The sequence below is a fragment of the Actinoplanes sp. HUAS TT8 genome, from assembly GCF_051380535.1.
Taxonomy (GTDB): Bacteria; Actinomycetota; Actinomycetes; order Mycobacteriales; family Micromonosporaceae; genus Actinoplanes.
The window spans coordinates 3767885-3823954 of record NZ_CP195646.1; the positions used below are offsets into that span (position 1 = coordinate 3767885).

Here is a 56070-nt window from a genome sequence, read left to right on the forward strand (position 1 = left end):
GGAAGCCGGCCAGATAGTCCTCGCTGGTCATCTCGGTCACCAGCTTGTACGGCACGTGGCCGGCCGCGCCGACCACCGCGTCGATGCGGCCGGCCCGCTCGTACATGGCGCCGACCTGGGCCGGGTCGGTGACGTCGAACCGCAGGTCCCCGCTGTTCCGGGCGACGGCGAGGACGTCGTGGCCGCGCCCGGACAGCTCCTTGTCCAGGGCCGAGCCGAGCGCGCCGGTGGCCCCGATGAGCAGAATCTTCATACCGGTCACGCTAGGCCCACCCCGGGACGCCGAGAAATGCCGTCCCCGCATGATCCATACGCTCCGGTTATCAATCCGGATCGACCAGGTCTCGACGGATCATCGCCAGAATGTTCTTGGCCGGAGCGGCCTCAGGATGATCAGGGCCGAACACCGCCTCGTCGATGGTCACCGCGCGCTCGGCCAGCGGCAGCGCGCGCTCCGGCTCACCCAGCTCTCGCAGGGTCAGGGCCAGGTTGCCCAGCGCCACCGCGACTCTGGGGTGAGCCGGCCCGAACAGCTCCTCCTCGACCGCCAGTTCACGTTCGGCCAGCGGCAGTGCACGTCCGGGCTCACCGGACTCCCGCAGAATCCTCGACAGGCTGTTCAAGGCCAAGGCGGTCCGAGGGTGAAGGGTTCCGAATGCTGCTTCCTCGATCGCCAGGGAACGCTCGGCCAACGGCACCGCACGCTCGAATTCACCCGACTCGCTCAGGAGCAGGGCCAGACTGCCCAGTTGGATGGCCACTTCGGGATGATCCGGGCCGAACGCCGCCTCGACAATCTCCAGAGAACGTTCCGCCAGCGCACGCGCCGAATCGATGTCCCCGAGCTCTCGCAGAACGATCGCCACATTACTCAAGCCCACCGAGACCTGGGGATGCTCCGGTCCGAGCACTGCCTCGACGATCGCCAGGGCACGCTCCGCCATGGTCCGTGCCCGATCGAACTCCCCCAGGTCGACGAGGATCGACGACAGGGTGTTCAGCCGGCTTCCGACCGCGGGATCGTCAGGACCGGACACCGTCTCGATCAGGGTCAGGGCGCGTTCGGCCAACGATAGAGCCTCCCGGAAGCGCCCCTGCGATCGGAGATAGCCGGCCGTCCGGTCCAGAATCCAGGAGAAATCGGCAGCTGGGCGACCTGACTCCGGGTCGCCGGAAGAGACAAGCTCGGAATCGCCGATGCCCGCGTTGACCTCCAGCACGTGGGGCAACAACACCGCGAACCGCGGCCAGTTCGCCGGCATGTCAGCGCTCAGACCTGACATATCCGCCCGTAGAAGTGCCATGACCGCCGGAGGCACCTCACCGGAGCGCCAGCGGAGCGCACTCTGGACCAGTCGATGCAGGAGAAGGCCGTCCGGTGTGCGGCTGGCCAGCGAATGGTCGATCACCAACGCGAGGAGATCGTTGAAGTCCAGAGGGTCGGTCACCTTGGAGTTCAACGGTTCTGCCAGGCAGTCGGGATGGGCGGTGAAAAGGTCCAGCGGAATCGGTGCCGAGGCCAGGTAGGCGCAGATCTCCAGCAGTTGCAGGGCCGCCGGGTCCACGGCTTGGACACGCGCGAAGCTCAACTCCCACAGTGTGGCGGTCCGGCCGCTGCTCAACAGCGCCTGAGCGTGGGTCGCGAGCAGGGTCAGATACTCCTCAGGTGGTATCAGTGTTCGGTTGATGTAGGCCGCGGCCTGCTCCAGTGCGATCGGCAGCCGGCCCACCTCGTCCGCGATCCGACCGGCCGTGCCCTCGTCGATGTGTGGTGCCCTGGACCGGATCAGCTGGACCGCTTCCGGCCGATCGACCACATCCAGGTCGTGCACGTGTCCCAACATCCCGAACCCGGAACGGCGGGTGGTGACCAGCACGTGGCCCGGCACCCCGGGCGGCATCGGAATCGTCGGCACCCACTCCTGGATCGACTCCGCCGAATCGACGTCGTCGAAGACGAGCAACCAGCCCGGCACCTGACGCAAGGCTCGGTGAACCTCGTCGCGGACCGCTTCAGCGTTGTCCGGCGCGAGTCCCAACCGCAACGCCAACGTCGCGAATTGGTCCGGGATCCACGCGGGATCGTCCGCGTTGATCCACCACACCAGGTCATATCGGGTGGCGCGCCGATGGGCGTACTCAATGGCGAGTTGGGTCTTCCCGACGCCACCCATCCCCCGGACCGTGGTCACGGTCGTCCTCGCCTCGGCGGCCATCGCCCCGGCGAGAGCGGCGAGATCCGACTCCCGCCCGACGAAGTTGGGGTTGCGGGCCGGGACGTTCCACACGTCCGGCAGTGCCCCGGGGAATCGGGTGTCCCGCGGCATCGCCCGCCCGGCGTCCGGAAAGGCCGGGGGCACGCTCGGTTTGGCTCGCGCGAGCACGGCCTGCTCGACCATCGTCCGTAGCCGCGACCTCGCCGTTGCCTCGGACACACCGAACAGATCGATGCCGGCGACCGCGGAGAGCAATCCCGGCCGGGCGCAGTCCTCCACCCGTACTGTGAGCAGTTTGCGGTCGGCACCGACCGGGTCCGCGGCAAAGGCTGCCTGCCACTCCGCCGCCCCGTACGTCGAGGAAAGAGAGGCATCGGACAGCACCGCGATCAACCGTTCGGCCCGGGCCACACCGTTCGATATCTCCTGGACCCACTGGGCTCCAGGGGCGAAATCCCAGGCCTGGATCAGGACCCGGCTCCCGGCCTCTTCGAGTTCCCACGCGATCCACTCGGCCCAGGCTCGATCGGCCTGCGTGTAGGAGACGAAGAAGTCCCACTCCCGCGGCTGCGGCTCCTCGGGCCGGGTCGGCCGGGCGGGTGGGGGCTTGAACAATTCCTCGTGCGGTGGTGCGGCCTCGGTGTCGTCGGCGCTCGGCGTGACCGGGAGGTGCAGGGTGCGGAAGGGCAGGCCGCCCTCGCTGAGGAGAGTCAGGCGTAGGTCGACCGCGTTCGACCCGGGCGAGGGGGTCTCGGGCAGTTCCCCGGCGACGGCCAGGTAGCGGACCGGTCCATAGGTTCCGCCGAACCGGTGGAGAACGAGACTGGTGCTGCCCAGCGCGGTGACGTCGAACGTGGCGCCACCCTCCAGGACGCATCCGACGACGTACTCCTCCCGCTCGTACGGCCAGCGGCCCGGGTCGGCGAGTTGAACGTCGACGCTGATCAGGTACGACCCGCCGCTGCGGGCCTCCCGGGGCCAGCTGACCACGGGGGTCAGGCTCACCTCGGTCATGTCGCCTCCCCGGTCAGGTCGAGGATCGTGTCGGGGTGTCCGAAGCACACGTACATGAAGCCGTAGAAGAAGTTCTCGAAGTCGGCCGGTCTGGTCCCGGCACCCGGCACGGCGACCAGGTTCGCGTAGCGGCGCCGGTGGTCGAGGAGCAGCGCGGCGATGCGGCGTTCCTCGTCGTACAGCAGCTTCTCGGTGAACGTGTACGTGTGGAGCAGGCTGATCCGCCCCAGGGTCGCGATGACACTCACCGCGCCCTTGCGCAGGAACAGCTCGGCGAAGCTCTTGGTGGCGTGGTAGGAGGCGGGACTCACCGGCACCAGTTTGGCGGTGTTGCAGGCGTTGAGCAGCACAACCGCTCCGGGCGAGGCCAGCGCCGGCATGTCGTAGGCGTCCAGTTTGTTCATGGACAGCTCGGCCAGCGAGAAACTCTGGGCATCGGTCGCGTCGACGCCGTGGCAGTTGATGAGAACCAGGGCCGCGTCCGGGTGGCCCGGACCGAGTTGGCCGACCAGCCCGGTGAGGGTCCGCTCGGGCCGTACGCCCCGGTCGTCGACCAGCGGCGCCACGGCGATGTCGGCCTCGTCCTCGGTGATCTGGTCGGTCTCCAGGAGCAGGACTCGCCCGCTGGTGGTCCGCTGCACCCCGGTGTAGTGATTCCGGCGGCCCGGCGCGTGAACGGTGGTCCAGCGGACGACCTCGATGAGCTCGCCGAGCCAGCCCCGGCGGCCGCCGTCGCGGGGCTGGTGCGCGTAGCACAGCTCCCACGGAATCTGGTGATCGGTGCTGTCCCAGACGACCAGCCGGGTGGACGGGTCCGCGCGGCCGGAATCGTCGTGGGCGAGCAGATCGGCCAGCCAGTCCTCGAGTTCGTGCAGGTCGGCCCACCAGGCCCGGAGCGCGTAGAAGTCGTCCTGCCAGGCCTGCCGCTCGACGATGCGGACCAGGCTGAAGTCCGGCACCTCCTGCTCCTGAACGCCCCGATCGGTGGACTCCCGGGTCTGGCCGCCGAGAATGAACTTGAGCCGGAAATGGCGGACCGGTGCGGCGTGGTCGGCGGACTCGACGATCAGCAGAGCGCAGTGCGGCGGGAGCGAGCCGGCCAGGTCGACGTCCTGCTCGCCCAGGGTCCGGGCCTCCGAGACGGCCGCGCCCTGCGGGTCCGGCCGGGCACTCGGCACGATCGGCTCCTCGGCCGGGGTGGATGCCACCGGGGCTCCCGCGATCAGGTGGCCGAGCTGCCGGTAGCCGGCCGCCGACCCGGTCACGACCGGCCTTCCGGTTTCCTCGCCGCGACGGTCGTCACCCGTCCGCCGAGCGCCGCGGCCAGTTCGTGCGGCAGTTCGGCGTGCTGGTCCAGCCTCGGCGCGAGCACGATGGTCTGGATGCTGCGGAACACCCGGCTGCCGCGGGCCAGTTCCAGGGCGTCCTCGATCCCCTCGCGCCGGATGATCCGGCCCGGGGTGATCCCTGCGAAGGGCACGTTGCCGCGACCGTCGGTGGCGACGACCAGGCGGATCCGGCGGAACGGCGGGTACGTCCGCAGATGCAACCGCCACAGTTCGTCCGCGGCGAGGTCGATGGCCGCGGCGAGCGGGGTGGCGCTGCCCGGTGTACGGCCGAGGGCGGCCTCTACCTGAGGATCGACCACGGTGACGCACCGGAACCGCTCGGGGCGCAGTTCGTCCTGCATGCCGGCATGACCGAACTCGATGAGCGTGACCACCGCCCGGCCCTTGTACGCCCATTGCAGGTGTTCGGCCAGCGCGGCGTTCCACTCGGCGCCGCCGCGGACGGTGTGGTCCAGGACGAGGACGAGCGCCGCGTCCGGGCGGGTACCCCGGCGGGCCCGCCGCAGGTCGTCGGGGAGGATCCGCAGCGGGCGGGGCCGGCCGTCGCTCAACGGCACCAACCGGCGCAGGGTGGCCCGTAGCAGGGTGGGGACGATGGCCAGATCACGGAGATCCGTCGCGGCGGTGTACCCGCTGACCTTGGCGCTGGCCGCGCGGCGATCCGATTCCCGGGGCGGATCGAGGTAGCGCAACGACTGCGGCTGCGGCAACGCCCGCGGATCGTCCTCGGGGTAACGCGCATCCACCAGCGTGGCCCGCTCGGAGGCGGTCGCCACCGGCGGCGAGACGCGCGCCCGGACCGCCTGCGGCTCGGCCGCCGCGGGTCCCGCGGCGGTGACGATCGGTGGTTGCTCGGAGCGCGGTGCGGCGGCATCCCGCGGCTCCTCGGGTTCGGGTGCGGGTCCACCACCGGCCCGGAGACCCAGCAGTTGCAGCGCCCGCTCGACCTCGGGGACGCCGACCTCGGTCGCCCCGCCCAGGCGGCTGAGCGCTCGGGCGACCCGGCCCGCGGCCAGGGTACGACGCAGGCCGACCGGCCCGTGGGACTGTTCCCGCCCGTGCGGTGCATCGGACGCCGCCCGTGCGAGCAGTCCGAGGGCGTCGGCCGCGAAGCCCGGCACGGCGCCGACGGTCCGGAGCGCCGCGCGCAGCGCCCGCGCGAGCCCGTCCGGACGCTCCCGGGGCAGCGGCCGGGACCAGCGGATCGGGAACCGGTCGAGCAGGTGCGGCGAGACGCTGAGCAGGTCGGTGCGACGGCCGGCGGCGAGCCAGCAGGCCTCGGGCGCCCACCGCACGCCCTGACCGTTGTGTTCGACGTGAACGACGTCGGCGCCGGCCGCCACCACGGCGGCCGTGCGCACGGCCAAGCCGGCCGCCGCCAGGTCCGGTACGACCACGACCGGAGTCGCGCCGTCGACGGTCTCCACCAGGGCGCCCGGCCGCGGTGCGACGGTGGTGCCCGATTCCCGCTTGACCAGTCCCCACCCGGACCAGAGCGCGTCGTCGTCGACCGAGGCGCCCAGCACCAGCGTCCGGTGGGGACGCCCCCGCGACTCGGCCAGGGCGTCGCGCAGGACCTCGGCGACGGACAGTACGGCGGCCGGATCGGCGTCCAGGAACAGCACGCCGCCGAGGCGGGGCTCGACCACCAGGCAGCTCAGGAGAGCGAGCAGCCCGACGTCGGCGGGACCTCGCTCGGTCATGGCCGGCCGGCACCGAGCAGGTCGGCCAGCCGGGCCTCGTCGTCGGTTCCCCACGGTCGCAGCACCCCGGTGTCCGGCCCGGGCCGGCGGTGGATCAGCGCGAACCTCGCGACCTGGGCCAGGTGGGTCACGCGGACCGCGTCAGCGCGCTCCAGGGCCGCCTGCGCCTTGGCCGCCCGGGCCATGGCAATCTCGCCCCGGCGGCCGATGCCCCCGAAGCTCTCGGAGATCCGGGCGCAGGCGGCGATGACGTCCTCCGGATACGGGATCGTCCGGTAGAGATCCTTGGCCGTAACCAGGCGTTGCCGGGTCGCGGCGTCGTCCCGCGCGGCCTCCTTCATGAAGGGAGCATCGGCATCCGCGCGGACGCGGTCGTACTCGAGAACGCTTCTCAGGATGTCGATGCGTTCCTGTTCCGTGGTCTCCCCGTCGAGGGTGACGACAAGCCCGAACCGGTCGAGCAGCTGCGGGCGGAGGGGACCCTCGCTGGGGTTCATCGACCCGATGATGGCGAAGTCCACCCGGGCCGGCGGCCGGTCGGCGTTGTCCCGGTGGACGGTGAGGATGCCGGTCCCGGCGGCGTCCAGCACGACATTGACGGTGTGATCGTCGAGGAGGTTCACCTCGTCGACGTAGAGCAGCCGGTTCCGGCTGGCCTTGACGAGAAGACCGTCGTCCCACTCGGCCGACGGTTTGTCGGCGAGCAGATCCTCGATCCGCCAGCCACCCAGCACCCGATCGTCGGTCACGCCGATCGGCAGGGTGACGGGGAGGTCGTCGTACATCATCTGGCAGAACGCCCGCACGGTGGTGGACTTGGCCGTCCCCCGCTGCCCGGTAGCCAGCACCCCGAGCTCGGCGACGTAGGAGATCTCCAGCGCGGCCTTGAGATCGTCGTTCCCGATCACCTTCGAGTACGGCAGGACGCGGATGCGCTGCCTCGGCTCCTCGGTCATGGCCGCTTCTCCTCCGGGTGGGCATAGCGCAGGTCGGCGGGGAGCGGGGCACCCTGTCGCCACAGGTCGCTCAGGTGACGGTTGATGATCAGTTCCTCCGCGCGGTCCCGGGGAAGCGGCAGCCGGCTCGCCTCCAGGAGGGCGAAGCGGTGCAGGTCGAACGCGGCCTGGACGGTCTCGCCGTAGCCGGCCGCCGCCTGCACGCAGGCCAGGTAGGCCAGCCGGGACACCCCGAGGAACGCCACCGCCAGCAGCATCCAGGCGCCGGTCCCCCACAACGGAACCAGCGCGACCAGCCCGGCGACGAACATCGTGACCGCGAGCCGGGCAGAGATGTCGACGCTGTTGCGGCGGTCGTCCACCAGGGCTTTCGTGGCCGGGCCGAGCAACGGGTACAACCGCGGCCAGGCCACGACCGCGTCGATCCCGTAGTCCCGCCCGCTGCGGTACTCCATGGCGGCCAGGCAGTTGCCGAGGCGGGTCGGCCGGATACCGTTCGAGGCCAGCGAGTAGCGGGTGCGCAGCTCCAGATCGGCGATCCCGGCCGTCCGCACCCGCTGCTCGTCGCCGGCCTCGGCGAGCGGAATCACCGTCTCGCGTTCCAGCGTGCACCGTCGCCGCCGGTGCCACGCGGAGAGCGCCCGCTCCACCGGGCCCAGCCAGCGCGGCCAGATCCCCTCCAGCACCCGGACCAGGGCGAGCTGGAACGGCTGCAGCACCACGGCGATGAACAGCACCGCGGCGATCAGCAGGATGATCTGGCTCGCCGTCAGCCCCTGGGCCGTCTTCCACGCCTGTTTGAAGCTCAGCCGATCACCGATCCGCGCCCAGGCCAGCACCAGGACACCGACCACCCCGGCCGCCGTGGGCAGGAAGTTGACGATCGAGAAGCGACCCTCCAGCCCGGGCGGGAGCTTCACCGCGTCGGCCAGGTTCACCGTGTCGCCGCCGGTTGTGGATGCTCGGCACAGGTGTCGAGGGCGGGCGCGCCGTGGTGCAGGCGCACGAAGTCCGCACCGCACTGGCGGCAGCGGACCGGGAACGTGCGGAACTCGGCCGGCACCCCCGGCAACGTCGCACCACCGCTGTCGCCGAGACTTCCCGGGGCGGCCGACTCGCCCTGGGCGTGACCGACCGGCCGGAACACCTTCTCCCGGCCGGCCACGCCCACGACCGCGTCGCCGAGCCGGACGCTGATCCTCAGGGCGGCCGGCCTGGTCTCGAACTCCCGCCGGAGATCCTCCCGGAGCTCGGGCAGATCCGGTGGCGGCTCACCCAGGACGAAGCTGTCCGAGGGCGTCTCCACCTCGGACTCCGCGGGCGGGTCGAGCAGCGGACGGTACCGCCGACGAAGCCGCGTGAGCACGTCGGGATCCACCGACCGACCACCTCCGAAGTGCACGGACTGCGCGACAGGTTAGAACATATCGTCCGGCTCACCGGCGCCACAGACCCGTCGCTCCCGGGCGGCCGTAGGCTAACTTCGGCCACACCGCCGCCCGAGGAGGTCATATGACGGTTCACCAGGACATTCATCAGGGGGCGCGGGTGCTTGTGGACGCGGTGCGGGGCTTTGCCCGTACGGGAAAATCGGTGTTGATCTCCATCGACGGCGCGGGCGGGTCGGGCAAGACGTCGCTGGCCGGCACGGCGGCCGCACTGCTCGACGGCGCGGTGATCGTGCACGGCGACGACTTCTACCGTGTCATGCCCGACGACGAGCGGGCGCGGCTCGACGCCGAGCAGGGCTATCGGCGCTACTTCGACTGGGAACGCCTCCGCGACCAGGTCCTGGCCCCGCTGCGCGCCGGCGGGACCGCGCGCTACCAGCGGTTCGACTGGCCGACCGGCGAGCTCGCGGAATGGCACGAGATCGGTCCGGGGCGGACGGTCATCGTGGAGGGTGTCTACACGGCCCGGCCCGAGCTGGCGGGCTACTACGACCACGTCACCTACGTCGACACGCCGCGTGAGGTGTGCCTGGACCGGTGTCGCGCCCGCGGCGAGAACCCTGAGGAGTGGATCCTGCGGTGGCGCGCCGCCGAGGACCACTACCTGCGGACCACCCGGCCAGAATCCCGAGCCGATCTTCTCGTACGAGGGTGGGCCCAGCCCCACCCCGCCGGGCGCCCAGACGGATATTGATCAGCGGGCACGCTCCGTAGCGTCATTCCCATGAACAAGGCCAAGCAGTACTTCAAGGAATTCGCCGCTCTCAGCATCTTCGCCCTCGGCGGTGTCATCGCCATGGCGAGCACCGGCCACACGGTCAACACCTTCATGTGGGTACGCGGTTTCCTGCTCCCGGCCGTGGCCGTCCTGCTCTACGTGATGACCGTCCGCGGGCGCCTCGACCGGGTCCGCACCCTGACGCTGATCATGCCGGTCGCGATCATCGGCGTGGATCTGATCCCCGGGGTGTGTCCGATCTGGTACACGATCGCCCAGACCATCTGCATGCTCCCGGTGATCGCCGCCGCTATCACCACCCGGCGCCGCGCCACCGCCTGACCCTTCCCGGTCGCTACTGGGACGGGGTGCCACGGTGGATCAAGGCGGCTTCCCAGCGGTTGGCGGCACCCAGCTTGGCGAGCACGTTCGAGACGTGCACGCTGACCGTTTTCTCGGAGATATCGAGACTGCGGGCGATCCGAGCGTTCGTGTAGCCCAACGCGATCAAATCCAGAACCTGAGCCTCCCGCCGAGTCAACCCCCACCCCGGGGGCGAAGGCGGCGGGTCCGCCGGCGCGGAGACCGGCTGCAACGTAACCCCGGCCAGCCCGGCCAACTGCGACAACTCGTCGATCAACCGCCGGGCCCCCAGCGCGGTCGCCACCCCGAACGCCACCGTGATCTCCCGATGCAGCGCCGCCGTAGCCCCCCGCCTGAGCAGGCAATCAGCCAAACGCAACCGTGCTTGCGCCTCCGGGTAGGGGTGTCCCATCGCCGCCCAGGTCTCCGCCACCGCGGTCCACGCCGCTTCTTGCGGCTCCCCCCGAACCCGGAGCAGTTCCGCCCCCGCCACCTGGCTCAACGCCTCAGCCACCGGCAGTGCTACCCCACCCCCGGCCCGCCGCAGTTCCTCCATCGACGACGACACCTGCACCGACAGCGAATCGGCCCAGCTCAACCATCGTTCCGGGGCGGCGTGACGGGCGAACGCCTCCCCGGCCGCCTGCAGCCCGCACACCGCCAGCCGCAGCGCCGGGAACGCCCCTTCCCCGTCCCCGAGCTTGTCGAGTCCCTCGTCCACGGCCCGGCGGGCGGCCCGCCAGTTCCCGTCCGCGATCTCCAGCGCCGCCAGCGCCGTGTACGTGTGCCCCACGAAGTCCTGATCGGTCTTCCCGGCCGACCGGCTCATCACCAGGTCCAGGATGTCCCGCGCGGCTTCCCGCTCGTCCCGGGCGACACACACCTCCGCCCGTACATATTGCAGATAAAGTGGAAGATCATCGGCGGCTTCGTCAGGCAGAACCTCACCGATGAGCCGCTCGATCTCGTCCCACCGGCCCAGGTCGAGCAGGATGTCGGCGGCGTTCCCGACGAGCACCATCCCGGTCGTCATCCGCAGCCCGAACCCGGCGGCCAGATCGCACCCGCGCCGGGCCAGCGCCAGCCCTTCCTCCAGCTGGTTGAGCATCTGCAGGCAGTAGGTCAGATTCGTGTACGCCCGGAGAATGTTCTCCTTGCTGTCCGTGCTCTCGGCCAGCGCCAGCCCGTCCCGTAGTTGTTCGACCCCGGCCTCCCGCTCCCCCAGGATGAACCGCAGCGTCCCGAGCGTGACCAGCAGATATCCACGTTCGACGGGTGACGATGCCACGGCCAGGGCGGCCGCCGCCTCGCGCTGCGCCTGCCGGTAGTGCCCGCTGAGCATGAGCACCCGCGCGTACACCTCGCCGGCCCGCGCCTGCAGCGCCGGATCGGTCAGGCCGCCGAGCACCGCGATGGCCTGCCGCGCCGACGCGAGCGCCCCGGGTGTGTCGTTGGCCCGCCAGCGCAGGCGCGCGAGATGCTCGTGGAGCGCGGCCAGTTCCCGCGGATCCCCGCCGGCGCCGACCACCTGGATGGCCTCGCCGGTCAGTTCGACGGCCCGCTGCGGGTCCCCGGCGTAGTCGAGCACCCCGGAGGCCTCGTCGAGCAGCCTCGGGTACGTGCACTCGCAGATCTCGGCGGCGTCCGGCACCCGACGCCACAGGTCGAGCACCCGCCCGTACTGACGCCGGGCCTCCGCGTACGCGTGCACGGTGGCCGCCGATCGGGCCGCCCGCAACGTCCAGAAGAGCGCGTCGTCGTCCTTGCGCCCGTGAAACCAGTGGTGGGCCAGTTCGGCCTGGACGATCGGGGACGCGTCGGGGCCGGCCGAGGTGGTCAGGGCGGCGGCGACGGCCCGGTGCAGTCCGGCCCGTTCGCCCGGGAGCAGGTCCTGGTAGAACGTCTCCGCGGTCAGGGAGTGCCGCAGTTGGTAACTCTCCTCGGTCGTACGCACCAGAACCTGCCTGGTCACCGCATCGCGCAACCCCAGTCGCAGGGCCGGCCCGGCCAGGCCGCTCGCGGCCTCCAGCAGCGCCCCCGAGACCGGTCGCCCGGCCGCCGCGACCACGCCCACGACCTGCTGACCCTCCTCGGACAGGCCGTCGACCCGCATCATCAGCAGGTCACGCAGGTGATCGGGGACCGGCCCGCCAGGATTGCGCTGCTCGGCGGCGAGGATCTCCTGGGCCAGGAACGCGTTGCCGCCGGAGCGCTCGTGCACCTTGGTGACCACGTCCGGAGCGAGACCGCCACCGAGGAGCGCGCCGAGATCGGTCCGATCAAAACGACCCAGTTCGAGGTACGTCGTGGTCCGCCCCCGGATCAGCTCGCCGAACACCACCCGGTGGCGGGAGTCCTCGTTGAGCTCGTCGGTGCGCAACGTCCCGGCGATCAGGATCGGCGCGCGACGCAGGTTGCGGCTCAGGAACAGCAGCAGATCCAGCGAGGACGTGTCGGCCCAGTGCAGGTCCTCCAGGAGCAGGACCAGGGGCCGTTTCGCGGCGAGCCGGCCGAGCAGGTCGACGAAGAGCGAGAACAGATGCGCCCGGGCCAGCTGCCCGCCCTCGGACGACCGACCGGAATCGGACAGTGCCGGGATCAGCGCGGACAGCGCGGCCTGCTCCCCGCGGGCGCCCTCGACGAGCGCGGCGGCCCCGACCTCGCCCTCGACCGCGTGCATCGCCGAGAGCCACGGACTGTACGGCAGCTCGCCCGCACCCACCGACACGCACGCCCCGCGCGCGAGCAGCAGGTCACGCCCGGCGCAGCGCTCTTCGAACTCCTCCAGGAGGCGTGTCTTGCCGACACCGGCCTCGCCGGCGATCAGGACGGTTCGGGGGTCGCCGCGGGTCGCGTCGCCGAGCGCCGCGGCCAGGGCCGCCAGCTCGGGCGCACGGCCCACGAAGCCCTTCCACGACGGCATGCCTCCTTTCTATCCCGGTTCGGGCGCTCAAGATAGGACTCGTTCTATGCGGCGACGGTCGCCGGGAAGATCCGGGCCAGTTGCGCCCGGTTGGTCACGCCGAGCTTGCGGAAGACCTTGGACAGGTGGAACTCGACCGTCTTGGGGCTGAGAAACAGCTGCGTGGCGGCCTCGCGGGTGGAGATTCCGGTGGCCACGACGCGGGCCACCTCGTACTCGGCCGGGGTCAGCCCGGAACGACTCAGGGTCTCCGCGGTCCCGTTCAGCTCACGCTCGGCCCGCTGCAGCCACGGCGTGGCGTCGAGATCGCGGAACGCGTCACGGGCGATCCGCAGCTGGTTGCGCGCCGCCCGCCGGTCACCGTCGCGGCGAAGCCTTTCCCCGTACGACAGGTGCACGCGCGCGTTGTCGAACGGCAGATCCATTGCCGTGTGCAGGCGCGTGGCCTGCGTGAAACCGTCGGCCGCGCCGGTCAGGCCGAGAACCCGCCACGCGTTGGCGGCGATCGGCGCCGCCGCCGACCGGCTCATCCCGTGCAGCGTGTTCAGATCCCCCGGGCTCAGCGCGCGATTCCTGATCAGACGGCACTCCAGCAGGTCCGGGAGGAACTCGGCGGCCGGCACGGCCTTCTCACGATCATCAGGCCGCTGCCGGGCCAGGCCTGCGAGAAGCTCCAGGCCGATTCCCACCGGGTCCGACGGCGAGGGTACGAGGTCGGCCACCGCACTCCCCCGCAACACGTTCAGCAGCATCCGGGTGTGCCGGGCCCGCGCCACGGCCTGATCGTCCCCGGTCAACGGGGCCAGCACGAGCGCCTGCTCGGCGTCCGCGTCCGCCCCGGCCAGATCTCCGGCCCGGGCCAGCGCCCAGCTCCGCATCGACAGCACGCTCGGCAGCCGCCGGATCGCCCCGGTCTCCCAGAGGCGGCTCACGATCACCGCGAGCCCCCGCTCGGCCGCCCGGTAACGCCCCCGCGCCATCTCCCGCCGGGCCGCCGACACCTCGTCCTCGACCAGCGGCGCCCGCAACGGCTCCCCGATCGCGGCGGCCCGCCGCAGCAGGTCGGCCGCCCGGTGCGGTTCCCCGGCCAGTTGTGCGTCGGCCGCGGCCAGGGTCAGCAACCGGCGGCGGCCGTCCTGAACGACCTGCGCGGCCAGTTCCAGGGCGGCCGCCGCCGCGGCGTGACCGGTCGCACCCCGGGCGATCGTGGACAGGTGCTCCAGGATCTCCGCGGTCGGACGTTCGGCGAGGGCGGTCATCGTCCACCGCCGAACGCGGTCGCGACCACCCGGCGGGCCCAGGTCATCCGGCGAACGGCATATTCCGGTGCCTCGCCGTACCAGGCCGCCACCTCGGCCGCGCACCCCCGTGATCCCCGATGACGGCGGACCTCGGCGCGGACGGTGGCGTCGACCTCTTCCCGCTGCGGGCGAGAACCCGTCGGCAGCGGACTGACGAACAGCGCATCGGTACGCGCCACGGCCAGCATCGTCGCGGACATCACTCGCTCCCCTCGCCGTTCCCGGCTTCTGACAAGGAGCTTCGGGCGCGTGACGGCCCGTACGTTAGGTAGGTCTTCCTACTCCCCGGCGGCACACCTCCCTAGTCGGCCGGCGCGACCTCCCTAGAACGTCGCCGCAGCCAGAAGACAGTCACCGCGGCGGTCGTGACGAGGACGGCGAGGGTGCCTTTGCCGGCGCGCTCGAACAACGGCCGGTCCTCGCCGAACGCGGCGTCGCCGGCCCAGATCACGACCAGCAGCAGCATCCACCAGTGTTTCCGCAGTCGTGGGAGTTCGTCGGGCGCGTCCCGGATCGCCGTCCGGAGAAAGCCGAGCGCAACCAGCAGCGACAAGGCCACCACCACGGTCCTGAGCGTCACCCGCCCAGTATCCGCCGAACCCACCTCGGACAGCCCTCACCACCAGCCAAGACCCGCCAGCTGGCACCCATGGCTGCCTCGACGCCCCCGACACAGCACTCAGCACCAGCCGAGACCCGCCAGCTGGCACTCACGGTGCCTCCGACGCTCCCGAGACAGCGCTCAGCGCCAGCTGGGGGCTTTCGGCTGGGGGTGCGGGTTGTTTCGGCGGGCGGGCGGGCGGCGGGGCGGGTCATGGTCAACTACAGTGCCGCGGCATGGGGCATGTGTTCGCGCGGCTCGTCGGGCACGGGATGACGCTGGTGCCGTATTGGCCGTATGCATTCCGGCGCGGCGATGGGGACGCCGTCGAGGTGACTCGGGTGACCGTGGACGGGCCGGCGCGGTTTGTGGTCCGGCCGGGCATCACGGTCAAGACGGGCGAAACACCTAAACCCGGCGAGCCGGTTACGGCGGGTGAGGCGGTCGGGCCGGCTGAAGCGGTCGGGGCGGGTGAGGCGGTCGGGGCGGGTGAGGCGGTCGGGGCGGGTGAGGCGGTCGGGGCGGGTGAGGCGGTCGGGGCGGGGAGGACGGCTGACGGTGGGGGCGTGGTTGATGTCGGGGGCGGGCCGGATCATCCGTACTGGATGATCGAAATCAGTCCGGCGGTGGTGCCCTGGCCGGACGGGTTCAGCCTGGAATCGCCGCAGGACGCCGCCGATCACACGCCGTTCTATCTGCTCGGGCCCGACGACTCGGCGATCTTTCCGCAGGGCCCGGTGCGGGCGGATCGGCTGGCCGGCCCGGATGCGGTGGTCGCCGAGGATCAGACGGTGCTCGCCCGGCGGTCCGAGAACGGTACGTCGGTGGTCGAGCTGGGCTACGAGCACGAGGGCCGGCCCTGGTGGCAGGGCTATTGGCTGGTGCCGTTCCCGGGTGATCGGCTGTTCGTCGTCACGGCTCAGGCGCCGGTCCCGGGCGCCGCGACGGCTCGTGAGGCCGCCGCGACTATCGCTGCCGGGGTTCGTGCGCGGTAGACGCCCGGTCCCGCCATGGGTCAGAGCCGTGGATCAGAGCTGTGGGCCAGAGCCGCGGGCCAAAACCGTAGTAGGCCAGAGCCGCGGGCCAAAACCGTAGGCCAGAGCCGCGGATCAGGGCCGTAGGTCAGAACAGTGCCGGACGCGGAGCCGCTGCCGGCGGTCGCGACAGTGCCTGACCGCCAGCAGCGGTCGGCACGCCGCGGGGCCGCCGGCGGCGGTCAGAACGGGGCGGGCCCGCTGCCGGCGAGCGAGACCAGGATCTGGGTGGCGAGCAGCTTGCGGACGCCGGTGACGGCGACCGCGCCGATCTGGTCGTAGGGCAGTTCGAGGGACAGTCCGTCACTCGCGTTGCGAATGTCCGCGCTGGTCTGGTCCGGCCGAAACGTGCCGCCCCAGCCGTTGATGCCCCCGCGCTGGTTGGTGCTGAGCGAGGCCATGCCGGACACCTGTGTGCCGTCGACGAGAGTTAGCCTCGCCGGGCCGGAGTAGGTCGTCATGGTGCATAACCGTATCGCCCCGCTCCGCGCGCCGAACACGGTGTCGGCCCGGAACGGATTCGACCGCTACCCAGGGTGGTGGCCGCCGCCCAGCTCCGTCGATTCCTCGTCACTCTGAGTCACCCATTAGGGAAGATCCACGGGGTGACAGTGAGTCGAGAGCGGTTCGATAGAGGGCTTCGTCAGGATGGTGCGCGCCGGGCGAGGCGCGGACGCCCCCAAGCCTCGCCCGGCGTATGCGCGGGCCCGTCGGGGAGGGGCCCGCGCATACGACGAACAGGCCCGGAAGCCGGGCTCAGCTGCCGCTGAGGGTCTGGATCACCCCGCCGCCGAGCAGGGACTGGTAGTACGTGCCGCCCGGGTAGTAACTACCGGTCGTCGTCCCGTCGGCCGCGTCGACCGCCCAGTTCACCGCCAGGGTCTGCAGCGCCGCCACGTTCTGCGCCTTGGACGTTCCCGCGGTCAGCGTGCACAGCACGTTCGTGCTGGCCCCTTCCGCGTCGCAGTGGGAACCGGTGGTCAGCCGTACCCCGAGGAAGTCCCGATCAATATCGGACGTCAGCTCGGCGGTCCCGCTGGCGTTGCTGTTGGCCAGGTACGGCGGTGACGAGATCGCCCGGATCGGCAGTGACGTCCCGGCGAGGCCGTGCAGCCCGGTCGCCATGTTGTCGCCCACGATCGACTTCACCGGGTCGAGCAGCTGCAGGTACTTGAGGTTGGCGAAGGCGCCCGGGTATGTCGTACGCAAGATGTCGGCGATGTAGGTGACCGCTTCCCCGCCGGCGGAATGCCCGGCGAGGATGTAGCTGGTCGGCAGCTTGCTGCCGGATCGTCCGGCGGTCCTGGCGGCCGCCGCGTAGCTGGTGGCGAGCGCCCCGCCGGAGTCACCGGCCTGCCCGATCCACGCGGCCACGCTCTTCAGGAAGACCGTGTTGTTGCCGAGGTTGTTGACGGTGCAGCCGTAGATGTCGGCCGACGGCAGGGTCGGCGCGAAGACCAGGAAGCCGGCCGCCTGATATCTGCGGGCCAGGTCGGCGACGTTGGCGCCGGAGCGGGAGAAGCCGTGCTGCAGGTAGACGAGCGCCTTGGGGGTGCTCGTGGCCGGGAAGTACCAGTCGGCGTCGGGGGTGTAGGTGTACACGTAGCAGGGCACCGAGATCGATCCGTCGACCTCGGCGGCGGCGGCGTGGGCAGGGGTCGGCGCGGCGATGAGGGTGGCGGCGGTCAGGACGAGAGCAGCGAGAACACGGCGCATTGAACAGCCTCCGTAACACTGTCCGAAACAGTGTTTCCATTAGCGTGGCTCAATGCGCGGCTGTCAAGGGCCTCTCGCCAAACCAGACAAAACCCTAAAAATCCGATTACGGTACGAGGTGACGCCCGCCCCGCAGCCCGTCACGCTGGCAGCGAAACAACCTCTCGCCCGCCCCAAGATCAGCGGTATCGTCGACCGAATTTGCTCACTCAACCTCAACCGGGCCCGGGAACGGCCGATCGTCGAGCACAGGAGCAAGGCTGCCCGGATGAGGAGGAGCATGATCGGCTGGTCGGCGGTGATCCGTCACGCGCGTGCCGCTGCCTTCCTCACCGGTCTGCTGGTGCTGGTGTTCAGCGTGTTCTCCAGCGCGCTGGTGGGCCGGGACAAACAGGTCGCGACCCAGGACCACGCGCTCGACCTCACGCTCGGGCAGCAGGTCGCCGCCGTGAAGAACTACTTCGAGCAGTCCCGCGCGATCGCCGAGGTGCTGGCCGACAGCCCGGTGTTCATCGACTTCTATCAGGCGCCGGGCACGAACGAGGAGAAGATCGCCAAGGGCGGCCCGCTGCTGGAGCGGGTCAACGACGCACTCGCCTACCTGGAGCAGCTCTACCCGGGCCGGATCGGCGAGGCCTGCTTCGTCGACAGCGACGGCAAGCAGATCGCCCGGATCGTCGACGGCGCCCCGGCCAAGCCGTCCGAGCTGCGCGAGTTCGAGAACAAGACCCAGTACTTCCTGCCGACGCTGAACCTCGGCCCGGAGCGGGTCTACCAGGCGCAGGCCTACGACTCGCCGGACACCCACCACGCGGTGATCTCCAACTCGATCGTCATCTCGGCCAGCGGCCACACCGGCATCGTGCACTTCGAGATGGCCCTGGACAGCCTGCGCATGCCGGCCACGACCGGCGGCCGGACCGCGTCGATCATCGACGCCGGCACCGGACGCGTCCTGGTCGACTCGCGGGCCGCGACGAGCACCAGCGGCACCGGCGACCAGACGTTCAACCCGCTCGTCAAGGAAGGCGACCTGGCCGGCACGACCACGCTGGGTGACCGGCGGGTGGCCTACCAGCGGCTCCCGGCCACCCTCAACAACGCCAACGACTGGTACGTGGCGGTCTCCGCCCCGGTCTACGGCGCCGGCTGGACCCGCGGCTTCAGCGTCGGCTCGCTCGCTCTGCTGCTCGGCGCACTGCTGACGATCCTGATCTCCGGCCTGAGCTTCTTCAGCCACGCGCGGTCGGTGCGTCGCGCGGCCACACACGACTCGCTGACCGGGCTGCCCAACCGGGCGCTGTTCACCGAGCGTACGCAGGCCGCGCTGCGTGGGGGTCGCCCGGCCGCCGCGCTGATCGTCAACCTGCGCGGCTTCCGCAACGTCAACGACGTGCTCGGCCACAAGCACGGCGACCAGCTGCTCAACCAGGTCGCCCGGCGGCTGGTCGAGACCGCCCCGGCCGGCGCCACGGTCGCCCGGGTGGGTGGCGCCGACGACTTCGCCGTGCTGCTGCCCGGCGCCGACCTGGCCGAGGCCCGGGCGACCGCCGAGGCCCTGCTGACCGTGCTGCACCGCACGTTCCTGATCGACGACTTCCACGTGGACGTCGAGGCCAACGCCGGCCTGGCGCTGGCCCCCGAGCACGGTGTGGACGCCGAGACCCTGCTCCGGCACGCCGACTCCGCCCTGCACCTGGCCAAGGAGCAGGCCAGCGCGGTCCAGCAGTACGACGCGGCCTCGGACGGCAACACCGCCAGCCGCCTGGAACTGCTCGGCGACCTGCGCCGGGCGATCGGCACCGACGACCAGCTGTCGCTGCACTACCAGCCGAAGGTCAGCCTGGCCACCGGCCGGGTCACCGGCGCCGAGGCGCTGATCCGCTGGCAGCACCCGGAGCGCGGCAAGGTGTTCCCGGACGTGTTCATCCCGATGGCCGAGTCGACCAGCCTGATCCATCCGCTGACCAGTCACGTGCTGGAGCTGGCGGTGGCGCAGGCCAAGACCTGGGCCGACCGGGGCACCCCGATCCCGGTCGCGGTGAACCTGTCCACCCGATGCCTGCTCGACCCCGGGTTCGCCGCGCAGGTGTTCGGCCTGCTCTACCGCACCGGGCTGCCGGCCTCCCTGCTCAAGCTGGAGATCACCGAGAGCGTGGCGATGGCCGACCCGGAGAAGGCGCTCACCGTGCTGCGGGCGCTCCACGACGGCGGGATCAGCCTCTCCATCGACGACTTCGGGACCGGGCACTCGTCGATGACGTACCTGCAGCACCTGCCGGTCGACGAACTGAAGATCGACAAGTCGTTCGTGCAGGCCATGGCCACCAGCCACGGCGACGAGGTGCTGGTCCGGACCGCCATCACGCTGGCCCACAACCTGGGTCTGTCGGTGGTCGCCGAGGGCGTCGAGGACGACGCCGCGGTGGTCGCGCTGCGCGCTCTCGGGTGCGACATCGCGCAGGGCTACCACTACGCGCGACCCATGCCGGCGACCGATTTCGACAAGTGGTTCGCGGACTACAACACGCGCCTGACGGTGACCGTGCCCTGACGCTGCGAGCATGCCAAAGCCGGTTACATCGACCGGGAGCACTTTCCAGCGGGGGTCGGCGCCGGGCAGGATGGGCCGTGGCGCCAGGGGACAGGCGTCCCGACCTAAGGCCGTGATCCAGATGACCGTCACCGCCTACGAACTGGCTTCCGACGGCGGGCTCGTCAGCATCCGCCTCGCCCGGCCCGGCGACCGCACCGGCCCCTTACGGTTCCTGCTCGCCGCCGGGGCCGGGGAACGCCTGACCGTGGTCGCCCATGACGGCTCCACGCTGATCGGCGCCGCCGCCTGCGCCCGCCTCGGCCTGGACAGCCCGACCGCCGAGGTGGCCTGCCACGTCGCGCCCCACCACCGCGGGCGCGGCATCAGCACCCTGCTGCTGGAACACCTGGCCGCGCGGGCCCGCCCGATCGGGATCTCCGAGTTCGTCGGCGGGGTCGCCGACCGTGGCGAGGCGCTGCGGCCGCTGCTGGAGCCGCGCTCGGTGGTGGTCATCGGGGCCGGCCCGCGCCACGGCGGGACCGGGCACGAGACGCTGCGGGCGCTGCGGGACTACGGTTTCGCCGGGCGGCTCTACGCGATCAACCCGGCCGGCCGGCCGGTCTGCGGAGTGGCCGCCTTTCGCAGCGTGTCCGACCTGCCCGAGGCCCCGGATCTCGCGGTCGTGGCGGTCCGGGCCGACCTGGTCCCGGCCGCGCTCAAGGAGGCCGGGCAGCGCGGCGTGCGGTGTGCCGTCGTACTCAGCAAGGGTTTCTCGAATGCGGGTCCGGTGAGCCGGCAGCGCCGGGCCGAGGTCTGGGAGATCGCCCGCGAGCAGGGTGTGCGCATTCTCGGGCCGAGCAGCATCGGCGTGGTCAGCACCGGGTCGCGGGCGCGGCTCAACGCCTGCCTGTCCCCGGCCCGGCCGCCGGCCGGCGGTCTCGCGGTCGCCTCGCAGTCGGGCGCGGTCGGGGTCGCCCTGATGGCCGACGCGGCCCGCAACGCCTGCGGCATCTCCAGCTTCGTGTCGCTCGGCGAGGCGCTCGACATCGACGAGAACGACCTGGTCTCGTACTGGTACGACGACCCGGCCACTCAGGCCGTCGCCCTCTACCTGGAGACGATCCGCGACCCCGGCGAGTTCGCCCGGATGGTCCAGGCCCTCGGCCGCCGCAAACCGGTCCTGGCCGTGACCCGGGCGAGCGCGCTGCTGGAGCAGGCCGGCGTCATCTGCACCACCGGCATCGGCGAGATGCTCGACACCGCCCGCGTGCTGATCGGCCAGCCGCCCCCGGCCGGCGCGCGGCTGGCCATCGTCGGCAACGGTGGTGGCCTGACCGGGCTCGCCGCCGACCGCGCCGAAGCGTCCGGGTTCACCATGCTGCCGCTGAGCCGGGAACTGCGCCGCCAGGTGCCGCGCGGCCGGGACAACCCGATGGACCTGGGCATCGACGCGTCCCCGGCCCAGATCGCGGCCGCCGCCGAGACGGTCGCCAACAGCGGCGAGGCCGACATCCTGCTGCTGATGATCGTCGGCACCCGGGCCAACTGCCCGATCGGGATCATGACCGCGCTCGGCTCGGTCGTCGACAACCATCCCGACGTGACCATCGCGGCCGTGCTGACCGGCGGCAACGACGGCATCCAGACGTTCGGCGAGCGGGGCGCGCCGGTCTACCCGGAGGCCGAGCGGGCGGTCCGGGCCCTGGCCTACGCGCACCGCTACGCGGTCTGGCGGCAACAGCCGCTGAGCCGGCACCTGCGGCTGGCCGCGGCCTCGTGACCGGGCCCTATCGGGCCTGAGCCCGGGAAACCCCCAGGGCCTCCAGGAACGCTGTCAGCTCGGGGCCGTCCGGCACAAAAAAATTGAGGTGTACGGCATCAAGCCCGACCGTCACCACCCCCACGTCCCGATAGCGCGGGTGGCGTTCCACCCCGGCCGCCGTGATCCGCGCCCGCGGCACGATCGTCCGGGCCGCCGAGTGATCGTCCCCGACCGGCGTGAACGGGTCCCGCCGGTGCAGGACCAGGATCTCCCGGTCGTCGGTGAGCGCGATCGCGGCGTGCATCGTGATCGGCCGCAGCCGGTGCACGATCGGGCTGAACGGCCCCGAGTCGGGCGTGACGATCCGCCGCCCGAACGCGTGCACCACCCGCATGCCGGGCTCCCGCTTGATCACGTCCCGGTAGGTGACGACCAGTGACCCGTCGCCCGGCCCGAGGAACGGCTCGCGCCGCTCGACATCCGGCCCGGGCTCCGCGGAGAACGGCAGGTACGAGTCGCGCAGCAGCCGCACCAGGTCCCCGATCAGGGGCGCCGACGACCCGTTGTACGGAATCGTCACCTCAAGACCGGTCGCGGTGCGTAACGTGAGGCGCCCGTCGAGCAGCCGCACACTGTCCTCGATCGCGACGATCTGATCGAACGGGAGCTGCAGGACGTCGTACGCGACGTCGTTTCTGTGCAGAATGGTCAGGAGCTCGTCGCCGACCGCGATCAGGAAATCGTAAAGATCCATCGACGGGTTCGCGTCGCGCCGCTCGATCCCCCGCGGCACCTTCAGGACCAGGCGCATCGCCTCCGGCTCGACCTCGACGGGCCGGAACAGCGGGGGAACCTCGTCGCCCGTCCGCACCGGAAGCACCCACGGCCCGAACGCGTCGAACTCCTTGCTACTGCCCACGCGGCACTATAGCGCTCCTTGCCCGCTCCGATTAGCGTTCGGGGCCGTGACCAAGGCTCTCGTACTCGGCGGCGGCGGCGTGACCGGCATCGCCTGGCATCTCGGACTCCTCTGCGGCCTGCAGCGCGCCGGCCTCCCCCTCGCCGACGCCGACACGATCATCGGCACCTCGGCCGGCTCGGTCGTCGGAACCCTGGTCGCGGCCGGGGTCGACCTGGAAGACGCGGTGAAGGCCCAGGCCCAGGAGGTGATCGCACCGCCCGGCCGGTCCGGCCCACGCCCCGGCCAATGGCTGGCCACCATGTCCGCCCTGCTCGACCCGTCGATCCCACCGCTGCAGGCCCGCGCCCGCGTCGGCGCGATGGCCCTGGAGGCGACCACCGTCGACGAGGAGAAGTGGCTGGCCCGGATCGGGGAACTGCTGCCGACCCGGGAATGGCCCGACCGCGACTTGCGGCTCGTCGTCGTCGACACCGCCGACGGGCAGGACACCGTGCTGACCCCGGCGTCCGGCGCTCCCCTGCTGCAGGCCGTGGCCGCCAGCTGCGCGGTGCCCGGCCTGATGCCGCCGGTGACCATCGGGGCGCAGCGCTTCATGGACGGCGGCGTGCGCCTGGGCGCCGCGGCCGACCTCGCCGCCGGAGCTTCCCGACTGGTGGTGTTCGCGCCGATGGCGGCCCTGAGCCGGGACCGGATCGTGGACGAGATGGCCGCCTCGGGCGCCGCCCGGACCCTGCTGGTCGAGCCGGACGCGGCGGCGCTGGAGGCCTTCGGCCCCAACTTCATGGACCCGGTCCGCCGCCCGGCCGCGGTCCGCGCCGGGTTGCGGCAGGCCGAAGAGCTGGCTGCCGCCGTACGGGACGTCTGGTCCTGACCTCGGCCTGCGACGCCCCGCCCGCAGACGGCCGCTGACCGGTAGGGAACGCCGGCGGGCGGGGGCGGGCTGGTGCCGTACGCGGGAATGGTTTTGATCGTTTTCTCTCATGTGCCCGTGGCGGTGGCCGAATTCTCGCCTCGTGGACATGCACCCCAGCCGCTGGTTCGGCACCGGATTCAGCACCGCGACGGACGCCGCCGGCGCCGGCGCTCAGGCAACCGAGGAAGCCGTCGGCGGGCGGGACGCCGCGGCGGTGATCGTCATGACGTCGCGGGAGGACGACCTGCCGGCGCTGCTCGACGGGGTCCGCGGGCGGATCGGGCCGGGCACCACCGTGGTCGGCACCACCACCTGCGGCGAGGTCGCCTCCGGGGGTGCCGTGGCCGGAGGGGTGGCCGTGGTCGCGCTGGGCGGGGACGGGTTCACCGTGTCGGCCGCGCTCAGCCGGGACGCCGCCGGGCGCCAGCGGGCCGCCGGGGTCGAGGTGGCCGAGGCGGTCACGCCGACCGGGCGGGCCCACGAGGTGCTGATGATGATGCCGGACGGGCTGATCGGGCGGCAGCACGACGTCATCCGCGGGGCGTACTCGGTGCTCGGGGCCGAGGTTCCGCTGGCCGGGGCGTGCGGCGGGAACCTGACCTTCACCAAGGCGCACCAGTTCGTCGGCGGGCGGGACGGGATCGAGATCGTCTCCGGCGGGGTGCTGGCCATGCTCATCGGCTCGGACGGGCCGCTCGGCGTCGGCACCGCCCACGGGTGGCGGGCCATCGGCGAGCCGATGCACGTCACCGCGGCCGAGGACAACCGGGTGCTGCAGCTGGACAACCAGCCGGCGCTCGACGTCTACCTGCGGCGGCTCGCGGCCGACGACTCGGTGACCGCCGACCCGGGCGAATTCTTCACGTTCACCCACGCGCACCCGCTCGGGCTGGCCCGGCGCAGCGGCGCCGACATCCGCGTCGTGCAGGCCGCGCACCTCGACGACCGGTCCATGACGTTCTTCGCCGACGTGCCGCAGGGCGGCCTGGTCTGGCTCATGGAGACCGACGAGAAATCCCTGATCAACGGGGCGGCCGATTCGTGTACGGAGGCGATCGCCGCGCTCGGCGGGGCGGCCCCGATCGGCGTCCTGGAGTTCGACTGCGTCGTGCGCAAGCTCCAGCTCGGCGAGAACAACCTGGTCCACGAGGTCAACGGCCTGCACAAGCCCGCCGACGGTGTGCCGGTGGCCGGGTACTACTCGATGGGCGAGGTGGCGCGGGTGGCCGGGGTGCGGGGCATGCACCACATGACGTCGGTCTCGCTCGCGTTCGGCTGACCGCCGCCCGATGTCCGCCCAGTGGTCGGTGCACCACCTCACCGAATACCTGTCGGAGGTCGGCGCGCAGCAGGACGAGGCGACCGCGGTCCGGGTCGCCGCCGAACGCGCGGCCGAAGCCCTCGACGCCGAGATCGGCGCGGTCGCCATGGGCGGCACGCTGGTCGCGGCGTTCGGCTTCGGGCGTACGGTCCCGCCGCCCGGCCTGTTCGACGTCGCCCAGGCCGCCGGGTCGGTCGACCTGCCGCGGATGGGCGCGGTCGAGGTCCGGTGCGCCGACCTGGGTCGGCACGTCGACGGGCGGCTGCTCGTCGGCCGGGCCGGCGACGCGCTGAGCGCCGAGGAACAGCAGATGCTGCACGGGATGGCCCGGATGCTCGGGCTCGCGCTGCGCGGCATCCGGATGCTCGAAGCCGAACGGCAGCTGTCCCGGCAGCGACTGCAGCTTCTCGACGAGGCCGACGCGCGGCATCGGCTGCTGGCCGCGGCCCGGGACGCGCTGCACGATCCGCTGACCGGGCTGGCCAATCGGGCGCTCTTCGCCGACCTGCTGGAGCGTGCCTGCGCGTCCGGGGGTGGGGCGGTGGTGCTCTACCTCGACCTGGACGGGTTCAAGGCGGTCAACGACAACCTGGGGCATCAGGCCGGGGACGAACTGCTGACCGTGGTGGCGGCGCGGTTGTCGGCCTGCCTGCGTCCCGGGGACACCGCGGCGCGGCTGGGCGGGGACGAGTTCGCCGTACTGCTGGACGGGGCCGACACGGCGACCGGGATGGCGGTGGCCGACCGGATCGTCGCCTCGGTGCACGCGCCGATCGACCTCAACGGGCGGCCGGCCGTGGTCGGCGCCAGCATCGGCATCGCCGTGGCCTCACCGTCCGAGGCCGGGGCGGCGTCGCCCTCCCCGGCTGCTCGGCTCGGCTCCGGGTCGTCCTCGGCCGCCGGCGCGGCGTCCCTGCTCGACGCCGCTGACATCGCCATGTACCAGGCGAAACGGGCCGGCAAGGGGCGGGCCGTGGTGTTCGAGTGGGCGATGCGGGCGGCGATCGAGGAGCGGGAGGCGCTGCGGGAGGAACTGCGGCAGGCCGTGCTCGACGAGGAGTTCACCGTGCACTACCAGCCGGTGATCCATCTCGGCAGCGGTGCGACCGTGGCCGTGGAGGCGCTGCCGCGGTGGATCTCGAACGTGCGCGGGCCGGTGGAGTTCATCCCGCTGGCCGAGGAGGCCGGCGTGATCCGCGAACTCGGAAACCGGGTTCTCACCACGAGCGCGCGGGCCGTGATGCGCTGGCGCGTGATCAATCCCGGTCTGGGACTGCACGTGAACGTGTCGGCTCGCCAGGTCGAGGCGGCGTCCTTCCCGGATGACGTGACCGCGATCCTGAGCCGTACCGGGCTTCCGGCGCACGCACTGACCCTGGAGTTGACCGAGGACGCCCTGACCGGCGACCCGGAGAGGGTTCACGCGCATCTCGCGGTGCTGCGCCGGTGCGGGGTCCGGGTCGCGGTCGACGACTTCGGAACCGGGCTGACGTCGCTGGCGCATCTGCAGCGCTTCGCGGTGGACGAGGTGAAGATCGCGGCTCGGGCGGCCGGGGCGTCCACCGAGGAGCTCGCCATGATCCGGGCGGTGATCGCGGTCGGACAGGTGCTGGACATCGCGGTGGTGGGTGAGGACATCGAGACACCGGATCAGGTTGCGGCCCTCCAGCAGCTGGGCTGTCATTACGGGCAGGGGTTTCACCTGGCCGCGCCGCTGCCGTACGACGAGTTGGACGACGCCATCAGAGCCACGGCCGGGGCCTATCGATCGGCTGCCGCCTGAGCTGCGGCCTCTTCGCTTTCAGGGGCGCCTGATCTGCGGTTTTTGGGGTAACCGGGCCCACCCACGGACGTCGCCCTTTCGGGGTGAGCGTTCTGGCCGCGCCAGCGGCCTGCTCGCCCCGGAAGGGTCCCGGCGGGAGCGGCGGTCTGGACCACAGCGGACGCACGACATGAAGAACTTGAATTTGATCTTGCCCGTCAGCGGCGCGGAACTTCCCGGTAGATCACGTCGGCCAGGGAGTCGTCGTCGTAGGCGTTCGCGTTGGTCAGGTGGCCGTCGTAGGGACCGATTTTGGTCACCGCGGCGCCGTCCCGGAACACGATCTGGAGACCGTGCTCCTCCTCCCAGTCGCAGTCGCCCTCGACCGAGACGTAGACGCGCTGATCGCCCCAGTGGTCGCGGCTGACCGTGATCAACTCGACGAAGCCGACGTGGTTCAGGACGTCCGCCGGGCCGTCGATCTCCAGACCCCACTCCTCGCCGACGTCGTCGATGACGTCCCGGGCGTAGGCGTAGATGTGCGGGATCGCGGCCTCCATCGCCGAACGGTCCAGAGCGAGGAACGCCTGGATGGCGGCGTGGAAGTCCTCCGGCGCGGGGTCGTCGTCGTAGCCCGCCAGCGCGAACATGCACGGCGCGTCGTCCAGGACCGGGACGGCGATCTCCGCGCTCAGGTACCAGCCGAGTTTGTCGTCGAGAACGACCGTGCCGAGCCCCGGGATTTCCACGGTGCCACCCTAGATCAGGCGCGCCGCCCCGGCGGGATCGAGGAGACCGAACAGCAGCAGGTGGATCAGGCGGGTGGCCAGGTCGCGCTGCCGCTCCTCGGCGGCGATCAGGGTGATGCCGCCGAGCGACATCAGCAGGTCACGCGGGTCGATGCCGCGCCGCACCTGGCCTGCGTCCACGCCCGCGTCGAGCAGGCGGCCGATCGCTGCGGCCAGCTCGTCGCGGGTCTCCTGCTTGTCGTCCTCCGAGGTCAGCGCCGCGCGCAGGGTGTCGCCGAGGCCGCGCTTGGTGGCCATGAAGTCGACGAACAGCTCCATCCAGCGGCGCAGTGCCTCCGCGCCGGGGTGTTCGGCGATCAGCTCGTCAGCGGCCGCGCAGGTGCGCTCGATCTCCTGCCGGTAGACGGCCTCGACCAGCGCTTCCCGGGTCGGGAAGCGGCGGTAGACGGTGCCGATGCCGACGCCGGCCTCCCGGGCGATCGCCTTGAGCGAGGCGCCGGTGCCCTCCCGGGCGAAAGCCTCCGCCGCGACCGCCAGCAGACGATCGTGATTACTGCGGGCGTCCGCGCGCATGACCCGACTCCCCTTGCTAAGCGGACCGCGGTCCGGTTATCGTCGAGTTAAGCGGACCGGGGTCCGCTTAACCAAGGTAACACCGAAGGAGCAGGTCATGACATTCGGAGCCACCACCACCGCGGCCGAGGTCCTGGACGGGGTCGACCTGACCGGCCGCCGCGCGATCGTCACCGGCGGCGCATCCGGGATCGGGCTGGAGACCGCCCGGGTTCTCGCCGCCGCGGGCGCCGAGGTGACCGTGGGCGTGCGCGACGTCGAGGCCGGCCGCCGGGCCGCCGGGGCGTTCGCCGAGGTCACGGCGCTCGACCTGGCCGACCACGCCTCGGTCGCCCGGTTCGCCGAGGCCTGGAGCGGGCCGCTGCACATCCTGGTCAACAATGCCGGGATCATGGCCACGCCCGAGATGCGCACCGCCGAGGGCTGGGAGATGCAGTTCGCGACGAACCATCTCGGGCATTTCGCGCTCGCGCTCGGTCTGCACCACGCGCTGGCCACCGCCGACCACGCCCGGGTCGTCGCGGTCAGCTCGGTCGGCCACATCAACGGGGACGTCGACTTCGACGACCTCAACTTCCGGACGCGGGCGTACGAGCCGTGGCAGGCCTACAGCCAGTCCAAGACCGCCAACATCCTGTTCGCGGTCGAGGCGGCCCGGCGCTGGTCGGCCGACGGCATCGCGGTCAACGCGCTGAACCCGGGCCGGATCGCGGGCACGAATCTGGGCCGGCACATGACCGCTCCCCCGGCGTCGTTCGACCCGGCCGGGGCCACCGGGGTCTCGGTGAAGGACATCCCGCAGGGCGCGGCCACCTCGGTCCTGCTGGCCGCGTCGCCGCTGGTCGAGGGCGTGACCGGGCGCTACTTCGAGGATTGTCAGGTCGCCGGGCCGCACCGGCCGGGCGTGCGGCGGGGCGTGGCCGCCTACGCGATGGACGCCGAGCACGCCGCGCGGCTGTGGGAAGTCTCTACGCGGATGCTTTCCGCAGCCCTTCCAGCAGCACGGTGAGGTAGCGGCGGGCGGTCGCGGCCCGGCCCGGCCCGTCCGCGTCCTGGTGGACGCCGGCCGCGAACATCACCCCGCACATCAGCGGCAGCATGTCGGCCTTGGTCACCTCCGGATCGGCGACGCCGGCATCGTGGGCGCGGTCGAGCAGCTGCCCGAACATGTCGATGAGCTGCCGCTTCGACCCGATCGTCGAGGGCAGCGCGTTCACCGGCGCGGCGAAGACCGGGGGCAGCGCCGGGTCGGTGGCCTGGGCGTCGACCGACGCCAGCAGGAAGTCGCGCAGCGCAACCCACGGGTCATCCTCGGCCAGGGCCCGCTCGGCGTGCGCGACCAGGGCTTCGAGGCCGGGCGTGGCCACCGTTTCGAGCAGCGCCTCGGGCGTCGGGAAGTGCCGGTAGACCGTGGCCACGCCGACCTCGGCGGCCCGCGCCACGTCGTTGAGCTGGATCGGCGTGCCCTCGTCGGCGAACCGCCGGCCGATCTCGACGATGCGGTGCCAGTTGCGGGCGGCGTCCTTGCGCAGCGGTGCGGTGGTCATGGTCACCAGGATAACCGGATAGCTCATCCGCTTGTGCTACGTTGAAGTGGATAGCTCATCCGTTTAACCCCTGGGGGCACCCCATGCTGCGTGACAGCATCGACGTCGACGGCCGGACCCGGACGTACACCGTGGTCGGTGGCCCGTCGAAGAACCTGGTCCTGGTCTTCCACGGGTCGAAGCAGACCGGGCCGAAACACCGCGACTTCACCGGCGCGATCTTCGACACCCTGCCCGCGGTCGTCGTCTACCTCGACGGCTACCGCGGGAACTGGAACGACGCGCGCCGCGAGAGCGGATTCCCGGCCCGGGTCGAGAACGTCGACGACGTCGCCTTCACCCGCGCGGTCGTCGCCCGCCTCGCGGTGAGCCACGGCATCGACCCGGCCCGGGTGTTCGGCGTCGGCTACTCCAACGGCGGCCAGATGGTGATGCGCCTGGCCCACGAGACGCCCGGGCTGCTCGCGGGCGCGACGGTGATCGCCGCGACCATGCCCGAACCGGACAGCTTCCTGCTGGCCTCCGCGCCGCCCGGGCCGCTGCCGGTGCTGTTGATCCACGGCACGAAGGACCCGATCGTCGGGTACGCGGGCGGGGAGATGCCGTGGCTGACCCGCACGGTGTTCAAGGTCGGCGGCCGGTCGCTGTCGATGCCCGCGACCGCGGCCTACTTCGCCGCCCGCAACGGCATCACCACGTCACCGGTCAGCACGCGCCGGCCCGGGACGGCGATCGAGACGACCGAGTACCGGGCGCAGGGTCATGAGCCGGTCGCGCTCCACACCGTGCACGGCGGCGGCCACACCGTCCCCGGTCCGCGCCGCGCACCGGCCGCGTTCATCGTCGGCCGCACCAATCAGGACGTGAACACCGCCGAGCTGATCACCGAGTTCTTCCAGCTCATGCCCTGACCCTCAGGAAGCGACCCAGGGACCGACGCCGCCGATCCGGTCCACCCGGTAGCGGATGACGAAACCGGGCCGGCGCGGGGCCGGGAACTCACCGGCCGGATCCACATACACCTTGTGCAGGTCGTTGAGCAGGTCCCACGCACCGTCGCCGGCCTCGACCGAACCGGTCGCGTGCAGAACCGCGTGCTCGGCCATGAACACATCGGGCTCGGGCGGGGCGAGGAAGGACAGCACGACCCGAGGATCACGCTCGACGTTGCGCACCTTCCGGTGGCGGCCGAGGTGCCCGCTGACCAGGTCGTCACCGTCGAGACCGACCCAGATCACCGAGACCTGGGGGCTGCCGTCGGCATTGATCGTCGTCAGGTGAGCGAGCGGACCGGACTCGATCACCGCACGGAGCTCGGAGGGCAGCTTCACGCTCATGCCCTCACCCTAACCTCCCGCCCCGGCGAGGTGGGGGCGCCGCTAGGCTGGCCGCCGTGTCGACCAGGGGAACACTCGCCTTCGCCAAAGTGCTGGCCCACTGCGGCGGCTCACCGGACGCGGCGATGAGCATCATCGCGCAGGCGGTCGCCGACGCACCGGCCGATCCGGAGACGTGGGCGATGTTCGAGGACCTGCGGCGGGAGATGCCCGACGAGGTGGCCGCCGGCATCGCGGCGGCGGACACGATCGGTCCGGTGGTGGCGCGGGCCTACCTGGCGTTCGTGGACGGTGACGTGGACGACGCGGCGATGTCGCTGGGCTCGGTCACCGGGTACAAGCCGGACACGGCCTGGGCCGACGCGCCCTGGTTCACCGACGAGCGTTTCCTCGGCCGGGTCAGCCCGGTGGCGTTCGCCGAGGCCACCATGCGGATCAGCGACTACGGCCACACCCTTGACGGGGAGCGTCTCGCGCCCTGGTTCCGGGCGATCGACACGGTCTGCGAGCGGGAGCCGGACCCCGACTCGATGGCCCGGATGGCGATCCTGCTGCGCGTGTGCGGGCGGACCGACGCGTCGTTCGCGCTGTGCGACCGCGCCGACGCCGTCCGGCCGGTGCCGTTCACCGAGGTGGTGCGGGCCGGGACGTGGCGGTGGCGGGGCGACCTGGCCGAGACCGAGGCGGCGTTCCGGCGGGCGCTGGCGCTGGATCCGGACAACTGGTCGATGCACCTGGACCTGGCCGATCTGGCCGCCGAGCGGGGTGACTTCGCCGCCGCGGCCGAGTTGGCGACGCGGGGGGAACAGCTCGAACCGGACGACGTGACGATGCGGGCGGCGGCCGCGGCCTATCGGGCACGGGCGACCGGGTCCGCGGCCGAGTTGGCCGCGTTCACCGAGCTGGCGCCTCAGGTGCCGGAGCCGTACCGGGGCACGCTGTTCGACCGCGCCCGGCCGCCCCGTCCCTGAGCGACGGCGGGCCAGTGCTTGCCACGGCGTCGGGGCGGGCATGGAATAGCGGGATGACCGCATCGCCCGTTCCCCTGTCGGCCGTGTCCGCCACTGATCGTCTGCGTGAGCTGCTGGCCGGGGTGGGCCGGCTCGGTGTCGCGTTCTCCGGCGGGGTGGACTCGTCGGTGCTGCTCGCGCTGGCCGCCCGGGTGCTCGGCGCGGACCGGGTCGTGGCGCTGGTCGGCGTCTCGGCCAGTCTCGCCGCCGAGGAGCGGGCCGGCGCGCACGCGATCGCCGGTGACCTGGGTGTTCGTGTGGTCGAGGTGGCGACCCGGGAGCTCGACCGGGTGGAGTATCGCGCCAACGGGCCGGACCGCTGTTTCCACTGCAAGGACGAGCTGTTCAGCACGATCGACGCCGGGGTTGCGGAGACCGAGGGGCTGGACGCGATCGCGTACGGAGAGAACGCCGACGACGCCCGCCGCCCGGATCGTCCCGGCAGCCGGGCCGCCGCCGACCATCGCGTGCTGCGACCGCTGGCCGATCTCGATCTGACCAAGTCGGACGTCCGGCGGATCGCCCGTGAGCTCGGGCTGGCCAGCGCGGACAAGCCGGCCGCGCCCTGCCTGGCCTCCCGGATTCCGCACTTCGTCGAGGTAACGCCGGGCAAGCTGCGCCAGATCGAGCAGGCCGAGACCGCCTTGCGGCGGCTCGGTTTCCACGATCTGCGCGTACGGCACCACGGCGACATCGCCCGCCTGGAACTCCCCGCCGACGATCTCGTCCGGGCCGTCACCGAGCCGCTGCGCACGGCTGTCCACCAGGTGATCCTGGCCGCCGGGTTCCGTTTCGCGGCGCTCGACCTGGCCGGGATCCAGTCCGGCGCGTTCACGTTGCCCCTGGTCACGTCCGCCTCATGAGCCACCTGTGGGTCGACGCCACGGCCGGGATCGCCGGGGACATGCTGCTCGGCGCGCTGATCGACGCCGGGGCCGACCCGGTCCGGGTCCGGGCCGCGGTCGACGCGGTGCTGCCCGGCGCGATCCGGATCACCACCGCCGAGGTGCGGCGGGCCGGGCTGCGCGCGTGCAAGGCCGAGGTCACTCCGACCGTTCCTGATCAGCCGCACCGGACCTGGCGTGACATTCGCGGCCTGCTCGGGTCGGCGCCCCGGGCCGCCGCGGTCTTCGCCCGGCTGGCCGGCGCCGAGGCCACCGTGCACGGCATCCCGGCCGAGGACGTGCACTTCCACGAGGTGGGCGCGCTCGACGCGATCGCCGACGTGGTCGGGGTGTGCGCGGCCCTGGACGACCTCGGGGTCACCACGGTCTCGGGCAGTGAGGTCGCCGTCGGTTCGGGAACGGTCCGCGCGGCTCACGGCGTCCTGCCGGTCCCGGCCCCGGCGGTGGCCGAGTTGTCCCGCGGCTGGCGGATCCGTTCCGGCGGCACGGGTGAGCTGGCCACCCCGACCGGCTTGGCGCTGCTGCGCACCCTGGCCACCACCTGCGAGGACCTGCCGTCCCTGACGGTGTCCGCCGTCGGCGTCGGCGCCGGGACCCGCGATACGCCGCACCGCCCGAACGTCGTCCGCGTCGTCCTCGGCGCCCTCCCCGCTCCGGAGTCTCCGCCGGCCCAGGAGGCGGTGCTCCTGGAGGCCAACGTGGACGACCTTGATCCCCGGCTCTGGCCGGGAGTGATCAGCGCCCTCCTGGACGCGGGCGCGGATGACGCCTGGCTCGTGCCGATCCTGATGAAGAAGGGGCGACCCGCGCACACCCTGACCGCCCTCTGCTCCCCCACCGCGGCTCCCGCGGTCCGGGATCAGATCTTCGAACAGACAACCACCTTGGGCGTACGGTCGTCACCACGCCAGAAGACCGCCCTGGCCCGCACGTTCGCCCGCGTCGAGGTCGACGGCCATCCGGTGGCGATCAAACTCGGTCACGCCGCCGGCCGGATCGTCCAGGCCATGCCCGAGTTCGAGGACGTCGCCGCCTTGGCCCGCGCACTGGGGATCCCGCAGCGCGAGGCCCTGACCCGCGCCACCCACGCCGCCGCCGAGGCCGGCCTGGTGATCGGCGCGGCACCACCGGCCGGGTGACGCGGAAGCCGGGCCGCCCGACAGCGGCGTCGGCAGGGCGGGTGCGAGGCAGGGCACAGGCCGATGTTGATCATGGAGAGGGCCGGGTTCGATAGCATTCCGGCATGTCACGGTCTCGGCGGGTTGCGCTGGCCCTCGGTTCGGGTGGGGCGCGCGGGTTCGCGCACATCGGCGCCGTTCAGGTGCTCGACGAGCGCGGTTTCGAGATCGCCGCGGTGGCCGGCTCCTCGATGGGCGCGCTCGTCGGCGGGGTGCTGGCCGCCGGGCAGCTCAAGGAGTTCGCCGACTGGGCGTCCGCGCTCAAGCAGCGCGACGTGCTCCGGCTCGTCGACCCGAAGTGGTCGTCGCCCGGCGCGATGGCCGCCGACCGGCTGATCGCGCGCCTGGGCAGCTTCCTGACCGACGTCGACATCGAGGACCTGCCGATCCCGTACACGGCGGTGGCCACCGACATCGCGGCCCGGCGTGAGGTCTGGTTCCAGAAGGGGCCGCTGCGCTCGGCCGTGCGGGCCTCGATCGCGATCCCGGGCGTGATCACGCCCGTGGTGATCAACGGGCGGCTGCTGGCCGACGGCGGGATGCTCAACCCGGTGCCGATCGAGCCGACCGCCGCGGCCGGGGCCGACCTGACCATCGCCGTCTCGCTGCAGGCCCCGCGACCGGCGCGTGAGTCGGCCGCGCCGGTACGGGCGACGGCCGAACCGCAGTGGTTCGAGGACTGGCGGGTGCGGCTGCGGCAGGTGTTCCGGCTGTCCGGGCGGGCCGCCGCCACCGACGCGGCCGAGATCCTCGACGTCCCGGACGCGCTGCCGGCCGACCTGCGGATCGCCGACGTGCTGTCGCTGTCGCTGGACGCCATGCAGGACCTGATCTCCCGCTACCGGATGGCCGGCCTCCCGCCGGACGTGCAGGTCGCGATCCCGGTCAGCGCGTGCCGCGTGATGGACTTCCACCGCGCCGCCGAGATGATCGAGATCGGTCGCACACTGACGACGAAGGCCCTGGACGACGCCGGCTACTAGGCGACCCGGGCCACGGACGCGCGCACGTGGTTGGCGATCATCTGCCGGCCGCCGCGCGCCTCCGGGACCGGCAGCAGCGGGTAGACGTGCAGGGCGCCGGGCTCCTCGTGATAGGTCAGCTCGACCGTCGACGGCAGACGATCGCGCAGCGTACGGCAGTCGGCCAGGGTGATGTCCCGGGTTCCGACCAGCAGTTGCAGCGGCGGCAGGGCGGACAGGTCGCCGTGGATCGGGCTCAGCCGCGGGTCCTTCAGGTTCAGCCCGTTGGCCCAGGCCGCCGCGATCGGGCGCAACCCGGGGCGGGCCAGCCACGGATCGTACGGCTCGATGGCTTCGATGCCCGGATTGTCCATGGCCAGATCCAGCCACGGGGCCAGCACGGTCAGGCCGGTGACGCCCGCGCAGGTCTGGGCCGCGAGCAGGGCCAGACCGCCGCCGGCCGAGTCACCGGCCAGGTAGACCGGGCGGTCCTGGGCCTCGATCACCTGCTTGACGAACTCCAGTGCTTCGAGGCCGTGGTGCGCCGGCGCCAGCCCGTAGATGGGCACGAGCACGTCGCATCCGGTCCGCGCGGCCAGGTAGGAGATCAGCGACCAGTGCTCGCCGACGATCTCACTGGAGTACGCCCCGCCGTGCAGGTAGATCACGACCGCCGGGCCGCCGGCCTTCACCTCGTACACCGGGAAGGTGAATGTGTCGGAGACCGTGACCGGGAAGCGCCTGCGCAGGGCGGCCGGTGGTGACGACGGCCCCTTGGGGCGCGCGAGCGACCGCAGGCCGGCGTCCTCGCTGGTGAACTTGCGGCGGTGGACGAGCCGGGTGAAGGCGGCCACGCCGTGCATCTGCCAACTCGACATGATGCAGAACGCTGCCACCCCGGCCGATTTTGATCAATAGGTGGCGAGGTGATCGACCACGTGTCGGGCATCGTCGGCGATGCCGTTGAGGAACGTCGACCGCCGGCGGCGCAGCAGCGGCAGGCCGAGCGCGTAGAGCCCGGGGCTGTCGACGACGCCGCCCTCGTGCCGCAACCGGCCCTTCTCGTCGAGCACCGGCACGTCGAGCCAGCGGTAGTCGGGCCGGAATCCGGTGGCCCAGACGATCGTGCTGATCTCGCCGGCGGCCAGGTCGAGCCGCAGCCGGGTGCGCACCGGCACCCGGGTCGGCGCGTGCTCCTCGGCCGGCGACGTGATCCCGGCCCACTGATCAAAGGTGGTCAGCAGCCGGTTCATCTTGAGGTCGGCGAGCGAGCAGACGTTCCGCAGCCCCCCGGAGAACAGAGCCCATCCATCACGTACGGCGGCCCAGCGCCCCACGAGTTCGACGCCGAGATCGGTGAGCGCGTTGAGGTCGAGCGTCTCCCGTTTCGGACCGCCGACGAGCTGCGGGGACGGGAGCCGCCGGGCCCGGGTGAGATCGTCGACCTCGTCGTAGCGCTGGTCCCACACGCCGGACGCGTCCATCCACCACAGCACGTCCTTGTCGCGGTGCATCCGCGGCAGGCGCACGTGCTCGCCGGTCGACAGCACCACCTGGCGGCCGGATCGCTGCAGCTCGGCGGCGATCTGCACACCGGTCGCGGAACCGCCGACGACCAGGACACCGCCGTCGCCGACCGAGGCGGGACTGCGGTACTCGAACGGGGTGAGCTGGCGGACCGTGGGCGGGACGGCCGCGGCGAACGCGGGCGTGACCGGCACGTTGCACGCGCCGGAGGCCAGTACGACCGACCGGCTGCGCAGCTCGCCCGCGGAGGTCACGAGGTGGTAGTCATCGCCCGTACGGGAAAGGGAAGTCAATTCTGTTGATGTTCGGACCGGGGCCCGGGTGACGGCGGCGAAGCGCTCGACGAGGTCGACCACCTCGCCCGCCGTCAGATATCCGTCCGGGTCCGGGCCGTCGTAGTCGAGGCCCGGGAGCCGATTCAGCCAGTTCGGGGTGAGCAGCCGCATCGAGTCCCAGCGTTCGCGCCGCCACGAGTTGGCCACCTCGCCCCGTTCGAGGACGACGTGGTCGATCGAGCGCTCGGTGAGGAAGTGGCTCGCCGCGAGGCCGGCGTGGCCGGCGCCGACGACGACCGTGGTGACGCGTTCGATGGACAACTCAGGCGACCTCGACGGTCACGTCGGTCGGGTTGGTCAGCGCGTCGAAGACGGCCGAGCGCTTCTGCGACTGGGCGACGATCGCCTCGATCTCCTCCTTCGACGCGTCGGCGTCGATGTGGAAGGTCACCTTGATGTCGTTGTAGCCGTTGCGGACGTCGCTGTCGGCGCCCAGGATGCCGCGGATGTCGTGGCTGCCCTCGACGGTCGCCTCGACCGAGCGCAGCTGGATGCCCCGGTTCTGGGCCACCGAGGCGACGCCGGCGGTGAGGCAACCGGCCAGGCCGACCAGCAGGTACTCGATCGGGGTGATGCCGTTGTCCTCGGCCGCGAAGACGGCCGGGTGGTCCGACGCGTACTCCGTCTGGTTCTTGTGGGTCTGCTCCTGGCCGAGGCCGAAGAACTTCTCGATGGTGGTGGTGCTGTGCACACCCGTGGTCCACTTGCTGTTGGCCCGCCAGGTGAACTGAGCGGCCTCCGGCGCGCCCTTGAGCACTTCCCGCGCGTCGAGCAGCGCCTGGACGTTGACTCCGTTATCAATAGTGGTCATGGCCTGGCATCCTTCCCTCTCCCAGGGTCTTTCTACAAGACCCATCGGGATACTAGACAATAGTCGGGGTCTGGCTTAATTTCGGGGAGTTATGGATCCAAGATCGGTCGGCGTCGTCGAGACCCAATACCTGGAACTACCAGGCCCATTGTGCCTGGAGTCCGGGCGTGAACTGCGGCAGGTCAAAGTCGCATATGAGACGTACGGCGTTCTGTCGCCCGCCCGGGACAACGTGATCCTGGTCTGTCACGCGCTCAGCGGCGACGCCCACGCGGCCGGCCTGTCCCCCACGCCGCCCGCCGAGAGCACTCGCGACGGCTTCGCGGCCACCGGCAGCCCCAAAGGAATCGGCTGGTGGGACGGCATGATCGGGCCGGGCAAGGCGTTCGACACCGACCGGTTCTTCGTGGTCTCGACCAACCTGCTCGGCGGCTGCCGCGGCACCACCGGCCCGTCCTCGATCGACCCGGACGCCGGCCGGCCCTACGGATCGAACTTCCCGGTCATCACCGTGGCCGACATGGTCGACTGCGAGCGGGCGTTCCTGGACGTGCTCGGCATCGAACGGCTGGCCGCGGTGGCCGGTGGCTCGCTCGGCGGGATGCAGGCCCTGGAATGGGCGACCCGCTACCCCGACCGGGTCGACAACATCGTGGTCATCGCGTCGACCCACGCGCTGCAGCCGCAGGGGGTGGCCTGGAACGCGATCGCCCGTGAGTCGATCATGCGGGACCCGGCGTGGCAGGGTGGGGACTACTACGGGACCGGGCTCGCGCCGGACGCCGGGATGGGGGTGGCTCGGATGGTCGGGCACATCACCTACCTGTCGGCGCCGTCGCTGGCCGACAAGTTCGGGCGGCGCCTGCAGACCGGCGACGAGTACCGGTACACGCTGCACGAGCCCGAGTTCGAGGTCGAGAGCTACCTGCGCCATCAGGCATCCTCTTTCGTACGGCGGTTCGACGCCAACACGTACCTGTACCTGTCCCGGGCGTTGACCTACTTCCAGCTGGACCTGCCCGCCGCCGCGAAGGTCATCCGGGCCCGGACACTGCTGATCGCGTTCAGCTCGGACTGGCTCTACCCGCCGGCCGCGTCCGAACAGATTGCCGCAGCCTGGCGCGACGAAGGGAAACCGGTCGAGTTCCACCTGATCGAGGCCCCGTACGGGCACGATTGTTTCCTCCTCGAAGAAGCGCGCCAGACCCCCATCGTCCGCGACTTCCTTCTCACCTCCAGCACCGAGGGCCGATCATGAGTGACGAGCACGAGTTCGGGTTCGAGACCCGTCAGCTGCACGCCGGGCAGCGCCCCGACCCGAACACCGGCGCCCGGGCGGTGCCGATCTTCCAGACCACCAGTTACGTCTTCGAGGATCCGGAATCCGCCGCCGCGTACTTCAACCTGCAGGAGTACGGCAACACGTACTCCCGGATCATGAACCCGACAGTCGCGGTGTTCGAGGAACGGGTCGCCAGCCTGGAAGGCGGCGCCGGGGCGGTCGCGTTCGCCAGCGGCATCGCGGCCCAGGCGGCCGCCCTGTTCACCCTGCTGCGGCCGGGCGATCACGTGGTGTCGTCGCAGGCGCTCTACGGTGGCACGGTCAACCAGTTCAAGCACCTGTTCGGGAAGCTGAACGTGGAGCTGACCTGGGTCGACCCGGACGATCCGGAAGCGTGGCGCAAGGCCGTACGGCCCACCACCAAAGCGTTCTTCGCCGAGACCATCGGCAACCCGGCCGGCAACGTCCTCGACATCGCGGCCGTGGCGGCGATCGCCCACGAACACGAAGTTCCGCTGATCGTGGACAACACGTTCGCGACACCGTACCTGTGCCGGCCCATCGAGTGGGGCGCCGACATCGTCATCCACTCGGCCACCAAATTCCTCGGCGGCCACGGCACCAGCATCGGCGGCGTCGTCGTCGAAGCGGGCACGTTCGACTGGTCCAACGGGCGCTTCCCGGTGATCGCCGAACCGTCACCGGCGTACCACGGGCTGAAGTTCCACGAGACGTTCGGAACGTACGGCTACCTGATGAAGCTGCGCGCCGAAACCCTGCGCGACCTCGGTGGGGCGATGTCACCGTTCAACGCGTTCCTGTTCCTGCAAGGCCTGGAGACACTGTCCCTGCGGATGGAACGGCACGTCACCAACGCCCGCCGCGTCGCCGAATTCCTGGACGGGCATCCCCGGGCGTCGCACATCACGTACGCGGGACTGCCGGGCAGCAAATATGAGGCGCTCGTCGCCAAGTATCTGCCGCTCGGACCCGGCGCGGTCTTCTCCTTCGACTGCGAAGGCGGACGCGACGGCGGCCAGGACCTGATCCGCGGCGTCACCCTCTGGTCCCACCTGGCCAACATCGGCGACGCCAAAAGCCTCATCATCCACCCCGCCAGCACCACCCACCGCCAGCTCAGCGACGACGAACTGCGGGCAGCCGGGGTCGGGCCCGGCACGATCCGCCTGTCGGTCGGCATCGAATCCGTCGACGACCTGATCTGGGACCTCGACCAGGCCCTGCGAGCCCCACGATGACCAGCCCGACTCCCCGCTCCGGAGGGACTGCGATGACCGACCTCGCCCCGTATCAGGACGCCACCACGATCCAGCGGGTACTGAACACCGCGAAAACCATCGCCGTCGTCGGCCTCTCCGGCAACGAACTGCGGGCCAGCTACTTCGTCGGCTACTACCTCAAACGCCACGGCTACCAGGTGATCCCGGTCAACCCGCGCGAAACCGAGATCCTCGGCGAACACAGCTACGCCAGCCTGTCCGACATCCCCGTCCACGTCGACGTCGTCAACGTGTTCCGCGCCCCCGACGCCCTCCCCGGCATCGCCCGCGAAGCCGTCACCATCGGCGCCGACACCCTGTGGTGCCAATTCGGCGTCATCAACGACGAAGGCAACCACATCGCAACCGACGGCGGCCTCACCACGATCGTCGACCGCTGCCTCAAAATCGAACACGCCCGCTACGTGGGCCGGATGCACTGGCTCGGCTTCAACACCCACCGCATCACATCGGTACGCACCGGCCTGCAGTAGCCCCTGACCAGCGCCACCACGCCCGTTTACGGTCCCCGCCCACCTCAGGGGGCTGACCTCCACCGGACATTATCCCCGATTTCCTCAAGATCACGCCGCCCGCCTGTGGACGACCCATCAGTGTGGATAACTCCACCGGCCCGGCCCTCCGCGTCTGCCCGGCCGCGTTTCGCCCGCCCCCAGCGTTTGCCCTGCCGCCCGCTGACGGCGGCAGGCAGCTGACGGCGGCAGGCAGCTGACGGCGGCAGGCAGCTGACGGCGGCAGGCAGCTGACGGCGGCAGGCAGCCCTGGGCGCCAGCCGAAAAGGCCGAGCTGGCGCCCAGGGCTGCTCACCGGGCCTCGAAACAACCGTCAGCGCCAGCTCGGTCCTCTCAGCTGGCGCCTATGGCTGCATCAACGGCCCTGAAGCGACCCTCAGCACCAGCCAGGAAGATCGAGCTGGGGCTGGCGGCTGTTTCGAGCGCTCGGGGGAACCCTCAGCACCAGCTGGAGGGTGGACCGCGAGCGCGCCTGGGCCACGGCGTACATCCGAGACGGCCTGGACCGAGAGCCGGCGGTGAGCGGCGGCTGGTGGGTGAGCCGAAGCGGAGGCCGCCTGGTGACCCCGCGCAACCCAAAGCCGGGCGCGAGTGGCGGCCGGGCCGCAAGCCGGGCAGAGCTGGCGGCGGCGCCGGGACCACGGAGACGGAGCCAGCGGCGGTGCCGAAGGGCCGAGCGAAGCTGGGCAGCGGCGCCGGGCGGGGTGGAACTAGTGGCGGCGCGGAACACAGCTAGGGCGATGGCGCGGTCACGGTGGCGGTGGCGGCGCGGGCGAAGCGAGAGTGGGTGCGGTGCTGCGGAGTGAGGTGGCGCGGCGCTGGGGCTGGGGTGACGCTGGCGCTGGGGTGGGGCGAGGCAGCGCGGCGCTGGGGTGGGGCGAGGCAGCGCGACGCTGGGGCGCGGCGAGGCGACGCTGGGGCTGGGGTGAGGCTGGGGCTGGGGTGAGGCGGAGCGGCACGGCGATGGGGCGGGGTGAGGCGGGGTGGGGGCGGAGCTCGGGCGAGGCGAGGCGAGGCGGGGTGGGGCGGCGGTGGGGGTGTGGTGGGGGTAACGCTCAGCTACCGGGAAGATCGGACGATTCTGTGCGCGTGCGGCGAAAGAGTGCGTGGACCTGGTGGGTGACGGCCGGATCGGCCGCCACCGCCGGTTACTACCTGCTCCCGGCCGACGGTCTGCCCGCGAATCTCTTCTACAATGCCGTCGGCCTGATCTCCGCCCTGGTCATCCTGCTCGGGGTCCGGATTCATCGTCCGGCGAAGGCCGCTGTCTGGTATTGGCTCAGCGCCGGCCAGGTCGCGTCGGTCGCCGGGGATCTGGTGTGGGAGTACTACCGCTACGTCGCGCACGAGGAGCCCAACACCTCGGTCGCCGACATCTTCTATCTGGCCAGCTACCCGCTGCTGGCGGTCGGGTTGTGGCTGCTGGTCCGTGGGCGGCGGGGCGGGGCGGCGTTGAGTGCGGCCGCGATGGCCGGGATCGGGCTCGGCCTGGTCTTCTGGATCTTCGTGTTGCATCCGATCGCCGCCGCGTCGAGTGCGTCGCGGCTGACCTGGCTGATCAGCATCGCCTATCCGACGGCGGACGCGCTGCTGCTGGCGATGCTGGTGCGGCTGTTGACGTCGCGGGGCGGGACGGTCAGTACCCGGATGCTCGGGGTGGCGGCCATGCTGCTGCTGGTCTCGGACGCCGGGTATTCGATCGTGAGCCTGCACGGTGACACGGACGGGGTGCAGTTCTCGGCCGGGTTCTTGATGGCGTACGTCATGTGGGCCGCCGCCGCCCTGCATCCGTCGATGGCGGCCCGGGCCGAGCCGGCCGCGCTTCGGGGCGCCCGGTTCGACCTGGCCCATCGGATTTTCCTCACCGGCTGCACCCTGCTGCCGCCGCTGATGCTGCTCCTGCCGGACGTTGGCGACAACGGGATCGACCGGACCGCGATCGGGGCCGGTTCGGCGGCGTTGTGCCTGCTGGCCGCGGCCCGGGTGACCGGGCTGGTGCGGCAGGTGCAGGCCAAGGCGGCCGAGTTGCGGCAGATCGCGATGCACGACGACCTGACCGGGCTGCCGAATCGGCGGCATTTCGAACGGTCGTTGGCGTGCTCCGCCCGTACGGGAAGATTGCGGGTCTTGTTCTTGGGGTTGAACGGTTTCAAGAGTGTGAACGACGAGCTGGGCCGGGAGGTCGGCGACGAGGTGCTGCGGGTGCTGGCCGCGCGGATCGTCGCGGCCGCGCCCGGAACGTTGGTCGCCCGGCTCGACGGGGACGAGTTCGCGCTGCTGGCACCCGAGGTGGGGTCGGGCAGTGTGATCGCCGACCGGGTTGTGGCCGCGCTGGCCGCGCCGGTCGAGGCCGGTGGGCACGAGCTGCTGGTGGGTGCGAGCCTCGGCCTGGCCAAGGCGGCCGAGCCGGTGGAGGCGCTGCGCCGAGCGGAGACGGCGATGCATGCCGCGAAGGAGACCGGCGAGCCGTATCGGCACTGGTCACCGACGCTCGACGAGCGGGCCGGCGAGCACGCCCGGCTGGGTGCGGAGATGCGGGCGGCGCTGCTCGCGGGCCAGTTCCGGGTGGTCTATCAGCCGATCGTGGCCGTACCGGAGGGGCGGGTGGTCGCCGTCGAGGCGCTGGTCCGCTGGCAGCATCCGCAGCGTGGCCTGATCAGCCCGGCCCAGTTCATCCCGGTCGCCGAGCGCAACGGGCTGATCGTGGACCTCGGCGCGTGGATCCTGCGGACCGCTTGTGAACAGATGGTGAAGTGGCGGACCACCGCGGGTGCGGACGCGCCCGAGCGGATCAGCGTGAACGTCTCCGCGCGGCAGCTGTCCCGCCCGCAGTTCCCGGGCGCCGTCGCCGACATCCTGGCCAGCACCGGACTGCCCGCGACCGGCCTGACCGTGGAGGTCACCGAGACCGCGGTGTTCGGCGGCGGGCAGGCCGTCGCCGCCCTGCACCAGCTGCGGGCGCAGGGCGTGCGGATCGCGCTGGACGACTTCGGCACCGGGCACTCGTCGCTCGGGCTGCTGCACACCGTCCCGGTCGACGTGCTGAAGGTCGACAAGTCGTTCGTCGACCGGATCACCGAGGCCGGCCGGCACGCGGTCATCGCCCGCGCACTGATCCAGGTCGCGGACGGTCTCGGCCTGACCGCAGTGGCCGAGGGGGTGGAGTCCGAGCTGCAGGCGGAGGCGTTGTACGCGCTCGGCTACCGCCTGCTGCAGGGCTACCACTTCGGGCGGCCGACGGCGGCCCCGGACTTCCGGACCCGGGTTCACACCCTCGACGCCTGAGCCTCGGCCGGGCGGGGCGCCGGACGCAGCAGGGTCAGGACGGCGACGCCGCCGATCGCGGCCAGCACCGCGCTGATCAGGAAGATCCGGTCAAGACCGTGCGCGTACGCCGAGGCCGCCGACCCACCCGCAGCCGACACCGCCCGCACGCGGGCGGTGAGCACGGCGGCCAGGACGGGCAGGGCCAGGGCGTAGCCGAGTTGGCGGAACGTGTTGGACGCGCCGTTGGCCATGCCGACGCGCTCGGGCGGTACGACGCCCAGGACCGCGGAGGCCAGGACCGGGGTGCTCAGGCCGACCCCGACACCGACCACGCACAGGCCCGGGACCAGCGCTTTCCATCCGGAGCCGGCGTCGACCAGGGTGTACAGGGCGTTGCCGGCTCCGACCAGGATCAGGCCCCAGCCGATGGTGTGCCGGGGCGCGACCGCGTGCAGCAGCCGCCCGGCGAACGCGGCGACGACGAACGCGACGACGGCCATCGGGGCCAGGACCAGGCCGGCGTCCATCGCACCCAGCCCGAGGACCTGCTGCGCCCAGAGGGACATGAAGACGAAGTTGGCGAACGCCGACGCGGTCAGGGCGGCGGCGCCGAGCATCAGGGCGGTGAAGGCCGGGCGGTGGAACAGCGCCAGGTCCAGCATCGGATTCGGGCGGCCCCGTTCGACGAGCACGAACAGGGCGGCCGCGAGGGCACCGGCGGCCAGGGCGGTGAGGGTCACGGTGTCGCGCCATCCGGCGTCGCCGGCGCGGATCAGGCCGTACACCAGGAAGGAAACGGACGTGGTGAACGTGGCGACGCCGGGGAGGTCGAGCCGGGCGGTGCCGGAGCCGGGGCCGCCGGGGACGGCGACACGGGCCAGGATGACCGCGAGGACCGCGACCGGGAGGTTGACCAGGAAGATCGAGCGCCACCCGACGTGTTCGGTGAGCAGGCCGCCGATGATCGGGCCGGCCGCGGCGGCGGCGCCGTTCGCCGCGCCCCAGATCCCGAACGCGATCGAGCGGTCCCGGCCGGTGTAGGCGAGGCCGAGCAGGGCGGCGTTCGTCGCGTACATCGCGGCCGCCCCGGCACCCTGGACGCCGCGGGCGGCGATGAGCGTGCCGGTGTCCGGGGCCAGTCCGCAGGCCAGCGAGGCCAGGGCGAAGACCACCAGGCCGCCGATGAAGACACGGCGGTGCCCGAGACGGTCGGCGGTCGAGCCGGCGGCCATGAGCAGGGCGGCGAGGACGAGGACGTACAGGTCGACGGTCCACTGCAGGGCCGAGAACGACGAATGCAGCTCGGTGGCCAGGTCCGGGGCCGCGATGGTGACGATGGTCAGGTCGACCAGGAGCATGAACGTGCTCAGCGAGACCGCGAGCAGCGGCAACCATTTGCGCATGCCGCCGACGATGCCGCCGCCACCCCTCGCCACGACACTCGCGCGGCACGGATCGGCGGATTCCGGCGCGTGGCTAGGGTTGGGCGGTGGAAACCGTCATCCTCGACGAGCTCGATCGGCAGCTGGCCCACGCGTTGCAGGTGGACGGCCGGGTGTCGTTCAGCCGGGTCGCGGCCGTGCTGGGCACCTCGGACCGGACGATCGCGCGGCGCTACCAGCGGTTGCGGTCGACCGGCACGCTGCGGGTGGTCGGGCTGCCCGACGCGACGGCGATCGGGCACGTCGACTGGCTGGTGCGGATGCACTGCACGCCGGATGCCGCCGTGCCCGTGTCCGCGGCGCTGGCCCGGCGCGCGGACACGTCATGGGTGACGATCCTGTCCGGCGGGACGGAGATCACCTGCATCACCCGTACGCGGAAACAGGCGCAGGACGGTGAGCTGCTGCTGCAGAAGTTGCCGCGGACCACCCGGATCACGTCGGTGACCGCGCACTGCATGCTGCGCGGGGTGGCCGGCACCAGCGGGTGGCCGGGCCGGACGGCCGCCCTCGCCCCCGAGCAGGTCGCCGAGCTGGCGCCGCCGCCGGGCGTCCGGCCGGCCGGTGAGGTGCCGCTGTCCGAGGCCGACAACGCGCTGCTGGGCGTGCTCGCGCAGGACGGGCGGGCGAGCTTCCCGGTGCTGGCCGCGGCTACCGGCTGGTCGGAGACCACGGTCCGGCGGCGTCTGGACGAGTTGCGGCGCAGCGACGTCCTCTACTTCGACGTGGAGATCGAACCGGTGCTGTTCGGGTATGCGGCCGAGGCGATGCTCTGGCTCACCGTGGCCCCGTCCGCGCTCGGCTCGGTGACCCGGGCGCTGGCCACGCATCCGCAGATCGGGTATGCCAGCGCGGTCACCGGGCCGGCCAACGTGGCCGCGTCGGTGATCTGCCGCAACCTCGACGACCTCTACGAATACCTGGCCACCGGGGTCGGGTCGCTCGCCGGGATCTCGCACGCCGACACGTCCCCGGTGGTCCGGCGGGTCAAGGCGGCCGGGGTCCGCTGACCGGGACAGCCGGTCAGGATTTCTCCGTGCGGGTCGACGCCGCGGCCAGGAACGCGTTGTAGCGGGCCAGGTCGTCCTCGGCCCCGCCGGCCTCGGCCCGGTCGGCCGCCCGGTCGAGCCGCGCCTGTTCCCGCTCGTCCGAGCGGATCCACTGCCGCACCAGCACCAGCATGATCACCACGGCCGGGAGTTCGCCGAACGCCCAGGCCAGCCCGGCACCCAGGCGCTGGTCGGCCAGCAGCGAGGACGCCCAGGCCGGGTGCACCGCCGTGTACCAGCCGGCCGCGATCACCGTGGTCGACTGCAGCAGCACGAACCCGAAGAACGCGTGCGCGACCATGGCCAGGAAGTGCACGACGGTGAGCATCGCCGGGTGCACCCGCCGACGGCCCGGGTCGACGCCGATCAGCACCCAGAACAGCAGGTACCCGGCGAGTACGAAGTGCACGAGCATGGCCAGGTGCCCGAGGTGGTAGCGCATCAGGGTGGCCAGCAGGTCGCCCAGGTACAACCCGTACAGGCTGACCACGTAGATGCCGAGCGCCACCAGAGGGTGGCTGAGCAGCCGGAACACGCGACTGTGCAGGATCAGCAGCAGCCACTCGCGGGCGCCGCGCACCTGCGGATCGGCCGGCCGTCGCAGGGTGCGCAGGGCGAGGGTGACCGGTGCGCCGCCGACGAGCAGGATCGGCACCACCATGGACAGCACCATGTGCTGGACCATGTGGACGCTGAACAGCACATACGCGTAGCGGGCGACCCCCAGCATCGTGATCGCGCCGAGCACGACCAGCCCGGCGATCCACGAGATCGTGTGGCTCACCGGCCAGTCGTGACCGGCCCGCCGCATCCGGCGCACCCCGGCGAGATAGGCGAGGATGCCGACGATCATCACGGTCAGGAAGAAAAAATCCGGAAGAGGATCAACAATCATCCGTACGGCGGTGGGCGCGCCCGGCGGCGTGAATCCGAGCACCTCGACCAGCGGATCCGGCGCCCCGGCCTCGGCCGCGCCCGGCGTCGGCGTGCGGGACAGCGCCACGGCCAGCCCGACGGCGGCGCCGAGCACGACGAGTTCACCGGCCGCGAGCCGCACGAAACTCTCCGCCCACAGCGCCCGGCGGCGGTGTATCGCGCCGATGACGCCGACGGTCAGAAGGGCGAAGATCTTCAGGAGCACCAGTACGCCGTACCGGGAACCCCACAGAGCACCCCACTCCCCCAGCCGGACCGCGGCGTTGGCCGCCCCGCTGATCGCCGTCGCCACGAAACAGCCCAGCGCGAGCCGGCTGTACCGCGCGGCCGTGTCCGCGAACCGCCGGTGCCGGCGCACCAGCAGCAGCCCGACGAGCCCGCCGACCCACAGCGACGCCGCCAGCACGTGCACGGCCAGGCTGGTCACGGCGATCTGGTGGTTGCCGGCGCCGGCCGCGTGCCCGGTGAACGCGGGCGGCACGAGCGCCACCGCCGCCACCCCGGCGGTGACCGCCGCCAGCCCGCGCGAGGTGCCGGCCCGGCTCAGCACGGCCACGGCCAGCGCCAGCCCGGCCTGCAGGACCAGCGCCTGCCCCTGCGAGATGGAGAACGCGAAGCTGACCACGGCGTGCCGGCCGAGCTGCCCGGCCGGCACGCCGAGTACGTCGGAGACGGTGAGGACGATCAGGACGGCCGAGCTGATCGCCCACAGCAGAGCGAGCGTGGTCGTTCGCCGCAGCAGCCACCACCCGCGGGCGGCGACACTGGTCCCGTCGCCGGGCAGCAGGAACGCCGCGGTCACGGTCAGGCCGGCGGTCAGCACGCCGAGCAGGTTGGCCACCAGCGTGACCACGGGCAGTCCCCACTCGGTGCCCGCGCCCGGGCTGGGAATACCCGGCAGCACCGAGTCGTCGACCGCTCCCCCGAACCACAACGCCCCGACCAGGACACTCACGGCCGCCGGCACCGGCGCCATCCGCACTAATCGCACGGTCGGTCAGTCGGTCGCCCGTCCCGTTTGGTTCCCGGCATGATCCACATCTCAGGCCGCGGATCAGAGCGTGAGAACCAGCTTTCCGCGCCGGGGGCCACCGGACTCGATCGCGGTGTGGGCCGCGACGATGTCGGACAGCGCAAAGGTCGCCTCGACGGGAACCCGGAAACGGCCCTGGGTGAAGAGCTCGGCCGCGGTGCGCAGGCCGTGCCGGCCGTGGGGCTCGCCGGCCAGCTCGCCCATGGTGAGGCGGACGCCGTGGGTCGCGGCGGTGAAGTCGGCCAGGGTCAGCACCGCCGACGGGTCGCCGGTCAGGCTGATCAGTTCCGGCAGCGAGCCGGCGCCGGCGACGTCCAGGGCGCGGTCGGCGGCGGTGACCCGGGCCGGTAGGCCGGGGCCGTAGGTGACCGGTTCGGCGCCGAGTTCGCGCAGGAAGTCGTGGTTGGCCGGACGGGCCGTGCCGATCACGCGGGCGCCGCGGGCCACCGCCAGCTGGACGGCGATGCTGCCGACGCCGCCGGCCGCGCCGTCGACCAGCAGGGTCATTCCCGGACGTAGGCCGAGCAGGTCCAGGGCCCGGGTGGCGGTCTCCACACCGGTGCCGGCCGCGCCCGCCTGCTCCCACGGCAGGCCTGGCGGTTTGCCGGCCCACGACCGCAGCACCGCGAACTCGGCCGAGGCACCGCCCAGCCGGGCCAGGTCGACACTGCCGAAGACGTCCTCGCCGACGGCGACGCCGGTGACGCCGGGGCCGATCGCGTCGATGGTGCCGGCCGCGTCGACACCGGGAATGTGCGGCAACGCGAGGCGGGCGCTCATCGGGGTGCGGCCGGAGCGCAGGGCCGCGTCGGCCGGCGAGATCCCGGCGGCCCTCACCCGTACGCGAATCTGGTCTTGAAGGGGTTGCGGCGCAGCCGCATCGGTGACGTGAAGGACGTGCGGACCACCGAACTCGGCGTATTGAGCTGCGAACATGCCGGTACGGTAGGCGGAACCGGAGCAGCTGTTCCGGAAAGCCGCCGAAGTGAGAAGGGAACGGGTCAGCGATGTCTCGGATGGCGCGGTCGGACGCACGGGCCAACCGTGAGCGGGTGATCGGCGCGGCCCGGGAGACGTTCGCCGAGGACGGCCTGCAGGTGCCGATGCGGGCGGTGGCGCGGCGGGCCGGGATCGGCGTGGCCACCCTCTACCGGCACTTTCCGACGCGGGCCGACCTGCTGACCGCGGTCCTCGCCGAGCGTGTCGCGGAATGTTCCGGGCGGATGCGGGCGGCGCTCGACGATCCGGATCCGTGGCGGGCCCTGGAGGGCACGATCCGGGAGTTCGCCGAGCGGCAGGCCCACGACCGGGCGCTCAACGAGGCGCTGTTCGGCGCGACCGACAGCTTCCCGCGGGAGCGGCGCGAGCACGCTCAGGGCCTGAACACGCTGGTCGAACGAGCGCGGAAGGCCGGCGTGCTGCGGGCCGGGGTGGACGCCGACGACGTACGGGCCGGGTTGCTGGCCATCGCGTCGCTGCGCCGCCTGCCGCCGGACACCGGCGCCGCCGTGATCGGCAAGCTCCGCGACCTGGTGCTGGCCGGGTTGCGGGTCAGCGGAGACCGAGATCGTCGAGCAGTCCGGTGATGGTCAGGACCTGGTGCACGATCGGCATCGGATCGCGCAACGCCAGCCGGCGTCCGCGGGCGCACGCCGCCGTCTGGCATTCGATGAGGGCCTGGACGCCGGCCGAGTCGAGAAAGGTCAGCCTGTTCACGTCGAACTCGATCAGGGCGGCGTCGGAGGTGGCCAGGACCTGATGGAAAGCGGTCATGAAGGCGCCGGTGTTGAGCGCGTCGAGCTCCCCGCCGAGGTCGACCCGGACCGTTCGTTCATCAACCGTCACCGGCACACCGATGTGCAGTGCGTGATGTCGCTCCACAGGTCTCTCCAGCGTCGAGGGCCGTCCGGCGCGAAAGGCGGGACCACCAGCGACAGTACGGGATCGGCCGCGCTCAGCCGAGCGGTAGCGCCATCGCGTCACTTCGTCGGCGTGACCCCGATCCGCCACCGGCGGATTCCCACCCCTCAGATCGGGGATCCGGTGGCGCCGACACAGTCCATCCTCAGGGCGCACGGGGTGGCGCAGGGTTCCCCGGCCGCGGTGGCCGGCTGACGCCACGGTGTGCGCGGCCGGCTCGGTTCAGGGGACACGCGGCGCTTCTCGACGAAGGCGCAGACCGTGGCCAGGAGCATGCCGAGCGCCATCCCGAACCCGGCGCCGAGCAACGGCCGATCGGTGAAGGTGGCGCCGCCGATGCGCCCGAGCCCGAACGCGTAGACCGCCCAGGCGACCCCGGCCAGCGCGGTGAACAGCCGGAACCGGCCCGGGGCCATCGACACCGAACCGGCCGTGACGGTGGTGGCGGTCCGCCCGTACGGGATGAATCGCCCGACCAGAATCGCCGTGCCGCCGTAGGTGCGCAGCGCCCGTTCCGCCTTCGCCCTGGTCCCGGCCATCCGGCCCAGCGCGAACCGGCTCGCCCGGCGGCCCAGCCGGTAGGAGATCTGATCGCCGGCGAGACCACCGGCGGCGACCGTGGCGCCGAGCGCCAACACGTTCGGCGAGCCGGTCGCGGAGAGCGCGAACAGGCCGATGACCAGCGTCTCGGACGGCATCACGGGGAAGAACCCGTCGATCGCGACGGCCACGAAGACGACCACGTAGAGCCACGGCGAGCAGATCAGCGGCATCAGGTGGTGCAGCATCCGTTTCCCCTCCCTCGATCCGTTGTCACCGACCGTACGGATGAGGGAGGCACCGCTTCGATGGTGCGAACCCGCCGATCTGGGTAGGGATAACACCACCAGCCCCAGGCGACTCACGGGTTTCCGCGGGATGCCCCGAGGTTGACCGTTCAGCTTCCGGCAGGCACGACCGCCCGGAACTGCCGGCCCAGCTCGGCCATCCGGGCGCCGCCGACCCGTCGGCGCAGCTCCGGCAGCAGTTCGTCCTCCTCGTGGGCGGCGTGCGGGCGCACTGCGCCGATCAGCCGGCCCAGCGTCTCCTCGAATCGGGCGTCGCCGGGCTCGCAGTGATGAAGAACGGTCAGCAGCTCCTTGATCTGGTGGTGTTCCCGGAGCGCCCGGGCGCCCCGCTCGCCGAGCGCCGGGTAGACCACCCGTTCCTCGGCGTCCACGTGCCGGGCCATGTCGTGACACACCTGCCCGAGCAGGACGGCCCGATCGCCACGGCCGGCTTCGAGATCCTGGAATCGGCGCTCGATCACCGCGTGATCCTCGGCGACGACGTCGTCCAGGTCGCCCGGCAGCGTCATCCTGACCTCCCATTTTCGGCGTCGAATCCGCCGACAGGCATACCCGCCGGCCACGCCGTCAGTCATGCGACCATGTCGATGTGGCCGGATGGATCATCGGGGTCGGTGTGGCGTTCGCCGGCGTGTGGCTCGCCCTCGTGCTCGCCCTGCTGCTCGTCACGCCGGGCCGACCGCAACTCACCGAGGCGCTGCGGCTGCTGCCCGACCTGCTGCGGCTGCTGCGCCGCCTGGCCGCCGACCGGGACCTGCCGCGCGGCGTCCGGGTCCGGCTCGGGTTCCTGCTCGCCTACCTGGCGCTGCCGTTCGACCTGATCCCGGATTTCATCCCGGTCCTCGGGCACGCCGACGACGCCATCCTGGTCATCGTCGTGCTGCGCGCCACGGTCCGCCGGGCCGGCCTCCCGGCGGTCCGCCGCCACTGGCCCGGCACCGACGACGGCTTCGCCGCCCTGTCCCGCCTCACCGGCCTCGACCGCTGACCGCCCGCACCTATGGTGGTGCGGTGCGGACCGATTTCACCTATCCGGAGGTGGGTGCCACCCGCGACGATCTCCTGCCCGCCGGCTACGGCATCGTCGGTCGGGACGTGGTCGTGGCGAGCGGGCGGGCCGCGTTCGAGCGGGCCGCCGACGGGCTTTTCCGCTGGCAGATGCACCGGCGAGCGGGCCTCGGCGTCCGCGCCGACACGCCGCCGGCCGCGGCCGGGGTGGTCGTGGTGTTGCGGTTGCCGCTGGGGTCGACCGCGCCCTGCCGCGTGGTCTACACGATCAAGACCGAGGTCAAACGCGGCTTTGCGTACGGAACGCTGCCCGGTCACCCCGAGCAGGGTGAGGAGGCGTTCCTGCTGGAGATGACGCCCGGGGGTGACGTCCGGTTCGTGATCCGTGCGTTCAGCCGGCCCCGGTCGGTCCTGGCCCGGGCCGGGGGTCCGCTGACGCGCCGGGTCCAGGAGTGGATGACCGATCGGTATGTGCGGGCGATCGCGCGGTGACGTGGGCGACGACCAGGTCGCCGATGGTCCGGCGCAGGTGGTCGCGCAGGGTGGGGTCGAGCAGGTCGCGGCCGAAGATGGCGCGGAACGTGTACCGGTTGGCGCCCCGGAAGACGCAGAACGCGCTGATGATCATGTGAACGTCGAGCGCGTCCAGGTCGTCGCGGAACTCGCCGGACGCGCGGCCGCGTTCCATGATGCGGGTCAGGACGTCCAGCGCGGGCGCGGCCAGGACCTCACGCGACCGGGACTGTTGCAGGTGCTGGGCGTAGTGAATGTTCTCGATGGCGACCAGGCGTACGAAATCCTGGTGGGACTCGTGGTGGTCGAAGGTGAGTTCGGCCAGCTGGCGCAGCGCCTCGACCGGTTCGAGGTGGTCGACGTCGAGTTGCTGCTCCAGCGAGCGGATGTGCCGGTACGCCTGCTCCAGCACGGCCAGGAACAACCCTTCCTTGCCGCCGAAGTAGTAGTAGATCATCCGCTTGGTGGTGCGCGTCTTGGCCGCGATCTCGTCGACCCGCGCCCCGGCGTAGCCCTGGTCGGCGAACTCCCGGGTCGCCACCTCCATGATCTCGGCGCGCGTGCGCTCGGGGTCCCGCACGCGTTCCTTGGCCGGAGATGGCATGCGCCGTTCCTTCCCTCGCCCGACTGGCGACAACTCTAGGGGAGGTCAGAGACCGAGGTAGATCCGCCGCACCTGCGGATCGTGGCGGAGCCGTCCGGACGTGCCGGTCATCGCCACCTCGCCGTTCTCCACGACCAGGCAGCTGCTCGTGGCCTCGAAGGTGAGTTTCGCGTTCTGCTCGACCAGCAGCAGGCTCAGTCCTTCGGCGCGCAGGCGCAGCAGCACCGCGAGGATGTCCTCGACCAGTTTCGGGGACAGGCCCATCGACGGCTCGTCGAGCAGCAGCAGCCGCGGTTCCGACATGAGCGCGCGGCCGATCGCGAGCATCTGCTGCTGGCCGCCGGAGAGCGCGCCGGCGAGCCGGCCGCGCATCTCGCCGAGCACCGGGAACAGTTCGTAGACCTCGTCGAGGGTGGCCCGGGTGGCGGCGTTCCACCGGCGGGCGTACGCGCCGAGCAGCAGGTTCTTCTCGACCGGCAGACCGGCGAAGACGTGCCGGCCCTCGGGGACGTAGCCGATGCCGTGCCGGACCATGTCGCGGGCGGGCACCGCGCTCAGGTCGGCATCGCCGAAGCGCAGCACGCCGACCTTGCGCGGGACCAGCCCCATGATCGCTTTGAGGGTGGAGGTCTTGCCGGCGCCGTTGGCCCCGATCACGCCGACGGCGTCACCGGCCGGGACCTCGAAACCCAGATCGCGTACGGCGCACACGCCGCCGTAGTGCACGGTCAGCCCCTCGACGGTCAGCGTCGGCCCGGTCATCGGGTCACCTCCGAGATCGGCGGCAGGTCGTCCGAGGCCATCGAGTCACCGAGGTACGCCTCGATCACCGCCGGTGTGCGGGCCACCTCGGCCGGCGTGCCCTCGGCGATGATCCGCCCGCCGGCCAGCACGGTCACCGTCTCGCAGAGGGTCATGACCAGTCCCATGTTGTGCTCGATGATGATGACCGTGATGCCGCTGTCCCGGATCGACCGGACGATCTCGGCCAGCTGCCGGACCTCCTCGCCGTTGAGCCCGGCGGCCGGCTCGTCGAGCAGCAGCAGCGCCGGGGCCGCGGCCACCGCCCGGGCGATCTCGACCCGACGCTGGATGCCGTAGGGCAGCGACCTGGGGGCGAGCGCGGCGAACGCGGTGAGCCCGTAGCGGTCCAGAATGTCGCCCGCCCGCCGGTGCAGGTCCCGGTCGCGGCGCCGCACGCTGAGCGGGCGCAGCAGATAGCGCCAGCTCTCCCGGGTCCGGCTGCGGTCCAGCGCGACCAGGATGTTCTCCTCGACGGTCAGATCACCGAAGAGGCGAAGATTCTGGAACGTACGGGAGAGTCCGGCGCGAGCCAGCCGGTAGGGCGCGTCCCCGGTCCGGTCCACGCCGCGGAAGCGCACCCGTCCCCGGGTCGGCCGGTAGAGCCCGCTGATCACGTTGAACAGCGTGGTCTTGCCCGAGCCGTTGGGGCCGACGACGCCGCGGATCTCGCCCGGCGCGACCGTCAGCGACACCTCGTCGAGCGCTTTCAGGCCGCGGAACTGCTTGGTGACCTGGTCGACGCGCAGGATCTCGTCGCCGTCGGCGCGGGACGGCTCCGACCCGTACGGGGAAAAAGGTCGTAATTGCGCGGCAGCGCCCTGAAGCCCACGGCGGCGGGTGACCGCCGAGCGGACCCGGACCGGCAGCCCGGCCAGGCCGGTCGGCGCGAAGACGACGACCAGGACGACCACCGACCCGTAGGCGATCTGGGCGATCTGTGGATGATCGACGAGCGCCTCGCGGACCAGGGCGAGCCCGGCCGCGCCGACCACACACCCGACCAGGCTCTGCCGCCCGCCGATGATCACCATGCCGAGCAGCAGGAACATGTTGGCGATGTTGAACGACTCGGGCGCGACGTAGCGGATCAGTCCCGCATAGAGCACCCCGCCCACCCCGCCGTAGACGCTGGCCAGCAGAAACGCCGTCATCCGGAGCACCGGCACCTCGGCGCCGAGCGAGCCGGCGGCGAGCGCGTCGTCGCGCATCGCCCGCATCCGCCGGCCCAGGCTGGTCCGGACCACGAACAGCCCGAACACGAGCAGGACGACGAAGACGATCAGTTCCAGGTAGTAGTAGAGGTATTCGCTGGAGAGGTCGACGCCGGGGATCCGCGGGACCGGGATGCCGGAGATGCCCTCGGCGCCGCCGGAGACCTCGGCGTTGGTGACCCAGCTGGTGAACGCGAGCGCCAGCCCGAGCGTGACGATGCCCAGGTAGTGCGACTGCACGCGCAGCGCCGGGATGCCGATGACCAGGCCGACCACCACCGTGGCGAGGACCGCGAGCACGGCCGACACCCAGAAGCCGAGGCCGGCCTTGGTGGTGAGGATCGCGGTCACGTAGGCGCCGACCCCGAACACCGCCACCTGCGCGAGGTTGACCTGGCCGGCCACGCCCATGGCCAGGCCGAGCCCGATCGCCAGGACGGCGAAGATCAGGATGACGTCGACGACGTGGATGGCGTAGGAGTCCAGGCCGTAGGGCAGCAGCCAGGCGCACACCGCGGCCCCGGCCAGGAGCGCGAGCTTGGTTCTCATGCGCGGTTCACCGTCCGCTCGCCGAAGATGCCGGTCGGGCGCACCATGATGATCACCGTGAAGACGACGAACGTGACCAGCTCGGAGTAGCCCTGGAAGTGCCCGGCGGTGAACGAGTCGAGGATGCCGATGGCCAGGCCGCCGACGATCGCGCCGGGGATGCTGCCGAAGCCGCCGAGGATGGCGGCGGCGAAACCCTTGATGCCGAGCGCGCCGCCGAGCGCCGGGCTGACGTAGAGCAGCGGCCCGACCAGGCCGCCGGCCAGCGCGGCGAGACCGCCACCGATCATGAAGGC

General features: G+C 71.8%; 53 protein-coding genes (2 of these 53 only partly in view). 22 read left to right on the forward strand and 31 right to left on the reverse strand.

What is annotated here, in order from left to right:
- The 7 genes from ACSHV8_RS17160 to ACSHV8_RS17190 all read right to left on the reverse strand — a co-directional run.
- On the reverse strand, positions 1–253 hold the start of the coding sequence (locus tag ACSHV8_RS17160; protein WP_436534207.1) for a short chain dehydrogenase. Its footprint begins 344 nt before the window's first position; the window shows 253 of its 597 coding nt (coding positions 1–253); it begins with the start codon at positions 251–253; its stop codon lies beyond the left edge, outside the window.
- Positions 254–323: 70 nt separating this feature from the next.
- The gene (locus tag ACSHV8_RS17165) at positions 324–3230 is read right to left on the reverse strand and encodes a tetratricopeptide repeat protein (protein ID WP_436534208.1); all 2907 of its coding nucleotides are present in this window, start codon (positions 3228–3230) and stop codon (positions 324–326) included.
- Positions 3227–4495: a CHAT domain-containing protein gene (locus tag ACSHV8_RS17170; protein ID WP_436534209.1), complete on the reverse strand. Its 1269-nt coding sequence runs from the start codon at positions 4493–4495 to the stop codon at positions 3227–3229. Before ACSHV8_RS17170 ends, ACSHV8_RS17165 begins: the two co-directional genes overlap by 4 nt.
- Entirely contained in the window at positions 4492–6282 is a 1791-nt protein-coding gene (locus ACSHV8_RS17175; protein ID WP_436534211.1) for a hypothetical protein, read from the reverse strand. Before ACSHV8_RS17175 ends, ACSHV8_RS17170 begins: the two co-directional genes overlap by 4 nt.
- A complete protein-coding gene (locus ACSHV8_RS17180) occupies positions 6279–7238 on the reverse strand; it encodes an AAA family ATPase (protein ID WP_436534213.1) in 960 nt (319 codons plus the stop codon). The genes ACSHV8_RS17175 and ACSHV8_RS17180 overlap by 4 nt, the downstream gene beginning before the upstream one ends.
- Entirely contained in the window at positions 7235–8176 is a 942-nt protein-coding gene (locus ACSHV8_RS17185; protein WP_436534215.1) for a hypothetical protein, read from the reverse strand. Before ACSHV8_RS17185 ends, ACSHV8_RS17180 begins: the two co-directional genes overlap by 4 nt.
- Entirely contained in the window at positions 8173–8616 is a 444-nt protein-coding gene (locus ACSHV8_RS17190) for a hypothetical protein (RefSeq protein WP_436534217.1), read from the reverse strand. Before ACSHV8_RS17190 ends, ACSHV8_RS17185 begins: the two co-directional genes overlap by 4 nt.
- A gap of 134 nt (positions 8617–8750) precedes the next feature.
- Here ACSHV8_RS17190 and ACSHV8_RS17195 point away from each other — a divergent pair, with 134 nt between their 5' ends.
- Together ACSHV8_RS17195 and ACSHV8_RS17200 are read left to right on the forward strand one after the other, a co-directional pair.
- Entirely contained in the window at positions 8751–9383 is a 633-nt protein-coding gene (locus ACSHV8_RS17195) for a uridine kinase family protein (RefSeq protein WP_436534219.1), read from the forward strand.
- Between the two features lie 30 nt (positions 9384–9413).
- Positions 9414–9749: a hypothetical protein gene (locus tag ACSHV8_RS17200; protein ID WP_436534220.1), complete on the forward strand. Its 336-nt coding sequence runs from the start codon at positions 9414–9416 to the stop codon at positions 9747–9749.
- Positions 9750–9762: 13 nt separating this feature from the next.
- On the opposite strand, the gene ACSHV8_RS17205 is transcribed toward ACSHV8_RS17200, so the two are convergent.
- The 4 genes from ACSHV8_RS17205 to ACSHV8_RS17220 form a co-directional block, all read right to left on the reverse strand.
- Entirely contained in the window at positions 9763–12693 is a 2931-nt protein-coding gene (locus ACSHV8_RS17205) for a helix-turn-helix transcriptional regulator (RefSeq protein WP_436534221.1), read from the reverse strand.
- Positions 12694–12737: 44 nt separating this feature from the next.
- Positions 12738–13952: a helix-turn-helix transcriptional regulator gene (locus tag ACSHV8_RS17210; protein ID WP_436534223.1), complete on the reverse strand. Its 1215-nt coding sequence runs from the start codon at positions 13950–13952 to the stop codon at positions 12738–12740.
- Positions 13949–14194 (reverse strand): hypothetical protein, encoded by a 246-nt coding sequence (locus ACSHV8_RS17215; protein WP_436534225.1) that lies wholly within the window; start codon positions 14192–14194, stop codon positions 13949–13951. The genes ACSHV8_RS17210 and ACSHV8_RS17215 overlap by 4 nt, the downstream gene beginning before the upstream one ends.
- 101 nt (positions 14195–14295) lie before the next feature.
- On the reverse strand, positions 14296–14574 hold the full coding sequence (locus tag ACSHV8_RS17220; protein ID WP_436534227.1) for a hypothetical protein: 279 nt from the start codon (positions 14572–14574) through the stop codon (positions 14296–14298).
- Between the two features lie 257 nt (positions 14575–14831).
- Between ACSHV8_RS17220 and ACSHV8_RS17225 the strand changes: the two genes are divergently transcribed.
- Positions 14832–15590 (forward strand): hypothetical protein, encoded by a 759-nt coding sequence (locus ACSHV8_RS17225; RefSeq protein ID WP_436534229.1) that lies wholly within the window; start codon positions 14832–14834, stop codon positions 15588–15590.
- Between the two features lie 221 nt (positions 15591–15811).
- On the opposite strand, the gene ACSHV8_RS17230 is transcribed toward ACSHV8_RS17225, so the two are convergent.
- Both ACSHV8_RS17230 and ACSHV8_RS17235 read right to left on the reverse strand, forming a co-directional pair.
- Positions 15812–16030, reverse strand: a complete 219-nt coding sequence (locus ACSHV8_RS17230) for a hypothetical protein (protein WP_436534230.1) — start codon at positions 16028–16030, stop codon at positions 15812–15814.
- Between the two features lie 355 nt (positions 16031–16385).
- A complete protein-coding gene (locus ACSHV8_RS17235) occupies positions 16386–17345 on the reverse strand; it encodes an alpha/beta hydrolase (protein ID WP_436534232.1) in 960 nt (319 codons plus the stop codon).
- 268 nt (positions 17346–17613) lie between these two features.
- On the opposite strand from ACSHV8_RS17235, the gene ACSHV8_RS17240 reads away from it, so the two are divergent.
- On the forward strand, positions 17614–19899 hold the full coding sequence (locus ACSHV8_RS17240) for a putative bifunctional diguanylate cyclase/phosphodiesterase (RefSeq protein ID WP_436534234.1): 2286 nt from the start codon (positions 17614–17616) through the stop codon (positions 19897–19899).
- Between the two features lie 121 nt (positions 19900–20020).
- Positions 20021–21661 carry a GNAT family N-acetyltransferase gene (locus ACSHV8_RS17245; RefSeq protein ID WP_436536798.1) on the forward strand — a complete coding sequence of 547 codons (1641 nt, stop codon included), beginning with the start codon at positions 20021–20023 and terminating at the stop codon, positions 21659–21661.
- 7 nt (positions 21662–21668) lie between these two features.
- On the opposite strand, the gene ACSHV8_RS17250 is transcribed toward ACSHV8_RS17245, so the two are convergent.
- Positions 21669–22562 carry a hypothetical protein gene (locus ACSHV8_RS17250; protein WP_436534236.1) on the reverse strand — a complete coding sequence of 298 codons (894 nt, stop codon included), beginning with the start codon at positions 22560–22562 and terminating at the stop codon, positions 21669–21671.
- Between the two features lie 46 nt (positions 22563–22608).
- Here ACSHV8_RS17250 and ACSHV8_RS17255 point away from each other — a divergent pair, with 46 nt between their 5' ends.
- From ACSHV8_RS17255 to ACSHV8_RS17265, 3 genes are all read left to right on the forward strand, one after another.
- Entirely contained in the window at positions 22609–23436 is an 828-nt protein-coding gene (locus ACSHV8_RS17255) for a patatin-like phospholipase family protein (protein WP_436534237.1), read from the forward strand.
- Between the two features lie 148 nt (positions 23437–23584).
- Complete coding sequence (locus ACSHV8_RS17260) at positions 23585–24757, forward strand: FIST signal transduction protein (protein WP_436536800.1); 1173 nt, start codon at positions 23585–23587, stop codon at positions 24755–24757.
- Between the two features lie 10 nt (positions 24758–24767).
- Positions 24768–26582 carry a putative bifunctional diguanylate cyclase/phosphodiesterase gene (locus ACSHV8_RS17265; RefSeq protein ID WP_436534239.1) on the forward strand — a complete coding sequence of 605 codons (1815 nt, stop codon included), beginning with the start codon at positions 24768–24770 and terminating at the stop codon, positions 26580–26582.
- Positions 26583–26779: 197 nt separating this feature from the next.
- Here the strand turns inward: ACSHV8_RS17265 and ACSHV8_RS17270 are convergent, their stop codons facing one another.
- Positions 26780–27310 (reverse strand): DUF6985 domain-containing protein, encoded by a 531-nt coding sequence (locus ACSHV8_RS17270; RefSeq protein WP_436534241.1) that lies wholly within the window; start codon positions 27308–27310, stop codon positions 26780–26782.
- Positions 27311–27319: 9 nt separating this feature from the next.
- Positions 27320–27883, reverse strand: a complete 564-nt coding sequence (locus tag ACSHV8_RS17275; RefSeq protein WP_436534243.1) for a TetR/AcrR family transcriptional regulator — start codon at positions 27881–27883, stop codon at positions 27320–27322.
- A gap of 97 nt (positions 27884–27980) precedes the next feature.
- Here ACSHV8_RS17275 and ACSHV8_RS17280 point away from each other — a divergent pair, with 97 nt between their 5' ends.
- Entirely contained in the window at positions 27981–28892 is a 912-nt protein-coding gene (locus ACSHV8_RS17280) for an SDR family NAD(P)-dependent oxidoreductase (RefSeq protein WP_436534245.1), read from the forward strand.
- Here the strand turns inward: ACSHV8_RS17280 and ACSHV8_RS17285 are convergent.
- Positions 28852–29430, reverse strand: coding sequence for a TetR/AcrR family transcriptional regulator (locus ACSHV8_RS17285; protein WP_436534247.1), 579 nt, complete (start codon positions 29428–29430; stop codon positions 28852–28854). The two genes, ACSHV8_RS17280 and ACSHV8_RS17285, sit on opposite strands and share 41 nt — an antisense overlap.
- Before the next feature lie 83 nt (positions 29431–29513).
- On the opposite strand from ACSHV8_RS17285, the gene ACSHV8_RS17290 reads away from it, so the two are divergent.
- Positions 29514–30341, forward strand: coding sequence for an alpha/beta hydrolase family esterase (locus tag ACSHV8_RS17290; protein ID WP_436534249.1), 828 nt, complete (start codon positions 29514–29516; stop codon positions 30339–30341).
- 3 nt (positions 30342–30344) lie between these two features.
- On the opposite strand, the gene ACSHV8_RS17295 is transcribed toward ACSHV8_RS17290, so the two are convergent.
- Positions 30345–30767, reverse strand: a complete 423-nt coding sequence (locus ACSHV8_RS17295; RefSeq protein ID WP_436534251.1) for a PPOX class F420-dependent oxidoreductase — start codon at positions 30765–30767, stop codon at positions 30345–30347.
- Positions 30768–30823: 56 nt separating this feature from the next.
- Here ACSHV8_RS17295 and ACSHV8_RS17300 point away from each other — a divergent pair, with 56 nt between their 5' ends.
- From ACSHV8_RS17300 to ACSHV8_RS17315, 4 genes are all read left to right on the forward strand, one after another.
- Positions 30824–31738 (forward strand): tetratricopeptide repeat protein, encoded by a 915-nt coding sequence (locus ACSHV8_RS17300; protein WP_436534253.1) that lies wholly within the window; start codon positions 30824–30826, stop codon positions 31736–31738.
- 83 nt (positions 31739–31821) lie between these two features.
- Positions 31822–32640: an ATP-dependent sacrificial sulfur transferase LarE gene (larE, locus tag ACSHV8_RS17305; protein WP_436534255.1), complete on the forward strand. Its 819-nt coding sequence runs from the start codon at positions 31822–31824 to the stop codon at positions 32638–32640.
- Entirely contained in the window at positions 32637–33821 is a 1185-nt protein-coding gene (gene larC, locus ACSHV8_RS17310) for a nickel pincer cofactor biosynthesis protein LarC (protein ID WP_436534257.1), read from the forward strand. The genes larE and larC overlap by 4 nt, the downstream gene beginning before the upstream one ends.
- 104 nt (positions 33822–33925) lie before the next feature.
- Entirely contained in the window at positions 33926–34843 is a 918-nt protein-coding gene (locus tag ACSHV8_RS17315) for a patatin-like phospholipase family protein (RefSeq protein ID WP_436534259.1), read from the forward strand.
- On the opposite strand, the gene ACSHV8_RS17320 is transcribed toward ACSHV8_RS17315, so the two are convergent.
- From ACSHV8_RS17320 to ACSHV8_RS17330, 3 genes are read right to left on the reverse strand one after another with little or no spacing between them, the layout of a single operon-like run.
- Positions 34840–35700, reverse strand: coding sequence for an alpha/beta hydrolase fold domain-containing protein (locus ACSHV8_RS17320; RefSeq protein ID WP_436534261.1), 861 nt, complete (start codon positions 35698–35700; stop codon positions 34840–34842). The genes ACSHV8_RS17315 and ACSHV8_RS17320 overlap by 4 nt on opposite strands.
- Before the next feature lie 33 nt (positions 35701–35733).
- Positions 35734–36945: an NAD(P)-binding domain-containing protein gene (locus tag ACSHV8_RS17325; protein WP_436534263.1), complete on the reverse strand. Its 1212-nt coding sequence runs from the start codon at positions 36943–36945 to the stop codon at positions 35734–35736.
- Between the two features lies 1 nt (position 36946).
- A complete protein-coding gene (locus tag ACSHV8_RS17330) occupies positions 36947–37495 on the reverse strand; it encodes an OsmC family protein (protein ID WP_436534265.1) in 549 nt (182 codons plus the stop codon).
- A 91-nt stretch (positions 37496–37586) separates the two neighbouring features.
- On the opposite strand from ACSHV8_RS17330, the gene metX reads away from it, so the two are divergent.
- The 4 genes from metX to ACSHV8_RS17350 all read left to right on the forward strand — a co-directional run bounded on the left by metX (position 37587) and on the right by ACSHV8_RS17350 (position 43875).
- Positions 37587–38753 carry a homoserine O-acetyltransferase MetX gene (gene metX, locus ACSHV8_RS17335; RefSeq protein ID WP_436534267.1) on the forward strand — a complete coding sequence of 389 codons (1167 nt, stop codon included), beginning with the start codon at positions 37587–37589 and terminating at the stop codon, positions 38751–38753.
- Complete coding sequence (locus tag ACSHV8_RS17340; RefSeq protein ID WP_436534269.1) at positions 38750–40036, forward strand: O-acetylhomoserine aminocarboxypropyltransferase/cysteine synthase family protein; 1287 nt, start codon at positions 38750–38752, stop codon at positions 40034–40036. The genes metX and ACSHV8_RS17340 overlap by 4 nt, the downstream gene beginning before the upstream one ends.
- Positions 40037–40068: 32 nt before the next feature.
- Positions 40069–40551, forward strand: coding sequence for a CoA-binding protein (locus ACSHV8_RS17345; RefSeq protein ID WP_436534271.1), 483 nt, complete (start codon positions 40069–40071; stop codon positions 40549–40551).
- Between the two features lie 1128 nt (positions 40552–41679).
- Entirely contained in the window at positions 41680–43875 is a 2196-nt protein-coding gene (locus tag ACSHV8_RS17350; protein ID WP_436534273.1) for a putative bifunctional diguanylate cyclase/phosphodiesterase, read from the forward strand.
- Here ACSHV8_RS17350 and ACSHV8_RS17355 read toward each other — a convergent pair.
- The gene (locus ACSHV8_RS17355) at positions 43857–45260 is read right to left on the reverse strand and encodes an MFS transporter (protein WP_436534275.1); all 1404 of its coding nucleotides are present in this window, start codon (positions 45258–45260) and stop codon (positions 43857–43859) included. The two genes, ACSHV8_RS17350 and ACSHV8_RS17355, sit on opposite strands and share 19 nt — an antisense overlap.
- An 86-nt stretch (positions 45261–45346) precedes the next feature.
- Here ACSHV8_RS17355 and ACSHV8_RS17360 point away from each other — a divergent pair, with 86 nt between their 5' ends.
- A complete protein-coding gene (locus tag ACSHV8_RS17360) occupies positions 45347–46309 on the forward strand; it encodes an Lrp/AsnC family transcriptional regulator (RefSeq protein WP_436534276.1) in 963 nt (320 codons plus the stop codon).
- A gap of 13 nt (positions 46310–46322) precedes the next feature.
- Here the strand turns inward: ACSHV8_RS17360 and ACSHV8_RS17365 are convergent, their stop codons facing one another.
- Together ACSHV8_RS17365 and ACSHV8_RS17370 are read right to left on the reverse strand one after the other, a co-directional pair.
- Positions 46323–48260, reverse strand: coding sequence for a cytochrome c oxidase assembly protein (locus ACSHV8_RS17365; RefSeq protein WP_436536802.1), 1938 nt, complete (start codon positions 48258–48260; stop codon positions 46323–46325).
- A 78-nt stretch (positions 48261–48338) separates the two neighbouring features.
- Positions 48339–49253: an NADP-dependent oxidoreductase gene (locus ACSHV8_RS17370; RefSeq protein ID WP_436534277.1), complete on the reverse strand. Its 915-nt coding sequence runs from the start codon at positions 49251–49253 to the stop codon at positions 48339–48341.
- Positions 49254–49333: 80 nt separating this feature from the next.
- On the opposite strand from ACSHV8_RS17370, the gene ACSHV8_RS17375 reads away from it, so the two are divergent.
- Positions 49334–49903, forward strand: a complete 570-nt coding sequence (locus ACSHV8_RS17375) for a TetR/AcrR family transcriptional regulator (RefSeq protein ID WP_436534279.1) — start codon at positions 49334–49336, stop codon at positions 49901–49903.
- Here the strand turns inward: ACSHV8_RS17375 and ACSHV8_RS17380 are convergent.
- The 3 genes from ACSHV8_RS17380 to ACSHV8_RS17390 all read right to left on the reverse strand — a co-directional run bounded on the left by ACSHV8_RS17380 (position 49869) and on the right by ACSHV8_RS17390 (position 51594).
- Positions 49869–50162, reverse strand: coding sequence for an STAS domain-containing protein (locus tag ACSHV8_RS17380; protein WP_436534281.1), 294 nt, complete (start codon positions 50160–50162; stop codon positions 49869–49871). The genes ACSHV8_RS17375 and ACSHV8_RS17380 overlap by 35 nt on opposite strands.
- 182 nt (positions 50163–50344) lie before the next feature.
- Positions 50345–51025 carry a DedA family protein gene (locus tag ACSHV8_RS17385; RefSeq protein ID WP_436534283.1) on the reverse strand — a complete coding sequence of 227 codons (681 nt, stop codon included), beginning with the start codon at positions 51023–51025 and terminating at the stop codon, positions 50345–50347.
- Positions 51026–51174: 149 nt separating this feature from the next.
- Positions 51175–51594, reverse strand: coding sequence for a hemerythrin domain-containing protein (locus ACSHV8_RS17390; RefSeq protein ID WP_436534285.1), 420 nt, complete (start codon positions 51592–51594; stop codon positions 51175–51177).
- 80 nt (positions 51595–51674) lie between these two features.
- On the opposite strand from ACSHV8_RS17390, the gene ACSHV8_RS17395 reads away from it, so the two are divergent.
- Both ACSHV8_RS17395 and ACSHV8_RS17400 read left to right on the forward strand, forming a co-directional pair.
- The gene (locus ACSHV8_RS17395; RefSeq protein ID WP_436534287.1) at positions 51675–52073 is read left to right on the forward strand and encodes a YkvA family protein; all 399 of its coding nucleotides are present in this window, start codon (positions 51675–51677) and stop codon (positions 52071–52073) included.
- Positions 52074–52096: 23 nt separating this feature from the next.
- The gene (locus ACSHV8_RS17400) at positions 52097–52585 is read left to right on the forward strand and encodes a DUF1990 family protein (protein ID WP_436534289.1); all 489 of its coding nucleotides are present in this window, start codon (positions 52097–52099) and stop codon (positions 52583–52585) included.
- Here ACSHV8_RS17400 and ACSHV8_RS17405 read toward each other — a convergent pair.
- The 4 genes in view from ACSHV8_RS17405 to ACSHV8_RS17420 are tightly spaced (at most 45 nt apart) and all read right to left on the reverse strand, a layout consistent with a single transcriptional unit that may run on beyond the window.
- Positions 52485–53210, reverse strand: coding sequence for a TetR/AcrR family transcriptional regulator (locus ACSHV8_RS17405; RefSeq protein ID WP_436534290.1), 726 nt, complete (start codon positions 53208–53210; stop codon positions 52485–52487). The two genes, ACSHV8_RS17400 and ACSHV8_RS17405, sit on opposite strands and share 101 nt — an antisense overlap.
- A gap of 45 nt (positions 53211–53255) precedes the next feature.
- A complete protein-coding gene (locus ACSHV8_RS17410; RefSeq protein WP_436534292.1) occupies positions 53256–53972 on the reverse strand; it encodes an ABC transporter ATP-binding protein in 717 nt (238 codons plus the stop codon).
- Positions 53969–55774 (reverse strand): branched-chain amino acid ABC transporter ATP-binding protein/permease, encoded by a 1806-nt coding sequence (locus ACSHV8_RS17415; protein WP_436534294.1) that lies wholly within the window; start codon positions 55772–55774, stop codon positions 53969–53971. Before ACSHV8_RS17415 ends, ACSHV8_RS17410 begins: the two co-directional genes overlap by 4 nt.
- Positions 55771–56070 carry the final stretch of a branched-chain amino acid ABC transporter permease gene (locus ACSHV8_RS17420; RefSeq protein ID WP_436534296.1) on the reverse strand. 570 nt of this gene lie beyond the right edge of the window, so 300 of the gene's 870 nt are visible here — the last part of the coding sequence; its start codon lies off the right edge, out of view — the gene reads right to left on this strand; its stop codon occupies positions 55771–55773. Before ACSHV8_RS17420 ends, ACSHV8_RS17415 begins: the two co-directional genes overlap by 4 nt.

Coding starts and splice junctions, on each gene's coding strand:
- ACSHV8_RS17165 (WP_436534208.1), bottom strand. CDS start 3,230: ATGACCGAGGTGAGCCTGACCCCCGTGGTCAGCTGGCCCCGGGAGGCC.
- ACSHV8_RS17175 (WP_436534211.1), bottom strand. CDS start 6,282: ATGACCGAGCGAGGTCCCGCCGACGTCGGGCTGCTCGCTCTCCTGAGC.
- ACSHV8_RS17180 (WP_436534213.1), bottom strand. CDS start 7,238: ATGACCGAGGAGCCGAGGCAGCGCATCCGCGTCCTGCCGTACTCGAAG.
- ACSHV8_RS17195 (WP_436534219.1), top strand. CDS start 8,751: ATGACGGTTCACCAGGACATTCATCAGGGGGCGCGGGTGCTTGTGGAC.
- ACSHV8_RS17200 (WP_436534220.1), top strand. CDS start 9,414: ATGAACAAGGCCAAGCAGTACTTCAAGGAATTCGCCGCTCTCAGCATC.
- ACSHV8_RS17205 (WP_436534221.1), bottom strand. CDS start 12,693: ATGCCGTCGTGGAAGGGCTTCGTGGGCCGTGCGCCCGAGCTGGCGGCC.
- ACSHV8_RS17210 (WP_436534223.1), bottom strand. CDS start 13,952: ATGACCGCCCTCGCCGAACGTCCGACCGCGGAGATCCTGGAGCACCTG.
- ACSHV8_RS17215 (WP_436534225.1), bottom strand. CDS start 14,194: ATGTCCGCGACGATGCTGGCCGTGGCGCGTACCGATGCGCTGTTCGTC.
- ACSHV8_RS17225 (WP_436534229.1), top strand. CDS start 14,832: ATGGGGCATGTGTTCGCGCGGCTCGTCGGGCACGGGATGACGCTGGTG.
- ACSHV8_RS17230 (WP_436534230.1), bottom strand. CDS start 16,030: ATGGCCTCGCTCAGCACCAACCAGCGCGGGGGCATCAACGGCTGGGGC.
- ACSHV8_RS17235 (WP_436534232.1), bottom strand. CDS start 17,345: ATGCGCCGTGTTCTCGCTGCTCTCGTCCTGACCGCCGCCACCCTCATC.
- ACSHV8_RS17240 (WP_436534234.1), top strand. CDS start 17,614: ATGAGGAGGAGCATGATCGGCTGGTCGGCGGTGATCCGTCACGCGCGT.
- ACSHV8_RS17245 (WP_436536798.1), top strand. CDS start 20,021: ATGACCGTCACCGCCTACGAACTGGCTTCCGACGGCGGGCTCGTCAGC.
- ACSHV8_RS17260 (WP_436536800.1), top strand. CDS start 23,585: ATGCACCCCAGCCGCTGGTTCGGCACCGGATTCAGCACCGCGACGGAC.
- ACSHV8_RS17265 (WP_436534239.1), top strand. CDS start 24,768: ATGTCCGCCCAGTGGTCGGTGCACCACCTCACCGAATACCTGTCGGAG.
- ACSHV8_RS17275 (WP_436534243.1), bottom strand. CDS start 27,883: ATGCGCGCGGACGCCCGCAGTAATCACGATCGTCTGCTGGCGGTCGCG.
- ACSHV8_RS17280 (WP_436534245.1), top strand. CDS start 27,981: ATGACATTCGGAGCCACCACCACCGCGGCCGAGGTCCTGGACGGGGTC.
- ACSHV8_RS17285 (WP_436534247.1), bottom strand. CDS start 29,430: ATGACCACCGCACCGCTGCGCAAGGACGCCGCCCGCAACTGGCACCGC.
- ACSHV8_RS17290 (WP_436534249.1), top strand. CDS start 29,514: ATGCTGCGTGACAGCATCGACGTCGACGGCCGGACCCGGACGTACACC.
- ACSHV8_RS17295 (WP_436534251.1), bottom strand. CDS start 30,767: ATGAGCGTGAAGCTGCCCTCCGAGCTCCGTGCGGTGATCGAGTCCGGT.
- larC (WP_436534257.1), top strand. CDS start 32,637: ATGAGCCACCTGTGGGTCGACGCCACGGCCGGGATCGCCGGGGACATG.
- ACSHV8_RS17315 (WP_436534259.1), top strand. CDS start 33,926: ATGTCACGGTCTCGGCGGGTTGCGCTGGCCCTCGGTTCGGGTGGGGCG.
- ACSHV8_RS17320 (WP_436534261.1), bottom strand. CDS start 35,700: ATGTCGAGTTGGCAGATGCACGGCGTGGCCGCCTTCACCCGGCTCGTC.
- ACSHV8_RS17330 (WP_436534265.1), bottom strand. CDS start 37,495: ATGACCACTATTGATAACGGAGTCAACGTCCAGGCGCTGCTCGACGCG.
- metX (WP_436534267.1), top strand. CDS start 37,587: ATGGATCCAAGATCGGTCGGCGTCGTCGAGACCCAATACCTGGAACTA.
- ACSHV8_RS17340 (WP_436534269.1), top strand. CDS start 38,750: ATGAGTGACGAGCACGAGTTCGGGTTCGAGACCCGTCAGCTGCACGCC.
- ACSHV8_RS17345 (WP_436534271.1), top strand. CDS start 40,069: ATGACCGACCTCGCCCCGTATCAGGACGCCACCACGATCCAGCGGGTA.
- ACSHV8_RS17355 (WP_436534275.1), bottom strand. CDS start 45,260: ATGCGCAAATGGTTGCCGCTGCTCGCGGTCTCGCTGAGCACGTTCATG.
- ACSHV8_RS17365 (WP_436536802.1), bottom strand. CDS start 48,260: ATGGCGCCGGTGCCGGCGGCCGTGAGTGTCCTGGTCGGGGCGTTGTGG.
- ACSHV8_RS17370 (WP_436534277.1), bottom strand. CDS start 49,253: ATGTTCGCAGCTCAATACGCCGAGTTCGGTGGTCCGCACGTCCTTCAC.
- ACSHV8_RS17375 (WP_436534279.1), top strand. CDS start 49,334: ATGGCGCGGTCGGACGCACGGGCCAACCGTGAGCGGGTGATCGGCGCG.
- ACSHV8_RS17385 (WP_436534283.1), bottom strand. CDS start 51,025: ATGCTGCACCACCTGATGCCGCTGATCTGCTCGCCGTGGCTCTACGTG.
- ACSHV8_RS17390 (WP_436534285.1), bottom strand. CDS start 51,594: ATGACGCTGCCGGGCGACCTGGACGACGTCGTCGCCGAGGATCACGCG.
- ACSHV8_RS17405 (WP_436534290.1), bottom strand. CDS start 53,210: ATGCCATCTCCGGCCAAGGAACGCGTGCGGGACCCCGAGCGCACGCGC.
- ACSHV8_RS17410 (WP_436534292.1), bottom strand. CDS start 53,972: ATGACCGGGCCGACGCTGACCGTCGAGGGGCTGACCGTGCACTACGGC.
- ACSHV8_RS17415 (WP_436534294.1), bottom strand. CDS start 55,774: ATGAGAACCAAGCTCGCGCTCCTGGCCGGGGCCGCGGTGTGCGCCTGG.